Source organism: Halomonas eurihalina, assembly GCF_008274785.1.
In the GTDB taxonomy this organism is placed as follows: domain Bacteria; phylum Pseudomonadota; class Gammaproteobacteria; order Pseudomonadales; family Halomonadaceae; genus Halomonas; species Halomonas eurihalina.
Genome location: NZ_VTPU01000014.1, coordinates 55,640 through 99,787, shown reverse-complemented (window position 1 = coordinate 99,787; position 44,148 = coordinate 55,640). Strand labels below are relative to the sequence as shown.

Here is a 44,148-nt window from a genome sequence, read left to right as displayed (position 1 = left end):
GGAGCGGGAAACGAGATTCGAACTCGCGACCCTCGCCTTGGCAAGGCGATGCTCTACCACTGAGCTATTCCCGCACTCCGGTACCTTGATGAATCGAGTGGCGTCCCATAGGGGGTTCGAACCCCTGTTACCGCCGTGAAAGGGCGGTGTCCTGGACCACTAGACGAATGGGACGTGTCGCTCGCCTCGTCGAGGTGGCGCGTATATTACTCAGCGCCTCGAAAAGAGTCAACCCCGACACCCATCCCGTTGATTATCAACCCAACGTTGGCGATGCTGACTGGAAAAAATGACTGACTTGAATGTCACAATAGACGTGCAGGCACGACGAGGAGACCGCCCATGCGCAAGAAAATCGAGAAGAGCGACGCCGAGTGGCGCGAGCAACTCACCCCGGAGCAATACCACGTCACCCGCGAGAAGGGCACCGAACGCCCCTTCACGGGTGACTACCAGGTCACCGAGGAACACGGCATCTACCATTGCGTGTGCTGTCACGCCCCCCTGTTCGAGAACGAGCACAAGTTCGAAGCCGGCTGTGGCTGGCCAAGCTTCGACCGGCCGCTCACCGCCGCGTGCGTGGAGGAGCAAACCGACAGCAGCCACGGCATGCAACGCGTCGAGGTAACCTGCGCGCGCTGCAACGCCCATCTCGGCCACGTCTTCCCCGATGGTCCGCCGGAAACCACCGGGCAACGCTTCTGCATCAATTCGGTGGCCCTGAACTTCCATTCCGGCGAATAAGGCGGCCCCTGCGACGGTCGGCCATCTGCTATGATGGTCGGCCGTTTCATTATCCAACCGTTTGCAAGCAGGAGGGGTCGATGCTCGGCTGGTACCCGGGACACATGAACAAGGCGCGCCGCCAGATTCTCGAGGCGCTGCCGGAAATTGACGTCGTGATCGAAGTGCTCGACGCCCGCCTGCCCTACTCCAGCGCCAACCCTATGCTGGCGAGCCTGACCCGCCACAAGCCGGTGCTCAAGGTACTCTCTAGGGCCGACCTCGCCGATCCCGAGCGCACACGCGAATGGGCGAGCCACTTCGACGCCCAGCCGAATACCCGCGCCCTGGCCGTGACCACCACCCAGGCCCGGGAGCTCAAGCGCATTCCCAAGCTATGCCATGACCTGGCCGGCCAGGTCCGCGCCGACCGCGACGTACGGGTCATGGTCATGGGCATTCCCAATGTCGGCAAATCGACGCTGATCAACGGCCTGGCCGGACGCACCATCGCCAAGACCGGCAACGAGCCGGCCGTGACCAAGCGCCAGCAGAAAGTGCGCATCGCCGGCCAGGTGGCGCTCATCGACACACCTGGCGTGCTGTGGCCAAAGATCGAGGATCAGGCCAGTGCCTATCGACTGGCCGCCAGCGGTGCTATCCGCGACACGGCCATCGACTATCTCGACGTTGCGGTGGTAACCGCCGCCGAGCTTGCCAAGCGCTACCCCGAAGCCCTCTCGGCCCGCTACAAGCTCAAGGAACTGCCGCCCTACCAGCCCAACCCCGAGGCCGAACGCACCGAGGCCGACGGCGATCCCGGCCCCGACTTGCTGGCACAGACCGGCTTCGATGGCCACGCTATCCTGACCACCATCGCCAGCAAGCGCGGCGGCCTGCGCGCCGGCGGCGAGGTGGATCTACATCGCGGTGCCGAGGTGCTGTTGCACGAGCTTCGCGCCGGTAAGCTGGGCCGCCTGAGCCTGGAGACACCCGCCGATATTCCGGTTCCCGAAGAAGACAACGAAGAAGACGCCGCCACGGATGCAAGCGGCGACTAGCCAACAAGCAACACCGACAAGCCCATCATCCCGGCCATATCTGGACACCCCTGGAAGCGCGACATGGATACTGCCCCACTCAAGAAATCGCACAAGCTCGACAGCGTCTGCTACGACATCCGCGGCCCAGTACTCGAACACGCCAAGCGTCTGGAAGACGAAGGCCAGCGCATTCTCAAGCTGAATATCGGCAACCCTGCGCCATTCGGCTTCGAGGCCCCCGAAGAGATCCTCCAGGACGTGATGCGCAACCTGCCCACCGCCCAGGGGTATTGCGACTCCAAGGGACTGTACTCGGCACGCAAGGCGATCATGCAGGAGTGCCAGCGCAAGGAGATCCCCGGCGTCGGTATCGAGGACATCTACATCGGCAACGGCGTCTCCGAACTGATCGTGATGGCCCTGCAGGCACTGCTCAACGATGGCGACGAGTTGCTGATTCCGGCTCCCGACTATCCACTGTGGACGGCGGCGGCCAACCTCTCCGGCGGCCGCGCCGTGCATTACCTGTGCGACGAGCAGTCCGACTGGGCGCCGGACATGGACGATATCCGCGCCAAGGTGACCAGCCATACCCGGGCCATTGTCATCATCAACCCCAACAATCCCACCGGCGCCGTCTATCCCCCGGAGGTCGTCAGAGAGCTGCTCGACATCGCCCGCGAGCACGACCTGGTGGTGTTCTCCGACGAGATCTACGACAAGATCCTCTATGACGGTGTCGAGCATGTCGCTACCGGCGCCCTGGCCTCCGAGGACCAGTTGGTGGTGACCATGAACGGGCTCTCCAAGAGCTATCGTTGCGCCGGCTTTCGCAGCGGTTGGATGACGCTCTCGGGCACACTGGCCAAGAAACGCGCCAGCGACTTCATCCAGGGGCTGACCATGCTCGCCTCGATGCGCCTGTGTGCCAACGTGCCAGCCCAGCACGCCATCCAGACCGCACTGGGCGGCTATCAATCGATCAACGACCTGGTCCTGCCCGGTGGTCGGCTGCTCGCCCAGCGCGACATTACTTATGAAAAACTCAACGCCATTCCCGGCGTGAGCTGCACCAAACCCAAGGGAGCGCTCTACGCCTTCCCGCGTCTTGATCCCAAGGTCTTCAACATTCACAACGACCAGCAAATGGTCCTCGACCTGCTGCTCCAGGAGAAGATCCTGCTGGTCCAGGGCAGCGCCTTCAACTGGCCGGAACCCGATCATGTGCGCATCGTCACCCTGCCTTGGGTCGACCAGCTCGACGATGCCCTGGAGCGCTTCGCGCGCTTCCTGTCACGTTATCGCCAATAGTTGAGCCTACGCTTGACGCCAGGCTTGAAACCCTTGGCGAAAGCCCGTATCTAATGCAAGGCTTTACCATCGCCGCGCCCGCCGATTCCCGGTCGGGCGCGACAATCTCGACGGGAGATATCCGGCAATGATGAGAATCCTGCTCTTTCTGGGCACCAACCTGGCCGTCATCCTGGTCGCCAGCATCACCCTGCGACTGCTCGGCGTGGACGCCTATCTCTCCGAGAACGGCATGAACATGACCGGGCTGCTGATCTTCTGCTTCATCTTCGGCATGGCAGGGTCGATGGTTTCGCTGTTCATCTCCAAGTGGATGGCCAAGCGCTCCACCGGCACCGTGGTCATCGAGACGCCCTCCAACGCCACCGAGAAGTGGCTGCTCGATACCGTGGCCGAACTCGCGCGCGACGCCGGTATCAAGACCCCGGAGGTCGGTATCTTCCCGGCCCAGCAGTCCAACGCCTTCGCGACCGGTTGGAAGAAGGACGACGCCCTCGTGGCCGTTTCCGCCGGCCTGCTCAACCGCATGAAGCCCGAAGAGATTCGTGCCGTGCTGGCCCACGAGATCGGCCACGTGGCCAACGGCGACATGGTCACCCTGGCGTTGATCCAGGGCGTGCTCAACACCTTCGTGATGTTCTTCGCGCGCGTCGTCGCGCAACTGGTCGACAGCTTCCTGCGCAAGGACGACAACGGCGGGCTGGGCTTCTTCGGCTACTTCGCGGTGGTCATCGTCGCCGAGATCGTCTTCGGCCTGATCGCCTCGGCCATCGTCGCCTGGTTCTCGCGCTTCCGCGAATATCGCGCCGACGCCGCAGGCGCCAGCCTGGCCGGCAGCGGTGCCATGATCAACGCCCTGGCACGCCTCAAGGCCGAGACCCAGATGCCGGACCAGATGCCGGATACCCTGACGGCCTTCGCCATCACCACCGGCCAGTCACGCCGCCTGATGGAAAAACTCTTCGCCAGCCACCCGCCGCTGGACGAACGCATTCGCGCCCTCAAGGAAGCGGCCTATCGGCAGTAAAGGAACCCGGCGACGGTAACAGCTGCGAGCCACGAGCGGCGAGATACGAAACGCGGAGGCGACACGCTCAAGCGTTGCACTCACCGCTCGAATCTCGTGGCTCGTGGCTCGTGATTTGAAACCCCGCCGCTGCCAATGGCTCGGCGAGGTGGGTGGCAGCCGCTTCGAGGACCACCTCGAGAGTCGAGAACTCACGACGCAACGGGTAATTCGCCCGACAGGCATCGAAGCCCTTCGCCATCCCCCAAGTCCGCGCCAGATGTTCCAAGGCATCGTGGTCGCGGCGCGGATCGTAGACGCTGCGCATGCACAGCCTCAGCGCCTCTTCCACTCCGAGCCCACCATCCAGTACGAGGCGCGGCACCGGCGGCGCCGGCATCAGGTCGGCCTCGCCGAGCCGGGCTGGAAGCCCGACATGGCGTGCCAGGGCTCGATACACCTGGTGCGTGCCACGCAACTTGCCATCCAGGCTGTAGCCGGCGACATGCGGCGTGGCAAGCGCAGCCTGATCACGCAAGGCCGCGTCGATCGCGGGCTCGTTCTCCCAGACATCCAGTACCGCCGAGATATCGCCCTGCCCCGACAAGCGGCTCCGCAGGGCCCGACCGTCCACGCAATCCCCCCGACCGGCGTTGAGCACCAGCGTACCCGGCGTCAATTCGGCGATTCGGCAGGCATCGAGCAAGTGACGCGTGGCATGCGGACCCTCCTGCACCAGCGGCGTATGCAGGCAGAGCACGTCACAGTCGTCGACCAGGGTATCCAGATCGACGAATCCCGTACCGCCCTCTTCTTCGGCACGCGGCGGATCACAGGCCAGGCAGTCGATGCCCAACGCCTGCAACCGCGCCAGCAGTCGCCCACCCACATTGCCGACACCGACGATACCCACTCGGCGCTCGGCAAGCCAAAAACCACCGCGCTCGGCCAGGGTCGCCAAACTCGCCAGTACGTAATCGACCACCGCCTCGGCATTGCACCCCGGCGCACTGGCGAACCCGATCCCGCGCTCGGACAGCGCCCGCGTATCGACATGATCGGTGCCGATGGTACAGGTACCGACGAAGCGTAGTCGGGAATCACCCACCAGGTCCTCATCGACCCGAGTGACCGAACGCACTACCAGGGCATCGGCATCGCGTACCGTTGCGGCATCGATCTCGCGTCCAGGCACGCTGACCACCTCGCCCAGTGCACCGAAACAGCGCTGGGCTTCGGGAACGTTGGCATCGACGACGATTCGCATGATGGTATCCTTCCACACCGGCCCGCCGGCTTTGAGCGCCGGGCACAAGGCCTTACAATAGCGATCATGTTACATGAGCGACACAACCAAAACCGGAGCCACCGTGATCGTCCGCTGGGAAACCGACCATGATTATGTACTGATACATGTCCACCAGGACATGTTCGGCGACTGGATATTCAGCCGCGCCTGGGGGCAAATCGGTACCCAGTTTGGCGGCCTCAAGCATCAGCTCGCCGACGATCACGCCCAGGCGATGATGTGGCTCGACGACGAAGCTACCATCCAGACCTCGCGGGGCTTTCACAAGGTCCTGGAAGCCGACGATCACAGCCCCGAAGGGCAGGATGCCGTGAGGCAGCTGTCCTTGCTCGACTCCGCCTAATACTACAGTGTCATAAATCAGCTTGTTCCGATATTGGGGGCCGCGCACGTCTTCAACGGCAGCCAGGTGGACATGGTGGACGACCAGTAAACCGGCTGGCGCGGCAAGGATACCTACGATACTGTATGTAAAGGGCCGGGGGCGTGTGCCTGCAAAATGGGCGGGCGACCAACCGGTGGTCATGCAATGAATCCAGGGAGTCCGGCGGCATGCAGGCAGGATATCGATACACGGCGCTGGCCGTGATGCTACCGATGCTGGCGGTGGCAATGCCCAGCCAGGCACAGGACAGCGGCTGGCAAGGAAGTCTGGGCGCGGGGGCGATTTACGCTCCCGATTATCTGGGAAGCGACGACTACGAGACGTCCGTATGGCCATCGGTCAACCTGACCTATGGCGATAGCATGTATATCAACGCGCGCGATGGCGTGGGCTGGAATGTCATTCATCGGGATGGCTGGCGGGTATCGCCGTTCCTCGGTTACACCTTCGGACGCGACAACGACGATGATCTGCACCGCCTGGATAAGGTCGACGGAGGCGTCACGGCGGGATTGCGAGCCGAATACACCGAGGGACATTGGCAGTACAGCGCGGCCGTGGAAACGCCGCTGAGCGGGGACGTGGATGGCTACCATGCCAGCGCCAAGGCGCATTGGCGCTCGCGCTTGACCCAGCGGCTCTCCGTTTCGCTAGGCCCGAACATTGCCTATGGGAGCGATGCTTGGACCGAGGACATGTTCGGCATTTCCGCGCAGGAGAGTCGGCGCTCGGGGCTGGATGCGTACTCACCGAATGAGGGCTATTTCCGCATCGGCGCCAATGCCAGCGCCAGTTATTATCTCACGCGGACATGGTCCATCACGGGCATGGTCGGCGTGTCACGCCTGACCGGCGACGCCAAGGATAGCCCCATCGTCGACGATATCGGTGATGCGACCCAGGCCTACGTGGGCGGATTCATTAACTACAACTTCTAGGTGTAGGGTCCCTGACGATCAGATGGGCTACCTAGTCACCCGTGGCGATGGGCCTCGCCGGATCGCGAATCCACTCGCTCCACGAACCGACGTAGAGCCTCGGCAGCGGCAGGCCGGCCACAGCGTGGGCCAGAATATTGTGACAGGCGGTGACGCCGGAGCCGCAGTAGCTGATGACATCGCTCGCCTCCGGAAACGCCTCGCGCAGCGCCTCCGGTGATTTGAAACGGCCGTTTTCGTTCAGGTTGTCTGCGCTGGGCCGGCAGCGCGCACCGGGGATATGCCCTGCCAGCGCATCCACCGGCTCGTTCTCACCCCGAAAACGTTCCCGTGAGCGTGCATCGAGCTTCAGCGCCCGACTGGAAAAGACCTCGTCGGCCTCGACCCAGGTGTCGTCATCAAAGGCCGGCGCCCAGTCACTTGCCGTGGCCTCCGTCTGCTCGCCCTCGACCAGTGTACCGCCCGCCTCGCGCCAGGCCGGCAATCCACCATCGAGCACTCTCACGTCCGGGTGCCCCGCCCACTGGGCCAGCATCCACCAGGCGCGGGCCGCTGCGAGCTGTCCGCCCAAGTCGTCATACACCACCACCGGGCGGCCGGGCTCGACGCCGAGTCGGCGCAGCGTCGCGGCAAAGTCGCCGGGCTCGGGAAGCGGATGCCGACCCCGCACACCGGGCGACGAGGCCAGGTCGCGGTCGAGATCCAGATGACGGCTGGCAGGCACATGTCCTTCGCGCCACAGACGAGCCCCTGCCTCGAGATCGCCGAGCCGAGCCCGACAATCCAGCACCACGGGTGTCGGCTGCTCCTGAAGCCAGTGATGCAACTGTTCGGCACTGATCAGGACATCGCTCATGCGTGCTCTCCTTCCAGCAATTCGATAGGTGCACGGCTGGCGATCAGGCGTCGCCGGCCAGCCTGCAGGAAACGGACTTCGATCACCGGATTGGCCGGATCGCCCTCCACCACGCTGATCTCTCCCTCGCCGAAAACGGCATGATTCAACCGCTGGCCGACCCGATAGTCGGCAGAGCGCTCGGCAACACCCGGCGCTTCGGCTGCCTCGACAGGTAGTTCAATCGGCGTATCGGGCGACAAGGCCGACAGATAACGGCGCACCAGGTCGGGCCGCGCTACCGTGACGGGGGCCGTCTCTTGTGACCCCGCCAGGCGCTGCGCCACGCGCTGGCCATCCTGCCAGGCGGTTTCGTCGAGAAAACGGCTGGGCCGGTGCTCACCGCCATCGTGCAGCATCACCAGACGCTCCCGGGCGCGGGTAATAGCAACGTAGAACAGCCGGCGTTCTTCCTCGAGCCGCTGGGGCGTCAACGGGTTGTCCCGAGTATAGTGAGGAAAATCTTCCTCGTTGGTGCCGGCCAGCATCACCAGCGGCCACTCAAGTCCCTTGGCGCCGTGCACCGTGTTGATCAGCACACCATCGTCGCGGTTCTCCACCGGCCGACGCAACAGGTCGGTGAAGGCCGCCAGGTCGCTCACCTCGCCGGCCTGCTCGATGAGCACATCCAACAGGCGTACGTCCTCCTCGCCCTTGTCGCGACGCGCGGCGGCCCGCTTGAGCACTTTCTCCGCCTCCACCTCTTCGATCACATGGCCGAGCAGGCGAGCCGGCGACCAGCTCGAGCGTTTGGGCAGTTCGCACAGCAGCGCCCAACGACGCTTGAGGGTGCGCCGCTGATGGGGCTTGATGCCTTCCAGCAACGGATCGTGACGCTCGGGCCAGCGCTGGGTCTCGGCCAGACGCGTCGCCAGCGCCGATAGACGTTCGCGGGGCACGAAGGGCGTCGGCTGGGACAACAACGTCAGCAGATGGCCGGGGTCCTGCAGCAGGGAAGCATCCTGGGCCAGCATCAGATAGCCCGCTAACGCCTCGACCAACGGCAGGCGGAACACGAAGCGATCCTCCCGGGCCAGTCTGAAGGGAATCCCGGCACGCAGCAGTGCCAGTTGCAGCGGCACCGACAGCGCCCAGCTACGCACCAGCAGGCAGGCCTCCGAAAGCTCACGCTCCTGACGCTGCCAGGCGGCAAGTTCGTCGAGCAATGCCTGGCTGCCCTGGTTCACCGACAGTTGGGTCGCCGGATTATCGGGCGAGGCCAGGCAGATCTGGTCGGGGCGCCGACGATTGGCATCAATGGCATGATTGGCCACCAGCGCCAGGGCATGGCCATGCCGGAAGGTCGTCGAAAGCGGGTAGTCATGGGCAGCGCCGAAGGTCGCGGTGAAGTTCTCGAGCATGGTGTCGGGATGGGCGCCACGCCATTCGTAGATGCATTGGTTGGCGTCGCCCACCGCCATCACCGCCGCCTCGCGACCCGCCAGTACGGCCAACAGGCGCTGCTGGGCGACATTGATGTCCTGATATTCGTCGATGATGACGTGATCGAGAAACCCCTGAACGCGCGCGCGCAGGGTCGCGTCGGCTTCCAGGGCCAGCAGCGGACGATAGATCAGGTCGGCGTAGGTCATCAGGCCATGATCGGCGAGCAGGGTTTCGGCCTGCTCGAAGGCGCCCACGAAATGCTCGGTCCCATCGCCGAAATCGAGCCGCGCATAGAGTTCGGCGGGCTCGGCCATTTCCGCCTTCACCAATCCGCAGAAGTGCGCCAAGGCTTCCAGCTTGTCGGCGTCGAGGGCGGTCTCGCGCGCGTCTGGCGCTCCTTCCAGGGCATTCAGCGAGGCCTGGCGCAACAGGCGCTCCAGTTGCCAGTCGGCGGTCAACAACTGACGCGGCGACAGCACGCCCCAGCGGGTCAGGCTCTGACTGAGGCGATGCCCGAGAGAATGAAAGGTGCGCACGTCGGGCAACCGCTGCCCCGCCGGCGCCATGGCCGCCAGCCGTGCCTGAAAGTCCTCGCGGGCGGAACGATTGAACATCAATACCAGCAGGCGCGACGGGTCGACACCGCGCTCGAGCAGCCTCAGCACCCGCGCGACCATGGTGGTGGTCTTGCCGGCACCAGCCACCGCCGCGACCCGGGCATGGCCCTGGTCATGGGCGATGACGGCACGCTGTTCCGACGTCAACCTCATGGCGCCGCGCCGTCTAGCCGCCCCAACGGATGCCAGGCGCCACCGCTGGTCAACCCTAACCAGGGCACTCCCTGCTCGTCGGCGCGCTCCTCGGCCTGCTCGATCAGTCGATAGAAGAGATTGCGCCCCAGCCGCGCGGTGAGTCCGAAGCGCACCGGCACTTCGGGAACCCATTCATCACGCGGCGTGGCAGTGACGCTCAGCCGATGGGTAGCATCGAGCCTCACCCGATCGCCCAAGTTGGTGACGACATGCCAGTCGCCCCGGTCATCGCGTTCGGCATCGACGGCGATGAAGGCCAGATCCTCGACCTGGATACGTTGCTTCTCGACAGGCGTCACCAGCCAGTGGGAGCCATCGTCTTCGCGGCGCAGAATGGTGGAGAGCAATCGCACCAGGCGCGGTCGACCGATGACGCCGCCTTCATGAATCCAGCGACCGTCGGCGGCGATCAGCAGGTCCATCTCGCCGGCACGCTCGGGCGCCCAGCGATCCACCGGCGGAATGCCACCCGAGGCGTCGATATCGACCAGCAGTGAATCCAGATGCATGCGTCCTCCTTCCGGCACCGGGTTTTCTCGTCCTTGCCCGGGGACTAGACCAAGCCGGCCCTGGCCAATGAGTGACGCACCTCGCTCGAAATTTCGGGCGCGGCGGCCTTGAACAGCCGATAGAAGTTGGCGGCGGTCTGCATGGCCACCTCCTCGACACTGATGCCGCGCTCGGTGGCAATGCACTCGGCCACTTCCACCACCCAAGCCGGCTCGTTGGGCTTGCCACGATGAGGAACCGGCGCCAGGTAGGGGCTGTCGGTCTCGATCAACATGCGATCCAGCGGCAAGCGGCTCGCCAGTTCACGCACCGAGGTGGCATTGCGGAAGGTGACGATGCCCGACAGCGAGATATGAAAGCCCATGCCGACCGCTTCGCGGGCCATGTCCAGGTCCTCGGTGAAGCAGTGCAGCACGCCGCCCACCTCGGGATCGACGTGTTCGCGTATCAGCGCCAGGGTGTCTTCCCGGGCCTCGCGGGTATGAATGATCACCGGCAGACCGAGTTGGGTGGCCGCCATCAGGTGGCGACGAAAGCGTTCGTACTGCACTTCACGCGGCACACCATCATAGTGATAGTCGAGCCCGGTCTCGCCGATGGCCACGGCGCCATGGCCGTCGGCCGTTTCCATGATGGCCTCGACGCTCGGCTCCTCGGGCACTTCGTGCAGCGGATGCACACCGGCGGAAATCACCACATCATCGTGTTCACGAGCGATGGCGGCGAGGCCGGGCACGCCCTCGAGCGTCGTCGCGATGGCCAGGAACTGGCGCACATCACGTGCACGGGCCGCCGCCAGGGCCGCTCCGACGTCACCGTCATGGGTGCGTGGATCGAGACGGTCGAGATGACAGTGGGAATCGACAAACATGCGCTAGCGTCACCGGTTGTGAATGGATGGAGTGGTATACGGCGTACCGGGCCGGATCAGGATCTCAACAGGGCCGCCCAGCGTACCAGCCAGGCTTCGAGCACCAGCTGGGGATTGGGGTTGTTCCCCTCAGCCAGCAGGCGCCGTTGTTCGCGAGCATAGTCCAGCAGCCGGAACCAGTCGCGGACCCGGGCGTTCTTGACCGCCTGGCGGTAAAGCGGCAATAGATCAGGATTGCGCAACTCGGCGGAGACGCCCGACAATCCGAGGCGAATCAGGTCCTCGAGCCAGGCGATACCGTACCACAGGATGGCATCGATCGACTGCCGATCCAGTCGCGCGGCCTCGGCGACCGGCTCGGCGCCACGCACCAGGGCATCGAAGGTTTCGTGAAGCTGCTGACGCAAGGCCCGGGACTCCGGATCGGCCAGTTCGAGGGCCCGTAACGGCAGGCCGCCCGACGCGCGCCACCAGAAGCGCGCATCCTCCTCGCCACCGAGCCGCTCGCCCAGCCAGGCCAGGCTTTCCGCCTCGTCCGCCATCGCCAGGCTCCATTGCTGACAACGCGAGCGAATGGTCGGCAGCAGGTGCGAAGGAATGTCGGACAGCAGCACGAACAGGGTCTTGCCGCCGGGCTCCTCCAGGCTCTTGAGCAGGGCGTTGGAGGCCGCCACGTTCATGGCTTCAGCCGGTGCGATGACGATCACCCGGTAGCCACCCTGCTGGGCAGTCTGGGAGACGAAGGCATTAACGTCGCGCACCGGGCCGATGCGGATCTGACGCTTGCCCTCCTCGGGGGAGACGCGCATCAAGTCCGGATGATAGCCGGATGCCAGCATCTGGCAGGCGTGGCACTGGCCACACGCGAATTCGCCGGGCGCGGCACACAGGGTCCGGGCGATCAACGCCTCGGCCAGCGACTGCTTGCCGATGCCCTTCGGCCCGGCAAACAGTATCGCGTGCGGCAAGCGGCCTGCATCGGCGAGGCGCGTGATCTCCTGCCAGCGCGTCGCCAGCCAGGGATAGGGGCGCACGATCTCCGTCATGCCCAGGCCTCCAGGCAACCATCGAGCAGCGCTCTCAGCTCATCCTGCACGGCGTCCAGCGGCTGGTCGGCATTCACCACGTAGACACGCTCCGGCGCTTCGTCGGCGCGTTCCAGATAGGCACGGCGCACAGCATCGAAGAACTCGGCACGTTCACGCTCGAAGCGGTCACGCTGGCCACCGTCGCGGTCGAGACGCCCCTCGAGCCGGCGCTGGGCCACCGCCATGGGCATGTCCAGCAGCAGCGTCAGGTCGGGCGTCAAGCCACGCTGGACGAACGCCTCCAGTTCGGCGATACGCGCGGTATCGATACCACGCCCGCCGCCCTGATAGGCGAAAGTGGCATCGGTAAAGCGGTCGCAGACCACCCAGGCCCCCCGCTCGAGCGCCGGGCGCACCACCCGGGCCAGATGCTGGGCTCGGGCGGCGAACACCAGCAGCAGTTCGGCATCATCGTCGAGCGGTTCGTCAGTAGCGGGGTCGAGCAGCAGGCCACGAATGGCCTCGGCCCGGGGGGTGCCCCCCGGCTCTCGGGTGCGTACCACCTCGAGGCCTCGCGCCTCGAGGTGGTCGGCCACCAGCGCGAGGTTGGTGGACTTGCCCACGCCTTCGCCGCCTTCCAGGGTGATGAAGCGTCCTCGGCGTTGCATGGTGGCGCCTCCTGGCACTCAGCGGTTGCGAATGTAGCGATTGACGGCGTTGTTATGCTCGCGCAGGGTGCGCGAGAAATGATGCGTACCATCGCCGCGTGAGACGAAATAGAGCGCATCGCCCTCGGCGGGGTTCACGGCCGCCTCCAGGGACGCACGCCCCGGCAGGGCAATCGGCGTCGGCGGCAGGCCCTCGATGACATAGGTGTTGTAGGGCGTGGCCTCGCGCAGGTCGGCCCGAGTGATGTTGCCATCGTAGTTCTCGCCCATGCCATAGATCACGGTGGGGTCGGTCTGCAGGCGCATGCCGCGTTCGAGGCGGCGCACGAACACCCCGGCGATGCGCCCCCGTTCCTCCGGTGCGCCGGTTTCGCGTTCCACCAACGAGGCCATGATTAACGCCTCGTAAGGGGTCTCCAGAGGCAAATCCTCGGCGCGTTCGGCCCAGGCCGCTGCAAGGCGCTCGTCCATCCGCGCCATCGACTGGCGCAGGACCTCGAGATCGCTGATGCCCTTGCGATACCGATAGGTATCGGGGAAGAAACGACCTTCCGGGTGCTCACCCTCTCGACCCAGCCGCGCCATGATCTCGGCGTCGCTCAACTCGCGGGTATCGTGCTCGAGCTTTTCGGCCTCATCCAGGGCACCGCGCATTTGCGCGAAGGTCCAGCCCTCGGGGATGGTCAAGCCGTACCTGACCACCTCGTGACGACGCAGGCGCTTGAGCAACGCCCGTCCGTCCATGCCGGGCTCGAGTCGATATTCACCGGGCCTGAGAGACGGCACAGCATCGGGGTCGAGGCGCGTCAACAGGCGGAAGGCCCAGCCATCCTCGATGATGCCGCGCTCGTCGAGCTCGGCGATGACCCGATGGTAGCCCGCGCCTTCCGGCACTTCATAGATACGCGGCGTGTCGATCGCCAGCGGCGCTTCCAGACGCGTTTCCCAGTAACGGTATCCGCCGCCGACGATCAGCGCTATCAAGATCACCAGCAGAGGCAGGAGCTTCATCGCACGTTTCATGCCTTGTCGTCCTCGTCTTGCTCGCCCGCATCCCCCGCATGGCACGGATAGCCCAGCAGCGCATGAGCCTCGGCCTGCAGCTCACGGTGCAGCCTGCCGAGCCGCCAGCGCATCACGACTTGCCCCTGCGCGTCATCCAGGCGCTGCACCGGCCAGAGCCCCTGGACGGCATTGCCGAGCCAGACCGCCTCGGCGCCTTCGAGCACGCTGGGAGCGGCATCCACCTCCTGAATGCCAAAACGCCGGCACAAGCTATCCCGCAGGGTACCGGCCACGCCACAGCGCGTCAGTCCAGGCGTTTCCAGCCGTCCTTCGCGTCGCCAGAAGAGGTTCATGCTGGTCGCCTCGACCAAGCGCCCCTCACTGTCGCACAGCAGACCTTCGGCGATATCCGGGTCCTGCCATTCGGCACGGGCCATGACATTTTCCAGACGGTTGAGATGCTTGAGACCCGCAAGATACGGCTGAATTCCCAACGCCAATCGGCAATGACGTACGCGAACCCCTTGCCACCAGCGTTCGGGGGACGGAGCGAAGGGGGTGACACGCCAGCGCAGGCGCGGTGCGGGCGATTCGGGGAGCCGGTAGCCACGCCCGCCGCTGCCGCGGGTCAGGGTCAGCTTGAGCACCCCGAGGCCCTTGCCTGCCCGGGCCGGCAAGGCGTCCAGGGCTGAACGCGACGGCATGGCGATGCCCAGTCGCTCGCACCCCCGCGCAAGACGCGCCATATGCGCCTCCCAGAGCGTCGCCACGCCATCCCGGACCAGGACGGTCTCGAACAGACCGTCGCCGTAAGCCAGGCCACGGTCATCGAAGGGCACGCCCTCCCCGGCCATCATATCGTCCGGCGGCAGGTTCACACCTTCGAGAAGACCAGGGTGCCGTTGGTACCGCCGAAGCCGAAGGAGTTCGACAAGCTCACGTCGATCTTCATTTCGCGGGCGGTATGGGGCACGTAATCCAGTTTGCACCCGTCCTGGAGGTTCTCCAGGTTGATGGTCGGCGGCGCTACCTGGTCACGGATCGCCAGCACGCTGAATACCGCCTCAACGGCACCGGCGGCACCGAGCAGGTGACCGATCATCGACTTGGTCGAGCTGACAGCCACCTCGCGGGACGCTTCCCCCAGCACCTGCTCAACGGCACGACTCTCGGCCAGGTCTCCCGCCTGAGTCGAGGTGCCATGGGCGTTGATATAGTCAACGTCCGCTGGATCGATGCCGGCGTCGCGAATGGCATTGCTCATCGACATCGCCGCGCCGCTGCCGTCTTCGGGAGGCGCGGTCATGTGGTGGGCATCGTCGCTCATGCCGAAGCCGGTAAGCTCGGCGTAGATGGTCGCGCCCCGGGCGACGGCATGCTCGTACTCCTCCAGCACCATGACGCCGGCACCGTCGGAAAGCACGAAGCCGTCCCGGTCGCGATCCCAGGGGCGGCTCGCCGCTTCGGGATCGTCATTGCGGGTGGAAAGCGCTCGTGCCGCGGAGAAACCGCCCAGCCCCAGAGGCGTGGTGGCCATCTCGGCGCCACCGCAGACCATCACGTCGGCATCGCCATAGGCAATGGTCCGAGCACTGTAGCCGATATTGTGAGTGCCGGTAGTACAAGCGGTGGTGATGGCGATATTGGGGCCACGGAAGCCATGCTGGATCGCCAGGTTGCCGGAGATCATGTTGATGATCGAGCCCGGCACGAAAAACGGAGAAATGCGTCGTGCCCCGCCCTTCTGCAGGGCATTGTGGTTATGCTCGATCATCGGCAGACCGCCGATACCGGAGCCGATGGCCACTCCGATCCGGTGAGCGTTGCTCTCGTCACACTCCAGCCCGGCATCCTCGATCGCCTGGCCACCGGCCGCCACCCCGTACTGGATGAACAGGTCCATCTTCCTGGCATCCTTGGGATTGAGGTAGGGGCTGATGTCGAAGTTTTTCACCGAGCCACCGAAACGCGTATTGAAGCCGCTGGCATCGAAGTGTTCGATCGGGGCGATACCGCTCTTGCCGGCCACAATGTTCCGCCAGCTCTCATCGACGGTGTTTCCCACAGGCGTGACCAAGCCAAGCCCGGTCACCACAACCCTTCTGCGAGCCATCAGCTTTCCTCCAGACATCTCAACATAGTGCAGCCCACGAGGGGCGTTCATTGCCAGGCATTATACCCGACTCATTGCACGCTGTACGCCATCCTGGGCCTCGTGCAAAGAGCATGGCAATTCGCGAGCGATGCAACCTTCACATGGCTCCATAACACAAGAGCCGCCCTGCATCGCAGGACGGCTCTCTCCGGGCATTGCCCGGACCTTTCAGCAAGCGGGGTCGACCGCGCCCTTACTGGTTGGCGTTAACGTAGTCGACGGCTTCCTGAACGGTGGTGATCTTCTCGGCTTCCTCGTCGGGAATTTCGGTATCGAATTCCTCCTCGAGCGCCATCACCAGCTCGACGGTATCCAGGGAATCGGCGCCGAGGTCCTCGGTGAAGGAAGATGAGCTCTGGATGTCCTCTTCCTTGACGTTCAGGCGCTCGGCCACAACCTTCTTCACGCGCTCTTCGATGGTGCTCATTATGACGTACTCCAGTCGTTCAAGTTAGCCGTTCTGATAACCAGCCGGTTCAAATCCGCAAGCATAAGCTGCGGGGTAGTTTATAGACCGCTCTGGGTCGACGCAACCGCCACATGCCGCGGCATCAACGCATGTTCATGCCGCCATTGACGTGCAGGGTTTCGCCAGTGATATAGCTTGCCGTGTCGCCGGTCAGAAAGCCCACGGCGGCGGCGATTTCCTCGGGACGACCGAGCCGCGACAGCGGAATCTGGCCGAGCAGCGCTTGCTGCTGGGCCTCGGGCAGCGACTCGGTCATGTCGGTGGCGATGAACCCCGGTGCGACGGCGTTGACCGTGATGTCACGCGCCGCCACTTCCCGCGCCAGCGCTCGGGTGAAGCCCTCCATGCCGGCCTTGGCCGCCGCATAGTTGACCTGCCCCAGGTTACCCATGGTGGCGACCACCGAGCTGATGGAAACGATGCGCCCGAAACGCGCCCGGGTCATGCCGCGCAGGCAAGCCTTGCTGACGCGATATACCGACTTCAGGTTGGCGTCCAGGACCGCATCCCAGTCGTCTTCCTTCATGCGCATCAGCAGATTGTCGCGAGTGATCCCGGCATTGTTGACCAGGATGGTCGGCGCACCGAATTCTTCGCCGATGGACTTGATCAGGGCATCCACGCTCTGCTGGTCGGTCACATCCAGCCGACGCCCGGCACCCTCGATGCCCTGCTCCTTGAGGTCGGCGTCGATACGCTCGGCACCGGCATCGCTGGTGGCGGTGCCGATCACGATGCGCCCCTGGCGTCCCAGCTCGTGGGCAATGGCGCGGCCGATGCCACGACTGGCCCCGGTGATCAGGGCGACTCTACGCTCGGTTGTCATGCTCTCTTCCATTCTCGTCCGGGAGAGGGAGTCAGCCATTGGCCGACGGCGACTGACCCGCTGCCTCGCGGGCCAGCTCCAGGGCAGCGGTGAGGCTATCCGGATCGTTGACGGACAGGCCTCGGCTACCCCGGGCGATTCGCTTGTTGAGGCCGGTTAGCACCTTGCCAGGCCCACACTCGATGAACACCTCGGCGCCCAGCCCCGACAGGGCCTCGACGCAGGAGGTCCAGCGCACCGGCTGATAGAGCTGCTCGATCAGGCGAGTGCGCAACGTCTCGACATCGGCATGCGCCTCGGCATCAACATTCTGGATCACCGTGTAACGCGGTGCACGCAACTTGATCGATGTCATTGCCTCGGCCAACCGGTCGGCCGCCGGACGCATCAGGTCACAGTGCGAAGGCACCGACACCGGCAACGGCATGACACGCTTGGCTCCAGCCTCCTGACAAGCCGAGATGGCCCGATCGACGGCTGCCTTGCTGCCGGCGATGACCACCTGTCCCGGCGCATTGTAGTTGACCGCCGCCACGACGTCGCCCTCGGCCGCCTTGGCACAGGCAGCTTCGATCGTATCGTCATCGAGACCGAGCACAGCAGCCATGGCACCCTCGCCCATGGGCACGGCCTCCTGCATCGCCTCGCCGCGCAGCTTGACCAGGCGGACTCCTTCGGCAAAGGGCAACGCGCCGGCGCACACCATGGCGCTGTATTCCCCCAGGCTATGCCCGGCCATGGCCACAGGGCGCGGCCCCTCCAACTCCTGCCAAACCCGCCATATCGACACGCTGGCGGTCAGCAGTGCCGGCTGGGTGCAGGCAGTGGCGTTGAGCGCCTCGGCAGGCCCTTCCTGAACCACCTGCCAGAGATCATAGCCCAGCGCAGCAGACGCCTCTTCGAAGGTGGTCCCTACCACGCTGTAGCGTTCCGCCAGCTCACGCAGCATGCCGATCTGCTGGGAGCCCTGCCCAGGAAAGATGAGGGCAAGGGGTTGAGTCATGTCGATCACCTTTGCTCTTGTTGACTTGTCTCGCCATCCACCACATCCGTGACGGTGCCGGCGAGTGTCCTGGATCCGCTAGCGTCTCGACCGTCATCGACGGCCGAGGCGCCAGCGGACCGGCGTTGGCCAAGCTCGGCGGCCAGGCAACCCGGCAGGTCGTGAGCCACTTCCCGGGCCGCGCGCGCCACAGCGTAATGGAAGCCGGCGGCATCGGCCCCACCATGACTCTTGACGACGATACCGTCGAGACCCAGCAGGCTGGCGCCGTTGTAGCGCACGGGGTCGAGCTCACCGCGCAGCCTCGCCAGGGCGGGCCGCGCCAGCCAGCCCACCAGCCGGCTGGACCAATGGGCCTCGAAGGTCGCCTGAACCCGGCGCACCAGCATACGTGCCAGCCCCTCGCTAGCCTTGAGCACGGCGTTGCCGACGAAACCGTCGCACACCACCACGTCAACCTCGCCGGAGAAGATAGCATCGCCTTCGACAAACCCAAGGTAATGCAGCCCTGTCTCGCACCGGAGCAGCTCATCGGCACGCTGGACACTGGCCGTGCCCTTGGTGCCCTCGACGCCGACATTGAGCAGGCCCACCCGAGGATGCGCCAGATCGTCGATGCGACGCGCCATGACATCGCCCATCAGGGCGAAGTCCCTGAGCCGCTCGGCCTCGACATCGACATTGGCGCCGAGATCGAGCAAATAGCAGCGTCCTTCGCGGCGCGTCGGTATCGCAGTGCTGATCGCCGGACGCGACAGGCCGGCCACCATGCCGAGCGCACGCCGCGCCAAGGCCATCAACGCCCCGGTATTACCGGCACTGACGCCGGCATCGGCTTCGCCTTTCGCCAAACACGCCAACATGCCCGACATGCTGGTGGCGGCATTGCCGCGCAGCACCTCGGCGGGCCGCTGGTCCTGACTGATGACATCAGGCGCATCCACGACGCATAAACGCGACGATGCCGCGGCGAAGGGCCGCGGCAGCCGGGAGATCTCGTCATCCAGGTGTCGGGCGGGACCGAAAAGCTGGATATCGAGACCGGGGTCGGCCATGACGGCACTAGCGGCACCCGCCACGGCGGCGCGGGGACCCAGGTCCCCACCCATGGCGTCAACGGCAATCCGCATCTCAACGATCAGGCGTCATGGCGTAAGAGTCGCCGTCTTCAGGCGTCGACGACCTTACGACCACGATAGTAACCATCCGGGGCCACGTGGTGACGCAGATGAGTGGTACCGGTTTCCTGGTCCTGAGACAGCGCCTTGCCGGTCAGGGCATCGTGGCTGCGACGCATGCCGCGCTTGGAACGGGTCTTGCGGTCCTTTTGAACTGCCATGAGATATCACTCCAGAGTGAATCGATGAAATATCAGTGTTTGCCCTTGAGGTGCTTGAGCACGTCGAAGGGACTCTTCGAGGGCGTGTCCGAACCGACGGCACCCGCCCCGCTGCTCAGCTGGTCGCGCGAGACCTGGCAATCGGCCTCGTCGTGGTAAACCACCTGGGGCAGGCTGAGGATCAATTCATCCTCCACCACCGCCAGCAGGTTCAGCTGTTCGTTTTCCACCAGCACCGGTTCATGGGTACTCGGCAGATCCGCCGCCAGGGCATCGCTGGTCACCAGTCCCAGCAGGAAGTCGCTCTCGACCTCTCTCGCCATGGGCGACAAACAGCGTCGGCACGGCAACTGCAACTCGGCCTCGAGATGGCCTTCAATCCCCCGCCGCCCCTGGGCGTCGATGGTGAAGTGCAGCCATACTTGAGCATCCCCATGCTGCTCGCCGACCGCCTCGGCAAGCCGAGGCATATCGGCCAGCGAGACAAGGCCTTCGAGGTGTTCGCCGTGGGCGGCGAGCTTGTAAGGCTCGACCCGGCTCGGAAGTCGTGAGGTCAACATAGGCGCGCAATGATAGGCACTCCCCCAGCGCCTGTCAAAGCCGCCATCGTCTCGGGTTACAATGCCCGGCAAATGCCATCGTCATCCCGCCTCATTTCGCCTGGAGACCTCATGTCACGACTGGTCCTCGCATCCGGCTCACGCTTCCGCCGCCAACTGCTCGATCGCCTGGATATCCCTTATGCCTGGGCGAGCCCGGACATCGACGAGACACCGCGCGACGGCGAGTCACCACAATCCCTGGTGCACCGCTTGTCGCTATCCAAGGCGGAGCGGCTGGCGGCAGACTGGCCGGACCACCTGATCATCGGCTCCGACCAGGTCGCTGTATTCGACGGCCGCGCGCTCGGCAAGCCCGCCGACGAAGCCGCGGCACGCCAGCAACTGGCCGCCTTCTCCGGACACCGCGTACGTTTCTTGACCGGCCTGGCGCTGATCGATACCCGCCACGGCAGTCATCGGGTATGCCACGAAGGCTACGACGTCATCTTCCGCCGCCTGACGCAGAACGAGATCGCCCGCTACGTCGAGCGGGAGCGCCCTCTGGACAGCGCCGGCAGCTTCCGCATGGAAGGCCTCGGCATCACGCTGTTCGAGCGCCTGGAAGGCGACGACCCCAACACCCTGATCGGCCTCCCGCTCATCCGCCTCTGCACCATGCTCCGCGACGCCGGGCTTGATCCGCTGGGCTAACGAGCTACGAGCAAAAGCCTACCCCAAGGCCGAATACTGCCAAGGAGTTGCTCGCATCTCGAAGCTCGTGGCTCGACTGGCAACTCACTACCTAGAAGCTTGAGTCCTGTGACTAGCGCAGCTGGTAGCGCACCGGCGTCTCGGCGTTCGATAACCCGAGCACTGAGGCCATGACGCTACCGAAGCGCCGCGATAGCCGCTCGAAGGGGTCAAGCTGCGGGGTATAATCGTGTCGGCGCGGCTCTTCCAGCAGGCGTCGCGCCTCACCATCCAGGTTGCCCAGCCGGTCCACCAGACCGAGATCGAGCGCCTGCTCGCCGGTCCAGATCAGCCCGCTGAACAGGCGCTCGTCATCGGCCAGGCGATCGCCGCGGCCGGCCTTGACGTCATCGATGAACTGCCGGTGCGTGGTGGCCAGCACTTCCTGCCAGAAGCGCCGCTGGGATGGCTCGACATCCGCGAAGGGATCAAGGAAGTCCTTGTTCTCGCCGGCCGTGAACACCCGGCGCTCGATGCCCAGCCGCTGGATGGCTTGCTCGAAGCCGAAGCCGGCGTGGATCACCCCGATGGACCCCACCAGACTGGCCGGCGCGGCGACGATCTCGTCCGCTGCCGCGGCGATATAGTAGGCGCCGCTGGCACCGATGTCCTCGACGACCGCAATGATCGGCTTGTCGCCGCTCTCGCGCAGCCGCATCACTTCGTCATAGATGCGCTGCGACTGCACCGGGCTGCCGCCCGGACTATCGATATGCAGCACCACCGCTTTTGCGCCCGGCGCCTCCCAGGCACGCTCGATGCCCTTGATGACGCGCGAGGCGTTCGCCGGCGACTCGCGATCGATCACGCCCTCCACCTCAACCACGCCAAGATGCGGCCCCCTGGCCTCCACCGGCCCCTGAGCGGCAAAAAGGCCATAGAATGACAGCGCCAGAAAGGCCAGGATCAACAGCGCGAAGACGAAGCGAAAGAACAGCTTCCAGCGCCGTGAACGACGCTGTTCGACGAGCACTCCGCCAATCCAGCGATCGAGCATGGCCTGCTCGGCAAGACGACGGCGCTCGCGCAGCGTCTCGGCATCCTCGCCATCGGCCTCTCCGGCCTCGGGCTCGTCTTGGGCCCGAGCCTCCCGGCGCCGGCGCGCCTCTTCCGCCGAAAGCTCCGGCCCCTTGGTCCAGTCGTCGCTGTTGTCGCTCATCGTGACCTCGTCTCCCAGACGCTTGCTCAAACTTGCTCAGCCATGCAGCCAGTCGATCAGCTCGGGAAAATTCCCGGCAGTGAAGGTCGGCCGGCTGGCGGCGAGGCGCTCGGGCTCATGAACCCCGTAGGTGACCGCGATGCGGTCCATGCCCAGGGCACGGGCCATTTCCATGTCATACTCGGTGTCGCCGACCATCACCGCCTCCTCGACCGCCACGCCGAGTTCAACAAGCAATTCCTCGAGCATCTGCGGGTGCGGCTTGGAGCGGGTCTCGTCGGCCGTGCGACTGGCATGAAACCAAGCGCCGCTCGCGCTCTCGCGAAAGATGCGATCCAGGCCTCGCCGGCTTTTGCCGGTAGCCACCGCCAGGCGCGCATGCTCGTTGGCCCGCAGCCGTTCTATCCCCTCGCTTACGCCGGGATAGAACGGCATCGGCGTCGTGTCGCCCTCGACGAAGTAATGGGCATAGCGCTGCTTGAGCGCCTCGGTACGCTCGGCATCAATGCCCGGACACAGCTTGGCGATGGCCTCGGGCAGGCCCAGCCCGATGATGTCGCGCACCCGGTCGTCCGGCAGCTCGCCCCAGCCGATGTCGCGGCCGGCGGCCTGCATGCTGGCCACAATCCGACCCACGGAGTCCATCAGGGTGCCATCCCAGTCGAAGATCATCAGTCGATAACGCATGGTGTCTCCATGTCAGTTCGTACGGCGAGCGTTGGCCAGTACCGCATCGAGCGACTCGCCGAGCGGCGCACGAATCTTGACCGGCTTGCCACTGGTCGGCTCGGGAAACGTCAGCTCGGACGCATGCAGGAAGAGCCGGGAGAGATCCCAGCGGGCAGCCAGGCGCTGCCCTTCGCGGGAACCGTATTTGTCGTCGCCCAGCAGCGGATACCCAGCATGCGCCGCATGCACGCGAATCTGGTGGGTACGCCCGGTAACCGGCTCTGCCTCCATCAGGGTTGCCCCGGCGAAGGCCTCACGCACGGCGAAACGCGTGCGGGCGACCTTGCCATTGGCATCGACCCGCACGCGTCGCTCGCCATTGCCGGCATCGAAGCGGTCCAGGCGGGCGCTGACGAAGTCGCGCCGCGCCGGCCAGCGTCCGGCGACCAGCGCCAGATAGCGCTTGGTCATCTCGTGACGCTTGAGCGCGGTATTGAGCGTCACCAGCGCCGAGCGTGACTTGGCCAGCAGCAGGCACCCTGAGGTATCGCGGTCCAGGCGATGAACCAGTTCGAGAAAGTCCAGATCCTCGCGCACCTGGCGCAACGCCTCGATCAAGCCGATCTTGACGCCGCTACCGCCGTGCACAGCAAGACCGGACGGCTTGTTGAGCACCAGCCAGTCGCGCCCCTCGAGCAGCACGCTGCCGGCCAGCAGGTTGCGCAGGTTGTCGCTGACCTCGCGAACCGCCTCGCGAGGCGCGAGCTTGAGCGGCGGAATACGCACCACATCGCCGGCCGCCAGGCGGGAGTCGGCCTTGACGCGCTTCTTGTTCACCCGCACCTCACCCTTGCGCACGATGCGGTAGATCAGCGAGCGCGGCGCCCCCTTGAGGCGCGTTATCAGAAAATTGTCGACCCGCTGGCCAGCCTGGCCCTCGGTCACTTCCACCCATTGTACGTCGCGGCCATCGGCCATGCCGGCTCACTCCACTGGATACTACGCAAAGGGCGCATTCTACCGTAGTGAGAGCGATCCTGCGCCAATTGCTGGGCACCCCCTTTACTGTTATATTGCCGATTCGTTCCAGTGGGTTGAAATACCCGTGAAGCGCGCCTGCACGACTCACACGCAGGCCGGAACGAAAAGATCAGGCCGCGACGACGCTCGCCAATCCGAGGTCCCGCCGCCGAACTGAAAGCGATACAACGCCACGCCCGCCCTGCCGCGCCCACAATGACGCGACAGGAGACCACGGGATACGTACAACATCGTGCCGGAGGCCGGCGTTGGCGAATCGATGAATGCCAGGTGTTGGCGGTGACCGCAGGGCCGGATGGGCGAAGTCCCGCCGAGACATGTCCTGCCTCCGCCCCGTACTCAACATGATCATGCCGTGCCGGCCAGGCCAAGCAATTGCCACCGGCACGGCCGGGCGCAGTTCCGCATCCGCGACATGCGCTGAGCACAAGCACGCAGCACCCAGCGGTTCGCCTTCGTCGATGCATGGAAGCCCAAGGCTTGATGATCGTCGCGAGGGGCACGGGTTTCGAGACTATGGTGGGTGCACCTGGCCGGAATACCGAACTCAACACCGCCCGACATCAGGTTCATGGAGCTATGCGGACGCCCCCGGCGCGTCCATTTTGCGAGACGCCATGAAACGGATGCTCATCAATGCGACCCAGCCCGAAGAGCTGCGCGTCGCTCTAGTCGATGGACAACGCCTCTACGACCTGGACATCGAATCCGGTGCCCGGGAACAGAAAAAAGCCAACATCTATCGCGGCAAGATCACCCGCGTCGAACCGTCGCTGGAAGCCGCTTTCGTCGACTTCGGCGCCGAACGCCACGGGTTTTTGCCGCTCAAGGAAATCTCTCGAGACTACTTCATCAAGGAGCCCTCGGGGCGCCCCAGCATCAAGGAAGTCCTGAAGGAAGGCCAGGAAGTCATCGTCCAGGTCGACAAGGAAGAACGTGGCAACAAGGGCGCAGCCCTGACCACTTTCATCAGCCTGGCCGGCCGTTTCCTTGTACTAATGCCCAACAACCCTCGTGCCGGCGGCATCTCACGGCGCATCGAGGGCGAGGAGCGCGCCCAGCTCAAGGACGCCATGGGCCAGTTGACCGTGCCCGACAAGATGGGCCTGATCGTGCGCACCGCCGGCATCGGTCGTTCCCCCGAAGAACTGCAGTGGGACCTGGACTACCTGGTGCAGGTATGGGAATCGATCACCGGTGAAGCCGGCAAACGCCCTGCCCCCTTCCTCATCTATCGCGAATCCAACGTCATCATTCGCGCCATGCGCGACTACCTGCGCCAGGATATCGGCGAAGTACTGATCGACAGCGAGGAAGTCCACCAGGAAGCGCTCACCTTCATTCGCCAGGTGATGCCCTCCTACCAGCAGAAGATCAAGCGCTACGCTGACGAGGTGCCGCTGTTCTCGCGCTTCCAGATCGAGTCGCAGATCGAGACCGCCTACGAGCGCGAGGTCAAGCTGCCCTCCGGCGGTTCCATCGTCATCGATCACACCGAGGCGCTGGTCTCGATCGACATCAACTCGGCGCGCGCCACCCGTGGCAGCGACATTGAAGAAACCGCGCTGCAGACCAACCTCGAGGCTGCCGACGAAATCGCCCGCCAGCTGCGCCTGCGCGATATCGGCGGCCTGGTGGTCATCGACTTCATCGACATGTCGCCGGCCCGCAACCAGCGCGAGGTCGAGAACCGTGTGCGCGACGCTCTCAAGATCGATCGCGCCCGGGTACAGATCGGCCGCATCTCGCGCTTCGGCCTGATGGAGATGTCCCGTCAGCGCTTGCGCCCGTCGCTCGGCGAAACCAGCGGCGTGGTCTGCCCGCGCTGTGACGGCCAGGGCACCATCCGCGACGTACGCTCCATCTCGCTGTCGATCATGCGCCTGATCGAAGAAGAGGCCATGAAGGAGCGAAGCGCCCAGATTCGCGCCATCCTGCCCGTTCCCGTGGCTACCTACCTGCTTAACGAGAAGCGCAGCGTGCTGGCCGACATCGAGCAACGCCAGGGCGTGCGCGTGGTGCTGCTGCCCCATACCGACATGGACACGCCGCACTACGACGTACAGCGCCTGCGCGACGACCATGTCGACGAGGAAGGTGGCGTTCAATCCAGCTTCGAGCTTTCCACCGACACCGAGGTCGGCCGTGAACCAGAGGCAGCCTTCGGCAAGCCCGTCAAGCGCGATGAGGCCGCGGTGAAAACCGTCGTGCACCACGAGCCGGCCCCGGCATCCCTGCAGCAGGATACGCCGAGCCAGCCAGCCGCCAGCAAGCCGGCTCCCAGCAAGCCGGCCGCGGCCCCCGTGCCGAGCCAGCAACGTGAAGGCGTGCTGGGCCGGCTGGTCAAGGGCTTCACCCGCCTGCTGAGCGGTGAGGAAGACGCCAGCAACGGCCAGGCCACCTCCCAAACCGCCCAACCGCGCCGCGAAAGCCAGACGCGCGACACCGCCGACAAACAGCAGAGCAAGAGCGACCAGGGAGGTTCCTCCTCCTCCGGTGGCGGCAGCAGTCGTCAACGCAACCGGCGCCAGCGCTCCGACAGCTCCCGCAACGACAACCGTGGCAGCGGCAGCACCAAGGGGCAGTCCCAAGGGGCCGACAAGTCGACCGCTTCCGACAGCCAAGGACGCAGTGGCGGTAGCGGTAGCAGCAGCAGTGGCGGCCGCGACCGTCGTCAGGACGATAGCCGAGGCAATGCCCAGGAAACGCGCGGCTCCTCCTCCAAGGATACGCGCAAGAGCCAGGACAGCCAGGGCAAGAGCCAGGACAACCGCGGCAAGTCGCAGGAGTCCCGCAAGTCCAGCAACAGCGAGCGTCAGAAGAGCACCGCTGAGGTCGCCAAGACGACGACGTCCGACAAGCCCAAGCGCACCCGCAACAACCCGCGTCAGCGCAATCGCCAGTACGCCTTGAACCCCAAGGCCGAGGCCGAGCAGAAACGCCTGCAGGAAGAAGCGGCCCAGGAAGCATCTCAGGCCGAGGCTGACGACAAGGCGATCAAGCCCGAAGCTGAAGCGCCTCAGGGCAAGCAGCCGGAAAAGGCTCAGGAAGCGACCGAGGCCAAGGCTGCCGCTGACCAGCCGGCCGAGACCACCACGTCAGAAGCAACCGCGTCCAAGGCTGAGACCAAGGCCGAAGAGAGCGCTAAACCCAAGGCTGATGCGCCTCAGGCCAAGGAGTCGCAGGCCGAGTCGACCCAGCAGCCGAAGAAGGCCCAGGAATCGACCGAAGCTGCCAAGTCCGAAGCCAGCGCCAAGCCCAAGGCTGAAGCACCTCAGCCCAAGGAGCCGCAGGCTGAACCGGCCAAGCAGCCTGAGAAGGCCCAGCAGCCGGTTGAGGCCGCCAAGTCCGAGGCCAGCGCGCCCAAGACTGACGCCAAGGCCGAAGAAAGCGCCAAGCCCAAGGCTGAAGCACCTCAGGTCCAGGCGCCGCAGGCTGAACCGGCCAAGCAGCCGGAGAAGGCCCAGCAGCCGGCTGAGGCCGCCAAGTCCGAGGCCAGCGCACCCAAGACTGACGCCAAGGCCGAAGAAAGCGCCAAGCCCAAGGCTGAAGCACCTCAGGTCCAGGCGCCGCAGGCTGAACCGGCCAAGCAGCCGGAGAAGGCCCAGCAGCCGGCTGAGGCCGCCAAGTCCGAGGCCAGCGCACCCAAGACTGACGCCAAGGCCGAAGAAAGCGCCAAGCCCAAGGCTGAAGCACCTCAGGTCCAGGCGCCGCAGGCTGAACCGGCCAAGCAGCCGGCTGAGGCCGCCAAGTCCGAGGCCAGTGCGCCCAAGACTGACGCCAAGGTCGAAGAAAGCGCCAAGCCCAAGGCTGAAGCACCTCAGCCCAAGGAGCCGCAGGTTGAACCGGCCAAGCAGCCTGAGAAGGCTCAGGAACCGAGCGAGGAGCAAGCGGCTACGGAAAGCGCGTCCGAATCCAGGCGCCGCCGCCGGGCACATAACGATCCTCGGGAAATCCGCCGGCGCGAGCAGGAAGCCAAGCGCCAGGAAGGCGGCCAGGGCTAAGCCCCGGTCGTCATGACGCAAAGCGCCCGTGGCCAGTCGGCCACGGGCGCTTTTCATTCAACAGGCGATAGACTTGCTACCCGGGTTCACTGCTTCCAGGGCAACGGCGGCGGCATCAGCCGCTCGCCATCATGGCCCTCAATAGCCCCGAAACGCTCACTACCGTCTTCCCAGTCACGCTGGGCCTGAATAATCTCCGCCTTGCTGTGGCCAACGAAGTTCCACCAGATCAGTATCTCCTCGCCCAGTGGCGCTCCCCCGACCAGGATGGCATGCCCTCCGGCAGGCAGAGACAGTGTGACGGATGAACGCCCACGTCCCAGATAGGCCATTTCGTTCGTCGCGAAGGTATCACCTTCGATCTCCAGCGTCCCTTCCAGAGGCAGCACGCCATATTCGAAATCTTCACGCAGCGACAACGACAACGTGGCGCCTTCCCGGCTGGCCAGATCGACACCGACAAGTTCCGAAAAGGCCAGGGTCGGCGCCCGACGGCCCTCGAATTCGCCGGTGAGCAAGGTATGGTCGACGCCCTGCGACGCCCACTCGGGCAGATCGGGATAATGATCGAAGCGCGGCGCCGTCTGTCGATGTGAGTCGGGCAAGGCGATCCACAACTGAGCGGCATGCAAGTGCGTCTCGCCCGGTATCGACTCCTCGGTATGGCTGATACCCCGCCCTGCCGTCATCAGGTTGACCTGCCCAGGACGAATCACCTGCGCGTTGCCCAGGCTGTCACGATGCAGTACCTCGCCCTCGATCATCCAGGTAAATGTCTGAAGGCCAATGTGCGGATGCGGACCGACACGCAAGCCGCCGGCCTCTCCCTTGAAAACGGCCGGGCCGGCATGGTCCAGGAAGCACCAGGCCCCGACCAGGCGACGCTGGCGAGAAGGCAGTACCCGGTTCACCTCGATACCACCGACATCGGCAGTACGGGGAGAAACGTGCTGCATCTGACGCGTGCCATCGATGACGGGACAATCCATCGAGGATGCCACTTCTCGATCTTCCACCAGTGTGCTCATGATCTCCTCCTCCTGGGCAATCAAACAAAGGCCCGACCCTGAAGGGCCGGGCCCGACATCTCAGGATCAGGATGCCGTCTGTTGAGCATAGCTCTGCATGAGATTGGAGTAGGCGGGCAGATGGCCAGCCAGGAGCCCCCCGAACCCTTCGATATCATTGCGCCAGTCACGATGCAGTTCGCCACCGACCGCGAACCAGGTCATCAACTGGGCTCCGGCCTGAGACATGCGGTTCCAGGCTGCGTCCCGCGTCGTCAGGTTGAAGGTGCCGGAAGCATCCGTGACCACGAAGACCTCATAGCCCTCCTCCAGCGCGGAGAGTACCGGGAAGGATACGCAGACTTCGGTCACGACCCCGGCAACGAGCAACTGCTTCTTGCCGGTCGCCTTGACGGCATCGACGAAGTCCTGGTTATCCCAGGCATTGATCTGCCCTGGACGCGCAATGTAGGGCGCATCTGGAAACGCCTCCTTGAGCTCCGGCACCATGGGGCCGTTGGGACCATCCTCGAAGCTCGTGGTCAGGATGGTCGGGATGTCAAAGAACTTGGCGATATCGGCAAGTGCCAGCACACTGTTCTTGAATTCATCCGGGTTGAAATCACGCACCAAGGACAACAGACCCGCCTGATGATCCACCATCAACAGTGCCACATCATCCTTGTTCAATCGCTGATAGGTAAAGGACATGCTCACACTCCTCTTGCGGTTGAGACGCCCGATAGCCTTGGTGGGCTACCGGGCAAAACACTAGCGATCTGGCCGCTAGTCGTTCAGGACGCCGTACTGGCCGTCCTGGAATTCCGTGAAGGCCTGGTGAATTTCCTCCGTTGAGTTCATGACGAAGGGACCATGGCCCACGACAGGTTCGTCGATGGGCTCACCGCTCAGCAGTAACAGCTTGGCATCGTTGTTGGCTTCGAGCTGCACTTCATCGCCCCGACGCTCAAAGACCGCCACGGCCTCGTCACGCACGACCGTGTCGCCATTGACCAACACGGTACCTTCCAGCACCACCAGCAGGGTCGTATGGCCCTCGGGCACGGGCAACGTCGCGTCGCCATCGGCCGCAAGCCGGATATCCCACATGTTGATGGGAGTGAACGTCCTGGCCGGCCCCCGCTGCCCCGAGAAGTCACCAGCCACGATGCGGACATGCCCCTTCCCCTGCCCCAGCGATACGCGAGGAATACTCGCCTCTACAAGGGTCTGATAAGCTGGCGGAGCATCCTTGTCCCGGGCGGGCAAGTTGACCCATAGCTGCACCATCTCGAGCGGGCCGCCACGTTCCGTGAAGTCTCGAGAGTGGGATTCCTCGTGGACGATGCCGGCACCGGCTGTCATCCACTGGACATCCCCTCGGCCGATGCGGCCGCCGCCACCCGAGGAGTCCCGGTGCTCGAGTTCTCCCGCATAGACGAGCGTGACTGTCTCGAAGCCGCGATGGGGATGCGCTCCCACACCCCGAGGCTTGGTGGCTGGACGAAACTCATAAGGCCCAGCATGATCAAGCAGCAGAAAGGGACTGAGATGCTGCGCCCCCATGCGGTCGTAGGTGAACAAGGAACGCACGGGGAAGCCGTCTCCAACCCAGTGCCCGCGTGGCGCACCGTATAGCCCCTGGATCTTCTTCATCATCGTCAGGCTCCTGTGTCGTAAGGAGGTACCGAACCTCGATGCTCAGAAGGCTAATATATGAACGATGATCCAGGTAGACGGCTTTTTCGAGACTGACCGTCCCATTTTCAGGACGACATTATGCAAGACCTCAACGATCTCTATTATTTTGTTCAGGTCGTGGACCACGGCGGCTTCGCCCCCGCCGGCCGGGTGCTCGGCATTCCCAAGTCGAAACTCAGCCGACGCATCATCCAGCTCGAGGAGCGTCTGGCAACCCGGCTGATCCACCGCTCGACACGACGCTTCTCCGTCACCGAGCTCGGCCAGGCCTATTACCGGCACTGTGTCGCGATGCTGGTGGAAGCCGAGGCCGCCGAAGAACTGATCGAGCGCAACCATGCACAGCCACGAGGCACGGTACGGCTCAGTTGCTCGCCCAGCGTGTTGCACTACCTGATCACACCGCTGCTGGTTCATTTCATGAGCCATTGCCCACACGTCAACGTGCAGGTGGAAGCCACCAGCCGACGCGTCGATGTGATCAAGGAGGGCTTCGACCTAGCGATCCGGATACGCTTTCCGCCTCTGGAGGACAGTGACCTGACCATGAAAGTGTTGGCCAGCAGCCCTCAGCGACTGATGGCGGCTCCCGGCCTCTTCGAGCATTACCCTGCCCCGAGAACCCCCGCCGATCTTCGAGAGTTGCCCAGCCTGGATTTCGAGCAATACGACAAGCAGCATGTCTGGGACCTGACCGGTCCCGAGGGCGCGACGGCCCGGATCCCACATCATCCACGCCTGGTCACCGATAGTGCCGAGACGCTTCACCAGGCCGCCCTGGCAGGCCACGGCGTCGTCAAACTGGCCATGCTGGTCGGCCATGACGATCTGAAGCGCCGCGACCTGATCGATGTACTGCCCGGCTGGGAACCTCGCGGCGGCATCCTGCACGCCGTATTTCCATCACGCCGCGGGCTGTTGCCCGCCGTACGCGCCTTTCTCGACTTCCTGGATGAACATATCGAGGAGGAAGATTTTCTGACCTTTCAGAATGGGGAAGGGAAGCGACAGGAAGAACAGGAGCAATAGGAAGAAGAAAAGAAGAAAAGAAGAAAAGAAGAACAATAGGCTAAGGCTAGCAGGGACACAGGAAAGCTCACCGGAGGCAAGCCATCCAGTGTATGGGTTACCCCATCTCGCCCATTTCTGTCGCCAAGCGCGGCTCCCGCTCGAGCGTGACACCGAAGGCTTCTCGGACCCGTTCGGCGACCTCGGCGGCCACCTCCAGCAATTCCTCGGCACTGCCGCCGCCATGATGCACCAACACCAGGGCCTGGCGGTCATGGACGCCGAAATGCCCGCAACGCCAGCCTTTCAGGCCGCAGCGGTCGATCAGCCAGCCCGCTGCCAGCTTGACACCACCAGACTGGGGGAACTGCGGCATGTCGGGATACGCAGCGCGCAACGCCTCGGCACGCTCGGGCGATACGACGGGATTCTTGAAGAAGCTTCCGGCATTGCCCAGCCGGGCCGGGTCCGGCAGCTTCTCGCGTCGCACAGCACTGACGGCCTCGGCCACCTCTTGCGATGAAGGATTCGCCGAAACGCGCTGCGCCAGGTCGCCATACGCCAGACGCGGCGCTGCATGGCGGGAAAGCCGCAGGACGAGCCCGGTGATCGCCACCCGCCCGGCCAGTTCGCGCTTGAAGATGCTGTCGCGATAGCCGAAATCGCACTCATCGGGCGCCATGGTCGTCTCGCGCCCATCCTCCAGCGATATCACGCGCACTGCCTCCAGCACCTCGTGGAGCTCCACGCCATAGGCACCGATGTTCTGGATCGGTGCCGCACCACAGTGGCCGGGAATCAACGCCAGATTCTCGATGCCCCACAGGCCGCGCCGGGCCAGCGACATCACCAGGTCGTGCCACACCACGCCGGCATCGACATGAACCCGCACCTGCCGGTCGGCTTCTTCCAGTCGCCAGTCCGCCATCGCCGGCTGGATGACCAGGCCCGTCAAGGAAGCCGGCAGGATCACGTTGCTGCCGCCGCCGAGCAACAAGGGCGCTCGGCGTTCCTGCCTGGCCAGAGCCAGGGCCTCGGTCAATTGCGCCGCAGACGATGGCGCAACGAAGCGCTCGGCACGACACGGCAGGCCGAGCGTATTGAGACGGGACAGATCATGGTCGCGATGCAACTCGAGGCTCAAGAGGATGCCTCCAGACGCTCGCGCACGCTGTCCAGCAGGCCCCGCGACGCGGCCTCCAGCAGATCCATCATGTCTTCGAAGCCCTGCTCGCCCCCGAAGTAGGGATCGGGCACCGGCGTGTCGGGCAGGCCGGCGAATGCCAGGAAGAGGTCGATATGCGCCCGGCACTCCGGTGGACACTGGGCCTGCAGGGCGGCAAGGTTATCCTCGTCCATGGCCAGCAGGTAGTCGAAGCATTCGAAATCGGCCGCCTCGAGTTGCCGTCCACGCAGCCCGTCGATATCCAGGCCACGCCGTGTTGCCGCCCGGCGCGCCCGCGGATCGGGCGCTTCCCCGACATGCCAGGGACCAACCCCGCAGGAATCGACCTCGACGCGATCGGCCAGACCGGCCTCTTCGAGCAGGCGGCGAAACATGCCTTCGGCGGTAGGCGAGCGGCAGATATTGCCGAGACAGACGAAGAGTACGCGGATCATGACGTTCCTCCCTCGGCGCTCAGCCAGTCGCGAACCCGCTCGAGATCCGCGGCGGTATCCACGCCGGGCGGATTGGGTTCCCGCGCCAGGCCGACCTGGATGGCGTGGCCATGATGCAGGGCGCGCAACTGTTCGAGCTGTTCGAGCTGTTCCAGGGGTGACGGCGCCCAGTCACGGTATTCGGCGAGAAAGCTCGCGCGATAGGCATAGATGCCGATATGCCTCAGCCAGGCATCGGTCGACAGCAACTCGGGGCGCTCGGCGAAGGCATCTCTGTCCCAGGGGATTGGCGCCCGCGAGAAGTAGAGCGCCCTGCCCGACGCCGCGCGCACCACTTTCACGGCATTGGGATCGAAGAGTGTTTCAATCTCGGTGATCGACTCGGCGAGGGTGGCAATGGAAGCGTCGGGATCGTCGAACAGCCGCATGGCCACCTGATCGATCAGGGCCGGGGGAATCAAGGGCTCGTCGCCCTGGACATTGACCAGCACGGCGTCGTCGGGCAATCCCAGCCGCTCGGCCACCTCGGCCAGACGGTCGGTTCCCGAGGGATGGTCACCCCGGGTCATCACCACCTCGGCATCCAGGCCATCGAAAGCGGTGCGGATGCGCTCATCGTCGGTGGCCACCACCACCCGAGTGGCGGCACTGGCACAGGCGCGACGCCAGACGTGAGCAATCATCGGCTCTCCGGCGATATCCAGCAGCGGCTTGCCCGGCAGGCGCGTGGAGGCGAAACGCGACGGAATCACGGCGATGAAATCCTGCATGCTTCCCCCTCAGGTCTCGCCGTCGTGTCCGGGAGACGCCGGCAGTTTCTCGTCGACGTCCATCTGTCTGGCCTCCTCGGGGAGCATGACCGGTATCCCGTCACGCACGGGATACGCCAGGCCATCGTAACGGCACAGCAGCTCGCCGGCATCACGGTCGTATTTCAGTTTGCCCTTGCACAGCGGGCACACCAGCATCGCCAGCAGTTCCTTGTCCATGTCGTCGCCTCCATGAGCGATTTCGTCGGCCGTTTATTCACCTGGCAATCAAACGATCATCCTGATCGCTTCGATTGTCGCCCTCCCACGCGGGCGCAGATAGGTGAATCTGCTGGCGTGGGGTGGGCTCGCGCCGGCCTGTCGTCCGGCGGCGGCACGTCCTTGTGCCGCCCTTAAGAGGATGGCACTGGATTTCATAACGTCGCCAGGCGCCTGGCCAGCCAGTCGACGAACGCCGGTTCGGGGACCGCTTCCACATCCAGGCTCCAGGCCCCGGTCACCAGCCCCCGGCACTTGACCGCGTCCTTGGCGGTCATCACCACCGGCCGCTCGTCGTCGAAGGCCAGGTCGACGGCGGTGAACCGATGGTGATCACCGAAGGCGTGGGCCTCGAACTCGACGCCGAGTTCACCCAGGGTTTCGAAAAAACGCGCCGGCCGCCCGATGCCGGCCAGAGCATGCACCGACCCGACGAAGGGCAGTGGCGACAACGCCTCTCGACGGCCGTCGTCCAGGGCTCGCCAGGCAACGGGTGTCAGCTGCATGGCATGGCCGGCAGCCGGTACCGGTCGTCGCATTCGGCCGTTGATCATCACCGCATCCACCGTGGCAAGACGCTCGGCGGGCTCGCGCAATGGCCCGGCCGGCAGGCACCGTTCATTGCCCAGGCCTCGCTGGCCATCAACCACGACGATTTCCAGGTCACGACCCAGCGCCAGATGCTGCAGACCGTCGTCGCTGATCAGAATGTCGCAGCCCGCCTCCAGTAGGCGACGACCACCGCGCGGTCGATCCGGATCAACCACCACGGGGCACCCGGTCTGGTCGGCCAACATGCGTGGCTCGTCACCGCTCTCGGCGACCGGCGTATCCGCCTCGAGATACAACGGATAGCGTTCGGAGCGGCCGCCATAGCCACGCGACAGGATGCCCGGTGTCCAGCCCGCCTCGGTGAGATAACGCGCCAGCCAGGCCACCAGCGGCGACTTGCCGGTCCCGCCGAGCGTAATGTTGCCCACCACGATAACCGGCACCGGTGCACGCCAGACGGCCTTTCTGCCATCGGCGTAGGCGGCCGCCCGGCGACGCATCACGCCTCGATAGAGTGCCTCAAGGGGGCGCAGCGCCATGAGCCAGCGCTTGCCATTGTAAGCGGCTTCCAGCCAGCGCTCGGCGAGCGACGTCATGCCGGCTCGCTCTCCCGGAACTGCAGGCGATGCAGGGCCGCATAGGCGCCATCCCGGGCCAGCAGCTCGGCGTGATTGCCCTGCTCGACGATCTCGCCGGCTTCCATCACCAGAATGCGGTCGGCGCGTTCGATGGTCGACAGGCGATGAGCGATCACAAAGGTGGTGCGATCACGACACACCTCTTCCAGGGCCGACTGGATGTAGCGTTCCGATTCGGTATCCAGCGCCGAGGTGGCCTCGTCCAGCACCAGCAGCGGCGCATCCTTGAAGATCGCCCGGGCGATGGCCAAGCGCTGACGCTGCCCTCCCGACAGCATGACCCCATTCTCTCCCACTACAGTGTCGTAGCCCTCCGACAACTTCTCGATGAACTCGTGGGCATGGGCCGCGCGGGCGGCGGCTTCGATGGCGGCCGGATCGGCATTCTCCACACCATAGGCGATGTTGTCGGCGATGCTCGCATTGAACAGCATGACCTGCTGGGAGACCAGGGCAACGCAACGCCGCAACGGCGCCAGTCGGTATGTCTCGATGGGCACATCGTCGATCAGGATACGTCCCGCCGTGGGATGGTAGAAACGTGGCAGCAGGCCCACCAGGGTCGACTTGCCGCTGCCCGAGCGACCGACGATGGCAACCATCTCGCCCGGCGACACTTCAAGATTGATGCCCTTGAGCACTTCAGGCTGATCCTCGCCATAGGCGAAATGCACGTCCTCGAAACGCACCCGGCCATCGAGACGCCCCGGCTCCCGATCGCCCAGGTCCTCTTCGGGCTCCTCCTCGAGCAGGCCGAAAAGCTCGGCGGCCGCGGCGATCCCCTTCTGCACGGTGGCATTGATTTCGGTGAGCTGGCGTACCGGCTTGGCCATCAGCGAAGCGGCGGTGATGAAGGCCACGAACTCGCCGGGCGTCATGTCCGCCATCAACGCCGGCGACATGGCCAGCCACACCAGCAATGCCAGCGCCAGGGCCACCATCAACTGGATCACCGGCGTGCTGGTGGCCTTGGTCAGGGCCTCCTTCATGCTCTGGCGACGGTTGACCTCGCTGGCCTCGGCAAAGCGTGCCTTCTCATAGGCCTCGGCGCCGTGGGTGCGTACCACCCGATAACCGGACAACGCCTCGGACGCCACATGGGTCACATCGCCCATGGAGCGCTGGATACGCCGAGAGATACGACGAAAGCGCTTGCTGGCGTAACTGACCACGCCGCCGATCATCGGCGTCACGGCGAGAAACAGCAGCGTCAGCATCCAGTTGGTCCACAACAGGTAGATGATCAACCCGATCACGAAGAGGCCTTCGCGCAGCAGGATGGTGATCGCCTTGGTGGCCGCACCGGTCACCTGCTCCACATGGTAGGTGACCCGCGAGATCAGGTGCCCGGAGGAATGCGAGTCGAAGAAGCGCCCGGGCAGGTGCAGCATGTGATTGAAGACATCACAACGCAGGGCATGCACCAGATTGCGCGCCACGTTGCTCATGAAATAGGTGCCGAGGAAGGTGCCCAGCCCCCGGAAGGCGAACATGCCTACCACGAACAGGGGCAGCCAGAGCCGAAAGGCAGCATCCGGATCCTGGATGCCGTCGATCAGCCGCTTCATCATCTCGGCCAGCGCCGTGCTCGATGCGGCATAGAGCACATAGCCCACGATGGCCAGGGAGAAGGCCCGCCAGTGCGGCCTGACGTAACCCAGCAGACGCTTGTAGAGGGTCCAGCCGGAATGTTCGATCACGGTGTCTCCGCTTCAGTGGATGTCGGCACGGGCAAGCCCGGTATCGATGCAGGCGATTCTAACGCAAGGCAGTCCCGGCCGACACCGCCAGGCCGCCATGACAGCGGCCGCGCAGCGCTGATGTCCGGATCGTCGCGCTCGCCCAGCCTCAGCGTCAAGGCGCCGTCCTGGGCGGTACTCCACAGGCAGCTACCGGCCAGCCGGAAACGCCGCACCACCTCGGATGCCGGGTGGCCGAAGCGACTGCCACGCGCCGCACTGAAGATGACCGAGCCGGGCGCCAGTCGACGCACCAGGGCAGGCCCGGAGCTGGTACGACTGCCGTGATGCCCCGCCACCAGCACCGTGACCGGCTCCGTCAAGGCGCCCAGGAAGCTGCGCTCCACCCGGCGACCAACGTCGCCGGGAATCAACAGGCGATGAGGGCCGGCAGTGACCAGCAGGACACAGGAGCGATCATTGCTGGACAACCCACCGACCCGCGGCGGAGGCCACAGGAAGCGGAACTCGACGCCATCGCGTTGCCAGGCACGCCCCGCTCGACAGGCATCGGCTGTAACCGGCAAGGTCTCGCCCGGCGGCGCCAGGTAACGGTCAACGTCGTGCTCGGCCTCCAGAGCCGCCAGGCCACCGGCATGATCCTGATCGCCATGGCTGACAATGACGTCGTCGAATGCCTGCCCCGGTGCCCACAGGGTCTCGAGCGGCATGAAGCCGGAACCAAAGCGCGGCCCGGTGTCCACCAGGGCCCGATAGTGGGTAGTGCGCAATTCCACCAACTGCCCCTGGCCGACATCATACACCCGCGCCCAGAGAGTGCCTCGCTCAGGCTCCACCACCGGCAGCCACGCGGAGCCGGCTACCAGCAGCAGTGTTCCAACCGCGCGCCAGCGTCGATCCAGCCCCGGCAAGGCCCAGAGCGCGCTGACCAGGCCCAGACCGATGGCCAGTGGCCAGCGCTGCTCCGGCGACGGTTGCCAGAGCGGCAGCTGCGCCACGACGGCTTCCAGGACGGAGGCCAGCCCCTGGGCCAGACCAGCGAACAGGGTCCAGCACGCCATCGAGAGCGGCGGCACCCAGGCCAACAACCAGCCCGCCAGCCCCAGGGGCACCATCAGGGCGCTGACCAGCGGCACGGCGATCAGGTTGACCAGCGGTGCAGCCGGCGCGAGCCGCCCGAACGCCAGCAACACGGCCGCCGCCATGAGCGGCGCCAGCAGCCATTGGGTACGTATCAGCGCCAGGCACCACCCCCGCACGCCGCGCGGTCTCGACCGGCCCTGCCAGATAAGGATCAACAGTGCCACGGCAAGAAAGGAGAGCCACAATCCCGGGCGCCAGGCAGACAACGGATCGAGCAGCAGGATCAGTGCCAACGCCAACCACCAGGCCTGCCAGGCACCCGGCGCGTGACGACCGCTGGCGACCCAGAGACCGACCAGGGCCATGACCAGGGCGCGCATGGCCGGCGCTTCCAGCCCCGCCAGGACCGCATAACCAGCGGCGGCCATGCCTGCGGACCACCAGGGCCAGATTGCCATGCGCCAGCGCCCCGGCATCAGACAACGGGCCAGCAGACGCGACAGGCCCAGCGCAAAGGCGGCCACCAGGCCGATATGCAGACCGGAGATCACCACCAGATGGGTGGTGCCGCTGGCATTGAGCAGTTCCCAGTCCCGCGTCTCGAGCCGCCGCTCCGCGCCGAGGGTCAGGGCCGCCAGCCAACGCGAGGGGCGTGGCGCCAGCTCCTGCTCGTCGAGATGCGCCAGCGCCAGTCGGCGCACCGATACATCGGCCTCGGCCAATCGGCGTGGCGCCGGAGACTGGCGCAGATAGCCGGTGGCCTGGATGCCTTCTCGCCAGAGCCAGCCACGATAGTCGAAGGTCCCGGGATTGGCGGCCCCGGAGGGCGGCCTCAGGCGGGCCGTCAGTCGCCAGCGCTCCCCCACCTGGATGTCGGGCCCCCGGTAGACGCTCAAGCGTACCCGAGCAAGGGCATCGCAGTCCGGCAGGCCCGGCGTCAGCGGCCGGCAGGCATCGACCGACAGATCGAGGCGCGCCATCCCTGCCTGAGACGAGACGTCGAGCACTCGTGCGTCGAGACGCACGTCCTGCCGACTCAGGCCGGGAGCCAGTTCACCGCCCGCCACCAGCAGGATCCGCACAGCGACGAGCATTACCACGACCAAAAGCAGGCTCTCGCGCCCACGACGCCATACCAGGCACCAGAGGGCAGCGACACCCAGTCCCTGCAGCAGCGCCGTCGTGGCCAGCGCCCCCGTCGCCACGCCCGCCAGGCTAGCCAGTGCCAGGGGCATGGCCCATCCCTGTCTCATCTCATCGTCCCTGCTCGGCCTACGACACCCGCGCGGATCGCGCCACCCCACAGGGCGGCGTAGCGAGATACACAGCTTATATGGATAATAGCCCCAGTTTCGAAGCCGCGAGCCTATCGTCATGCCGCGCCGACTCCTTCAGCGCTACCTGCCACACCCCGATACGCTCAGGCGCCAACGCTCGCTGCGCTTCATGGGCCAGTTGATCGGCAATCCCACCTTGTGGATGCTGTCCCGGCGCAGTGTGGCCAATGCCTTCTTCGTGGGGCTCTTCTGCGCTCTGCTGCCAATTCCCGGCCAGATGGCCCTGGCGGCCCTGGGCGCCTGGCTCATGCGCGCCAACCTGCCGCTATCCGTGGGTCTGGTGTGGATCACCAACCCACTGACCATGCCAGTGATCTTCTACGGCAACTACCGGCTCGGCGCCTGGCTGCTGGACGGTCCCGTACGCGCGGCACCCGAGGAGTTATCAACCCGCTGGGTCGCCGAGCAGATGCTCGACATCCTGCCGGCGCTGGCACTCGGCTCGCTGGTGGCAGCAGTCATCTGTGGCATCGCCGGCAGCCTGATCATTCGGCTACTATGGCGCTGGCAGGTGGTACGCAGTTGGAAGCGCCGTGCCTCGAGGCGGCGGCAGCTCCGGCGAATGGACCGGCCGGCGGGCGGGCCGGTCCCGAAAGGTGGGGTCAGTCGTAGGATGCTTCGTCGGTCAGGCGGCCACCATCCAGACGCAGAACACGATCCTGATGCGCAGCCAGGCCCGGATCATGGGTCACGATGACGAAGGCGCACGCCGCCGTAGCTGACAACTCATCCATCAGCGCCAGGATACTCGACGCCGTCGACTGATCGAGATTGCCGGTCGGCTCATCCATCAGCACCAGGCTCGGGTCGGTCACCAGGGCCCTGGCGATGGCCACGCGCTGGCGTTCCCCACCGGACAGTTCGCCGGGCTTGTGGGCGGCCCGCTCGCGCATGCCGACCCGCGCCAGGATCTCCATGGCCCGTTTTTCGGCCTCTCTCTTGCGCTGACCGCGCACAATCAACGGCAGGGCGGCGTTCTCCAGGGCGGTGAACTCGGCGAGCAGGTGGTGGAACTGGTAGACGAAACCGATATGGCGATTGCGAAAGCGGCCCAGAGCCGCATCGCTCATTGTATGCAGTACCTTGTCGGCGACCCGCACTTCGCCATGGCTGGGCCGATCCAGCCCGCCCAGCAAATTGAGCAGGGTCGTCTTGCCCGACCCTGAACTCCCCACCACGGCGACCCGCTCACCGGCCCGCACCTCCAGTTCCAACGAGTCCAGCACGGTAAGGTCTTGCGGGCCTTCCTGGTAGATCCGCGTCAGCTCGCGGCACTCCAGCATCACCTCACCTGCCAGCGTGTCTCGAGTCATGGCCGTGTCACTCATAGCGCAGCACCTCCGCGGGTTGAACCCTGGCGGCGCGCCAGGCTGGATAAAGCGTCGACAGGAAGGTCAGGACGAAGGCCGCCGCGATGATGTTGCCAACATCAGACCACATCAGCTGCGAGGGCAGCTCGCTGATGAAATAGACGCCTGCGTCGAGGAAGTGAATGCCGAAGGTCGATTCAACGAAGGCGATGATGTCGGACACCGTCAGGGCCAGCAGCACACCCAGCCCCACCCCGATCAGGATACCGATCACGCCGATCGCCAGCCCCTGGACCATGAAGATGCCCATGATCGAGCGTGGCGTGGCGCCGATAGTGCGCAGGATGGCGATATCGGCGTGCTTGTCGGTGACCACCATCACCAGGGTGGAGACGATGTTGAAGGCCGCCACCGCGATGATCACGGTAAGCAGCAGCGCGATCATGCGCTTCTCCATCTGGATCGCCTGGAAGAGATTGCCCCGCGTATAGGTCCAGTCGAGGCCCCGATACCCCGCGCCGAGATCGTCGATGATCGATTGGGTCACGCTGCCGGCCTTGAACAGGTCGTCGAGCTCCAGGCGCAGGCCGCCCACGTCGTCGCCCATCCGCGCCAGGGTCTGCATGTCCTCGATGTTGGCATAGGCCAGATTGGCGTCCAGGTCAGCACCGACACTGAAGATACCGCTGACCGTGAAGCGCTTGAGCCTGGGGAAGACACCGGCCGGGGTGATCGAGGCCTCGGGCACCAGCAAGGTCACGCTGTCACCCACGCCGACCCCGAGCTGACGCGCCAGGACCGAACCCAGCACGACGTTCCACTCCCCCGGGACCAAGTCGTCGAGACTGCCCCGCGACATGTGTTCGTCGATGATCGAGACACGACGCTCCCAGTCGGGTTCGATGCCATTGACCATGGCACCATGATTGCGCCCGCCCACCGAGAACATGCCTTGCTGCTCTACATAGGGCGCAGCACCGATGACATGCTCGCGCTGCGTCAACTGCTCGGCGAGCGACTGCCAGTCGGTCATTCCCGAAGGCTTCTCGATCTGGGTGTGGGGTACCATGCCCAGTATCCGGGTCCGCAGTTCCCGGTCGAACCCGTTCATCACGGAAAGCACGAGGATCAATACCGCCACACCGAGCGTCAGGCCCAGCATGGAGGTCAGGGAAATGAAGGAGATAAAGTGGTTGCGCCGCTTGGCGCGGACATAGCGCAACCCGATCAATAGTGGCAGACGATCCAGCATATCAGCGTTCCTTGTCGGCGGGCGCTCATGGTAAGGGTTTTTGGTCCAGGGTGCATCGCCCCGCCCCTGCATTTGCGCGATCCTTGCATCATCGGTTGCGCCAGCCTACATTCGCGCATTCCGACACCTCAATGAGGCAGCCCCATGGCCAATCGCCTGTTGCCCGAATGGGCGCCCCAGGACGCCGTGCAACTCACCTGGCCCAGCCCCGACAGTGACTGGGCGCCCTTGCTGGAGCGCATCGAAGCGAGCCTCGAACGCCTGGTGGCCGCCATTGCCCGCTACCAGACGGTCTTGATCGCCGTGCCCGACGTCACTGCCCGGGGCCGGCTTTCAGAATGCTTCACCCGGCTCGGCATCCCGGCTGATCGCCTGCACCTGGTCGTCGCCGAGGCCGACGATACCTGGGCCCGCGACCATGGCCCCCTGGCCGTCGAGCAGAATGGTACGCCCCTGCTGCTGGATTATGTGTTCACCGGCTGGGGCGGCAAATTCGAGGCCGCCCGCGACGACAGCCTGACGCGGCGCCTCCACGCCGCCGGTGTCTATGCCTGCCCACTGCACTCGCGCGACCTGGTCCTGGAAGGCGGCGCCATCGATACCGACGGTGAAGGCACCCTGCTGACCACCGAGGCCTGCCTGCTCAACGACAACCGCAACCCCGGCCTCGACCGACGAGACATCGAGGCACGCCTGGCCGCGGATCTCGGCATCGAACGGGTGCTCTGGCTGCGCCATGGCCACCTGGAAGGCGACGACACCGACAGCCACGTGGACACCCTGGCGCGCTTCTGCGACCCCACTACCATCGCCTACGTGCGCTGCGACGATCCCAGCGATCCCCATTACCCCGAACTCGCGGCCATGGAAACCGAGCTGCGTGCCTTGCGACAGGCGGACGGCTCGCCCTACCGACTGGTCGCACTCCCCTGGCCAGCGCCCTGCTTCGATCCCGAGGACGGCCACCGGCTGCCTGCCACCTACGCCAACTTCCTGATCATCAATGGCGCGGTCCTGGTGCCGATCTACGGCGATGCCGCCGATACGCTCGCCCTCACGGCACTCGCCGCGACTTTCCCGGAGCGCGACATCGTGCCCATCGACGCCTCCACGATGATCCGCCAACATGGCAGCCTGCACTGCCTGACCATGCAACTGCCACGCGGCACCCTCGAGCGCCGCAGCGAAGGAGAAGGCTCATGACACGCACCCTCAAGGTCGGCCTCGTCCAGCAGGCCGCCTGCCCCGACAAGTCACGCAGCCTCGCCGAAAGCGAAGCCGGTATCCGCGAACTCGCCGCGGCCGGTGCCGAGCTGGTGGTGCTCCAGGAGCTGCACGCCACCCATTACTTCTGTCAGTACGAGGATCCCGAGCTGTTCGAGCTGGCCGAACCGTTGGACGGCCCCACCGGGCAACGCCTGGCGGCCTTGGCGGCCGAACTCGGCATCGTGCTGATGGGGTCCCTGTTCGAGCGCCGCGCCCCGGGCATCTACCACAATACCGCCGTGGTCTATGACCGCGAGCACGGCCGGGTCGGGCACTACCGCAAGATGCACATTCCCGACGATCCGGGCTTCTACGAGAAGTTCTACTTTACGCCCGGGGATCACGACGCGGAACGCGGCCAGGGCTTTGCGCCCATCGACACCTCGGTGGGACGGCTCGGCGTGTTGGTGTGCTGGGATCAGTGGTATCCGGAAGCCGCCCGCCTGATGGCCATGGCCGGCGCCGAATTGCTGCTCTACCCCACCGCCATCGGCTGGCACCCGCCGGATGACAATGACGAAAAGACCCGCCAAAAGGACGCCTGGACACTGATCCAGCGCAGTCACGCCGTGGCCAACGGCCTGCCGGTGATCGTGGCCAACCGGGTCGGCCACGAAGCGGATCTTTCCGGCGTCGGCCCGGGCATCGACTTCTGGGGCGGCAGCTTCATCTGCGGCCCCCAGGGCGAACTGCTGGGCCATGGCGGCGAACAGGCTGAACGCCTGCTGGTCACCCTGGACCTGGAGCGCGGAGAAGAAACCCGACGCATCTGGCCCTTCCTTCGCGACCGGCGCATCGA

The 44,148-nt window shown here is 65.1% G+C and carries 43 protein-coding genes and 2 tRNA genes (1 of these 45 running past the window's edge); 12 read left to right on the top strand and 33 right to left on the bottom strand.

All coding sequences use genetic code 11. The features are described from left to right. Window positions 1–2: 2 nt before the first annotated feature. Together FZZ93_RS14035 and FZZ93_RS14030 are read right to left on the bottom strand one after the other, a co-directional pair. Window positions 3–74: transfer RNA gene (locus tag FZZ93_RS14035), tRNA-Gly, on the bottom strand. Window positions 75–98: 24 nt separating this feature from the next. After that, window positions 99–174 (bottom strand) — tRNA-Glu (locus FZZ93_RS14030). Between the two features lie 168 nt (window positions 175–342). Here FZZ93_RS14030 and msrB point away from each other — a divergent pair. From msrB to htpX, 4 genes are all read left to right on the top strand, one after another. After that, entirely contained in the window at window positions 343–744 is a 402-nt protein-coding gene (gene msrB / locus FZZ93_RS14025; protein ID WP_149322938.1) for a peptide-methionine (R)-S-oxide reductase MsrB, read from the top strand. A gap of 80 nt (window positions 745–824) precedes the next feature. Then, a complete protein-coding gene (ylqF, locus tag FZZ93_RS14020) occupies window positions 825–1,784 on the top strand; it encodes a ribosome biogenesis GTPase YlqF (RefSeq protein WP_149322937.1) in 960 nt (319 codons plus the stop codon). Window positions 1,785–1,847: 63 nt separating this feature from the next. After that, window positions 1,848–3,077 (top strand): pyridoxal phosphate-dependent aminotransferase, encoded by a 1,230-nt coding sequence (locus FZZ93_RS14015; RefSeq protein ID WP_149322936.1) that lies wholly within the window; start codon window positions 1,848–1,850, stop codon window positions 3,075–3,077. A gap of 127 nt (window positions 3,078–3,204) precedes the next feature. Beyond that, on the top strand, window positions 3,205–4,104 hold the full coding sequence (gene htpX / locus FZZ93_RS14010; protein WP_064698768.1) for a protease HtpX: 900 nt from the start codon (window positions 3,205–3,207) through the stop codon (window positions 4,102–4,104). Between the two features lie 67 nt (window positions 4,105–4,171). On the opposite strand, the gene pdxB is transcribed toward htpX, so the two are convergent. Next, complete coding sequence (gene pdxB / locus FZZ93_RS14005; RefSeq protein WP_149322935.1) at window positions 4,172–5,350, bottom strand: 4-phosphoerythronate dehydrogenase PdxB; 1,179 nt, start codon at window positions 5,348–5,350, stop codon at window positions 4,172–4,174. Between the two features lie 103 nt (window positions 5,351–5,453). On the opposite strand from pdxB, the gene FZZ93_RS14000 reads away from it, so the two are divergent. Continuing rightward, window positions 5,454–5,735, top strand: a complete 282-nt coding sequence (locus FZZ93_RS14000) for a hypothetical protein (protein WP_013331766.1) — start codon at window positions 5,454–5,456, stop codon at window positions 5,733–5,735. 209 nt (window positions 5,736–5,944) lie between these two features. Beyond that, window positions 5,945–6,715: a MipA/OmpV family protein gene (locus FZZ93_RS13995; RefSeq protein WP_149322934.1), complete on the top strand. Its 771-nt coding sequence runs from the start codon at window positions 5,945–5,947 to the stop codon at window positions 6,713–6,715. A gap of 31 nt (window positions 6,716–6,746) precedes the next feature. Here the strand turns inward: FZZ93_RS13995 and FZZ93_RS13990 are convergent, their stop codons facing one another. From FZZ93_RS13990 to FZZ93_RS13920, 15 genes are all read right to left on the bottom strand, one after another. Further along, complete coding sequence (locus FZZ93_RS13990; protein WP_149322933.1) at window positions 6,747–7,571, bottom strand: sulfurtransferase; 825 nt, start codon at window positions 7,569–7,571, stop codon at window positions 6,747–6,749. Further along, window positions 7,568–9,766, bottom strand: a complete 2,199-nt coding sequence (locus FZZ93_RS13985) for an ATP-dependent helicase (protein ID WP_149322932.1) — start codon at window positions 9,764–9,766, stop codon at window positions 7,568–7,570. The genes FZZ93_RS13990 and FZZ93_RS13985 overlap by 4 nt, the downstream gene beginning before the upstream one ends. Next, window positions 9,763–10,317, bottom strand: a complete 555-nt coding sequence (locus tag FZZ93_RS13980) for a DUF1285 domain-containing protein (protein WP_149322931.1) — start codon at window positions 10,315–10,317, stop codon at window positions 9,763–9,765. The genes FZZ93_RS13985 and FZZ93_RS13980 overlap by 4 nt, the downstream gene beginning before the upstream one ends. Window positions 10,318–10,361: 44 nt before the next feature. Beyond that, a complete protein-coding gene (locus FZZ93_RS13975; protein ID WP_149322930.1) occupies window positions 10,362–11,189 on the bottom strand; it encodes a TatD family hydrolase in 828 nt (275 codons plus the stop codon). Window positions 11,190–11,245: 56 nt separating this feature from the next. After that, window positions 11,246–12,235 carry a DNA polymerase III subunit delta' gene (locus tag FZZ93_RS13970; protein WP_149322929.1) on the bottom strand — a complete coding sequence of 330 codons (990 nt, stop codon included), beginning with the start codon at window positions 12,233–12,235 and terminating at the stop codon, window positions 11,246–11,248. Continuing rightward, a complete protein-coding gene (tmk, locus tag FZZ93_RS13965) occupies window positions 12,232–12,885 on the bottom strand; it encodes a dTMP kinase (RefSeq protein WP_149322928.1) in 654 nt (217 codons plus the stop codon). The genes FZZ93_RS13970 and tmk overlap by 4 nt, the downstream gene beginning before the upstream one ends. A gap of 18 nt (window positions 12,886–12,903) precedes the next feature. Beyond that, window positions 12,904–13,908: an endolytic transglycosylase MltG gene (mltG, locus tag FZZ93_RS13960; RefSeq protein ID WP_149322927.1), complete on the bottom strand. Its 1,005-nt coding sequence runs from the start codon at window positions 13,906–13,908 to the stop codon at window positions 12,904–12,906. Beyond that, window positions 13,905–14,747, bottom strand: coding sequence for an aminodeoxychorismate lyase (gene pabC, locus FZZ93_RS13955; protein ID WP_149322944.1), 843 nt, complete (start codon window positions 14,745–14,747; stop codon window positions 13,905–13,907). The genes mltG and pabC overlap by 4 nt, the downstream gene beginning before the upstream one ends. A 17-nt stretch (window positions 14,748–14,764) precedes the next feature. Beyond that, window positions 14,765–16,003 carry a beta-ketoacyl-ACP synthase II gene (fabF, locus tag FZZ93_RS13950; RefSeq protein ID WP_149322926.1) on the bottom strand — a complete coding sequence of 413 codons (1,239 nt, stop codon included), beginning with the start codon at window positions 16,001–16,003 and terminating at the stop codon, window positions 14,765–14,767. 235 nt (window positions 16,004–16,238) lie between these two features. Next, window positions 16,239–16,472, bottom strand: coding sequence for an acyl carrier protein (acpP, locus tag FZZ93_RS13945; RefSeq protein WP_017430583.1), 234 nt, complete (start codon window positions 16,470–16,472; stop codon window positions 16,239–16,241). Between the two features lie 124 nt (window positions 16,473–16,596). Further along, window positions 16,597–17,340, bottom strand: a complete 744-nt coding sequence (gene fabG / locus FZZ93_RS13940) for a 3-oxoacyl-ACP reductase FabG (protein ID WP_149322925.1) — start codon at window positions 17,338–17,340, stop codon at window positions 16,597–16,599. A gap of 31 nt (window positions 17,341–17,371) precedes the next feature. Beyond that, window positions 17,372–18,343, bottom strand: coding sequence for an ACP S-malonyltransferase (gene fabD, locus FZZ93_RS13935; protein ID WP_149322924.1), 972 nt, complete (start codon window positions 18,341–18,343; stop codon window positions 17,372–17,374). A 5-nt stretch (window positions 18,344–18,348) separates the two neighbouring features. Continuing rightward, window positions 18,349–19,473, bottom strand: a complete 1,125-nt coding sequence (plsX, locus tag FZZ93_RS13930) for a phosphate acyltransferase PlsX (RefSeq protein WP_149322923.1) — start codon at window positions 19,471–19,473, stop codon at window positions 18,349–18,351. Window positions 19,474–19,511: 38 nt separating this feature from the next. Next, window positions 19,512–19,682 carry a 50S ribosomal protein L32 gene (gene rpmF, locus FZZ93_RS13925; protein ID WP_149322922.1) on the bottom strand — a complete coding sequence of 57 codons (171 nt, stop codon included), beginning with the start codon at window positions 19,680–19,682 and terminating at the stop codon, window positions 19,512–19,514. A 32-nt stretch (window positions 19,683–19,714) separates the two neighbouring features. After that, window positions 19,715–20,242 (bottom strand): YceD family protein, encoded by a 528-nt coding sequence (locus tag FZZ93_RS13920; RefSeq protein WP_149322921.1) that lies wholly within the window; start codon window positions 20,240–20,242, stop codon window positions 19,715–19,717. A 111-nt stretch (window positions 20,243–20,353) separates the two neighbouring features. Here FZZ93_RS13920 and FZZ93_RS13915 point away from each other — a divergent pair, with 111 nt between their 5' ends. Then, window positions 20,354–20,935, top strand: a complete 582-nt coding sequence (locus tag FZZ93_RS13915; RefSeq protein WP_149322920.1) for a Maf family protein — start codon at window positions 20,354–20,356, stop codon at window positions 20,933–20,935. Between the two features lie 112 nt (window positions 20,936–21,047). Here the strand turns inward: FZZ93_RS13915 and sppA are convergent, their stop codons facing one another. Genes sppA through FZZ93_RS13900 form a run of 3 tightly spaced genes read right to left on the bottom strand, consistent with a single transcriptional unit; the run spans window position 21,048 to window position 23,780 of the window. Further along, on the bottom strand, window positions 21,048–22,133 hold the full coding sequence (gene sppA / locus FZZ93_RS13910; RefSeq protein WP_149322919.1) for a signal peptide peptidase SppA: 1,086 nt from the start codon (window positions 22,131–22,133) through the stop codon (window positions 21,048–21,050). A 36-nt stretch (window positions 22,134–22,169) separates the two neighbouring features. Then, window positions 22,170–22,820 (bottom strand): HAD family hydrolase, encoded by a 651-nt coding sequence (locus FZZ93_RS13905; RefSeq protein ID WP_149322918.1) that lies wholly within the window; start codon window positions 22,818–22,820, stop codon window positions 22,170–22,172. 12 nt (window positions 22,821–22,832) lie between these two features. After that, window positions 22,833–23,780, bottom strand: a complete 948-nt coding sequence (locus tag FZZ93_RS13900; protein ID WP_149322917.1) for an RluA family pseudouridine synthase — start codon at window positions 23,778–23,780, stop codon at window positions 22,833–22,835. 680 nt (window positions 23,781–24,460) lie between these two features. On the opposite strand from FZZ93_RS13900, the gene rne reads away from it, so the two are divergent. Further along, a complete protein-coding gene (gene rne, locus FZZ93_RS13895) occupies window positions 24,461–27,847 on the top strand; it encodes a ribonuclease E (RefSeq protein ID WP_149322916.1) in 3,387 nt (1,128 codons plus the stop codon). Window positions 27,848–27,933: 86 nt separating this feature from the next. Here the strand turns inward: rne and FZZ93_RS13890 are convergent, their stop codons facing one another. The 3 genes from FZZ93_RS13890 to FZZ93_RS13880 form a co-directional block, all read right to left on the bottom strand. Beyond that, window positions 27,934–28,875 (bottom strand): pirin family protein, encoded by a 942-nt coding sequence (locus FZZ93_RS13890; protein ID WP_149322915.1) that lies wholly within the window; start codon window positions 28,873–28,875, stop codon window positions 27,934–27,936. 66 nt (window positions 28,876–28,941) lie between these two features. Next, entirely contained in the window at window positions 28,942–29,565 is a 624-nt protein-coding gene (gene ycaC, locus FZZ93_RS13885; protein ID WP_149322914.1) for an isochorismate family cysteine hydrolase YcaC, read from the bottom strand. A gap of 75 nt (window positions 29,566–29,640) precedes the next feature. Beyond that, window positions 29,641–30,513 carry a pirin family protein gene (locus tag FZZ93_RS13880; RefSeq protein WP_246146223.1) on the bottom strand — a complete coding sequence of 291 codons (873 nt, stop codon included), beginning with the start codon at window positions 30,511–30,513 and terminating at the stop codon, window positions 29,641–29,643. A 120-nt stretch (window positions 30,514–30,633) separates the two neighbouring features. Between FZZ93_RS13880 and FZZ93_RS13875 the strand changes: the two genes are divergently transcribed. After that, window positions 30,634–31,584 carry a LysR substrate-binding domain-containing protein gene (locus FZZ93_RS13875; RefSeq protein ID WP_149322913.1) on the top strand — a complete coding sequence of 317 codons (951 nt, stop codon included), beginning with the start codon at window positions 30,634–30,636 and terminating at the stop codon, window positions 31,582–31,584. 97 nt (window positions 31,585–31,681) lie between these two features. Here FZZ93_RS13875 and murB read toward each other — a convergent pair whose 3' ends face one another. From murB to FZZ93_RS13840, 7 genes are all read right to left on the bottom strand, one after another. Further along, on the bottom strand, window positions 31,682–32,707 hold the full coding sequence (gene murB / locus FZZ93_RS13870) for a UDP-N-acetylmuramate dehydrogenase (RefSeq protein ID WP_187774539.1): 1,026 nt from the start codon (window positions 32,705–32,707) through the stop codon (window positions 31,682–31,684). After that, window positions 32,704–33,183 carry a low molecular weight protein-tyrosine-phosphatase gene (locus tag FZZ93_RS13865; protein ID WP_149322911.1) on the bottom strand — a complete coding sequence of 160 codons (480 nt, stop codon included), beginning with the start codon at window positions 33,181–33,183 and terminating at the stop codon, window positions 32,704–32,706. Before FZZ93_RS13865 ends, murB begins: the two co-directional genes overlap by 4 nt. Next, on the bottom strand, window positions 33,180–33,953 hold the full coding sequence (gene kdsB / locus FZZ93_RS13860; RefSeq protein WP_149322910.1) for a 3-deoxy-manno-octulosonate cytidylyltransferase: 774 nt from the start codon (window positions 33,951–33,953) through the stop codon (window positions 33,180–33,182). Before kdsB ends, FZZ93_RS13865 begins: the two co-directional genes overlap by 4 nt. Window positions 33,954–33,962: 9 nt before the next feature. Further along, window positions 33,963–34,172 carry a Trm112 family protein gene (locus FZZ93_RS13855; protein ID WP_149322909.1) on the bottom strand — a complete coding sequence of 70 codons (210 nt, stop codon included), beginning with the start codon at window positions 34,170–34,172 and terminating at the stop codon, window positions 33,963–33,965. A 194-nt stretch (window positions 34,173–34,366) separates the two neighbouring features. Continuing rightward, window positions 34,367–35,359, bottom strand: coding sequence for a tetraacyldisaccharide 4'-kinase (gene lpxK, locus FZZ93_RS13850; protein ID WP_149322908.1), 993 nt, complete (start codon window positions 35,357–35,359; stop codon window positions 34,367–34,369). Further along, window positions 35,356–37,098 carry a lipid A export permease/ATP-binding protein MsbA gene (gene msbA, locus FZZ93_RS13845; protein WP_149322942.1) on the bottom strand — a complete coding sequence of 581 codons (1,743 nt, stop codon included), beginning with the start codon at window positions 37,096–37,098 and terminating at the stop codon, window positions 35,356–35,358. Before msbA ends, lpxK begins: the two co-directional genes overlap by 4 nt. Then, the gene (locus FZZ93_RS13840; protein WP_149322907.1) at window positions 37,098–39,437 is read right to left on the bottom strand and encodes a DNA internalization-related competence protein ComEC/Rec2; all 2,340 of its coding nucleotides are present in this window, start codon (window positions 39,435–39,437) and stop codon (window positions 37,098–37,100) included. Before FZZ93_RS13840 ends, msbA begins: the two co-directional genes overlap by 1 nt. Window positions 39,438–39,558: 121 nt before the next feature. On the opposite strand from FZZ93_RS13840, the gene FZZ93_RS13835 reads away from it, so the two are divergent. Beyond that, window positions 39,559–40,218, top strand: coding sequence for a DUF2062 domain-containing protein (locus FZZ93_RS13835; RefSeq protein ID WP_149322906.1), 660 nt, complete (start codon window positions 39,559–39,561; stop codon window positions 40,216–40,218). On the opposite strand, the gene FZZ93_RS13830 is transcribed toward FZZ93_RS13835, so the two are convergent. Both FZZ93_RS13830 and FZZ93_RS13825 read right to left on the bottom strand, forming a co-directional pair. Beyond that, window positions 40,124–40,849 (bottom strand): ABC transporter ATP-binding protein, encoded by a 726-nt coding sequence (locus tag FZZ93_RS13830; protein ID WP_149322905.1) that lies wholly within the window; start codon window positions 40,847–40,849, stop codon window positions 40,124–40,126. The two genes, FZZ93_RS13835 and FZZ93_RS13830, sit on opposite strands and share 95 nt — an antisense overlap. Next, window positions 40,842–42,083 carry a lipoprotein-releasing ABC transporter permease subunit gene (locus tag FZZ93_RS13825; RefSeq protein WP_149322904.1) on the bottom strand — a complete coding sequence of 414 codons (1,242 nt, stop codon included), beginning with the start codon at window positions 42,081–42,083 and terminating at the stop codon, window positions 40,842–40,844. Before FZZ93_RS13825 ends, FZZ93_RS13830 begins: the two co-directional genes overlap by 8 nt. Window positions 42,084–42,227: 144 nt before the next feature. Here FZZ93_RS13825 and FZZ93_RS13820 point away from each other — a divergent pair, with 144 nt between their 5' ends. Then, complete coding sequence (locus FZZ93_RS13820) at window positions 42,228–43,286, top strand: agmatine deiminase family protein (RefSeq protein ID WP_149322903.1); 1,059 nt, start codon at window positions 42,228–42,230, stop codon at window positions 43,284–43,286. Beyond that, window positions 43,283–44,148: the 5' portion of a carbon-nitrogen hydrolase gene (locus FZZ93_RS13815; RefSeq protein ID WP_149322902.1), read on the top strand. The gene runs 37 nt beyond the window's last position; 866 of the gene's 903 nt are visible here — the first part of the coding sequence; the start codon lies at window positions 43,283–43,285; the stop codon falls past the right edge of the window. The genes FZZ93_RS13820 and FZZ93_RS13815 overlap by 4 nt, the downstream gene beginning before the upstream one ends.

Excerpts from the sequence above, each read along its gene's own strand:
- sppA (WP_149322919.1), bottom strand. The coding sequence starts at position 22,133 with ATGAGCGACAACAGCGACGACTGGACCAAGGGGCCGGAGCTTTCGGCG.
- pdxB (WP_149322935.1), bottom strand. The coding sequence starts at position 5,350 with ATGCGAATCGTCGTCGATGCCAACGTTCCCGAAGCCCAGCGCTGTTTC.
- FZZ93_RS13890 (WP_149322915.1), bottom strand. The coding sequence starts at position 28,875 with ATGAGCACACTGGTGGAAGATCGAGAAGTGGCATCCTCGATGGATTGT.
- pabC (WP_149322944.1), bottom strand. The coding sequence starts at position 14,747 with ATGATGGCCGGGGAGGGCGTGCCCTTCGATGACCGTGGCCTGGCTTAC.
- rpmF (WP_149322922.1), bottom strand. The coding sequence starts at position 19,682 with ATGGCAGTTCAAAAGGACCGCAAGACCCGTTCCAAGCGCGGCATGCGT.
- FZZ93_RS13855 (WP_149322909.1), bottom strand. The coding sequence starts at position 34,172 with ATGGACAAGGAACTGCTGGCGATGCTGGTGTGCCCGCTGTGCAAGGGC.
- FZZ93_RS13880 (WP_246146223.1), bottom strand. The coding sequence starts at position 30,513 with ATGATGAAGAAGATCCAGGGGCTATACGGTGCGCCACGCGGGCACTGG.
- htpX (WP_064698768.1), top strand. The coding sequence starts at position 3,205 with ATGATGAGAATCCTGCTCTTTCTGGGCACCAACCTGGCCGTCATCCTG.
- FZZ93_RS13835 (WP_149322906.1), top strand. The coding sequence starts at position 39,559 with ATGCCGCGCCGACTCCTTCAGCGCTACCTGCCACACCCCGATACGCTC.
- FZZ93_RS13990 (WP_149322933.1), bottom strand. The coding sequence starts at position 7,571 with ATGAGCGATGTCCTGATCAGTGCCGAACAGTTGCATCACTGGCTTCAG.
- FZZ93_RS13825 (WP_149322904.1), bottom strand. The coding sequence starts at position 42,083 with ATGCTGGATCGTCTGCCACTATTGATCGGGTTGCGCTATGTCCGCGCC.
- FZZ93_RS13840 (WP_149322907.1), bottom strand. The coding sequence starts at position 39,437 with ATGAGACAGGGATGGGCCATGCCCCTGGCACTGGCTAGCCTGGCGGGC.
- FZZ93_RS13995 (WP_149322934.1), top strand. The coding sequence starts at position 5,945 with ATGCAGGCAGGATATCGATACACGGCGCTGGCCGTGATGCTACCGATG.
- FZZ93_RS13985 (WP_149322932.1), bottom strand. The coding sequence starts at position 9,766 with ATGAGGTTGACGTCGGAACAGCGTGCCGTCATCGCCCATGACCAGGGC.
- ycaC (WP_149322914.1), bottom strand. The coding sequence starts at position 29,565 with ATGTCCTTTACCTATCAGCGATTGAACAAGGATGATGTGGCACTGTTG.
- rne (WP_149322916.1), top strand. The coding sequence starts at position 24,461 with ATGAAACGGATGCTCATCAATGCGACCCAGCCCGAAGAGCTGCGCGTC.
- msrB (WP_149322938.1), top strand. The coding sequence starts at position 343 with ATGCGCAAGAAAATCGAGAAGAGCGACGCCGAGTGGCGCGAGCAACTC.
- fabG (WP_149322925.1), bottom strand. The coding sequence starts at position 17,340 with ATGACAACCGAGCGTAGAGTCGCCCTGATCACCGGGGCCAGTCGTGGC.
- FZZ93_RS13875 (WP_149322913.1), top strand. The coding sequence starts at position 30,634 with ATGCAAGACCTCAACGATCTCTATTATTTTGTTCAGGTCGTGGACCAC.
- FZZ93_RS13980 (WP_149322931.1), bottom strand. The coding sequence starts at position 10,317 with ATGCATCTGGATTCACTGCTGGTCGATATCGACGCCTCGGGTGGCATT.
- tmk (WP_149322928.1), bottom strand. The coding sequence starts at position 12,885 with ATGCAACGCCGAGGACGCTTCATCACCCTGGAAGGCGGCGAAGGCGTG.
- plsX (WP_149322923.1), bottom strand. The coding sequence starts at position 19,473 with ATGCGGATTGCCGTTGACGCCATGGGTGGGGACCTGGGTCCCCGCGCC.
- FZZ93_RS13820 (WP_149322903.1), top strand. The coding sequence starts at position 42,228 with ATGGCCAATCGCCTGTTGCCCGAATGGGCGCCCCAGGACGCCGTGCAA.
- kdsB (WP_149322910.1), bottom strand. The coding sequence starts at position 33,953 with ATGCAGGATTTCATCGCCGTGATTCCGTCGCGTTTCGCCTCCACGCGC.
- FZZ93_RS13830 (WP_149322905.1), bottom strand. The coding sequence starts at position 40,849 with ATGAGTGACACGGCCATGACTCGAGACACGCTGGCAGGTGAGGTGATG.
- FZZ93_RS13970 (WP_149322929.1), bottom strand. The coding sequence starts at position 12,235 with ATGACGGAGATCGTGCGCCCCTATCCCTGGCTGGCGACGCGCTGGCAG.
- mltG (WP_149322927.1), bottom strand. The coding sequence starts at position 13,908 with ATGAAACGTGCGATGAAGCTCCTGCCTCTGCTGGTGATCTTGATAGCG.
- FZZ93_RS13900 (WP_149322917.1), bottom strand. The coding sequence starts at position 23,780 with ATGGCCGATGGCCGCGACGTACAATGGGTGGAAGTGACCGAGGGCCAG.
- fabF (WP_149322926.1), bottom strand. The coding sequence starts at position 16,003 with ATGGCTCGCAGAAGGGTTGTGGTGACCGGGCTTGGCTTGGTCACGCCT.
- FZZ93_RS13905 (WP_149322918.1), bottom strand. The coding sequence starts at position 22,820 with ATGCGTTATCGACTGATGATCTTCGACTGGGATGGCACCCTGATGGAC.
- lpxK (WP_149322908.1), bottom strand. The coding sequence starts at position 35,359 with ATGACGTCGCTCGCCGAGCGCTGGCTGGAAGCCGCTTACAATGGCAAG.
- acpP (WP_017430583.1), bottom strand. The coding sequence starts at position 16,472 with ATGAGCACCATCGAAGAGCGCGTGAAGAAGGTTGTGGCCGAGCGCCTG.
- FZZ93_RS13865 (WP_149322911.1), bottom strand. The coding sequence starts at position 33,183 with ATGATCCGCGTACTCTTCGTCTGTCTCGGCAATATCTGCCGCTCGCCT.
- fabD (WP_149322924.1), bottom strand. The coding sequence starts at position 18,343 with ATGACTCAACCCCTTGCCCTCATCTTTCCTGGGCAGGGCTCCCAGCAG.
- ylqF (WP_149322937.1), top strand. The coding sequence starts at position 825 with ATGCTCGGCTGGTACCCGGGACACATGAACAAGGCGCGCCGCCAGATT.
- FZZ93_RS13915 (WP_149322920.1), top strand. The coding sequence starts at position 20,354 with ATGTCACGACTGGTCCTCGCATCCGGCTCACGCTTCCGCCGCCAACTG.
- FZZ93_RS14015 (WP_149322936.1), top strand. The coding sequence starts at position 1,848 with ATGGATACTGCCCCACTCAAGAAATCGCACAAGCTCGACAGCGTCTGC.
- FZZ93_RS13975 (WP_149322930.1), bottom strand. The coding sequence starts at position 11,189 with ATGTTTGTCGATTCCCACTGTCATCTCGACCGTCTCGATCCACGCACC.
- FZZ93_RS13920 (WP_149322921.1), bottom strand. The coding sequence starts at position 20,242 with ATGTTGACCTCACGACTTCCGAGCCGGGTCGAGCCTTACAAGCTCGCC.